50 protein-coding genes (1 of these 50 running past the window's edge) are annotated in these 57671 nt (G+C 36.4%); 38 read left to right on the top strand and 12 right to left on the bottom strand.

Annotated features, from left to right (window positions below):
* The 8 genes from ltaS to HMPREF2937_RS04270 all read left to right on the top strand — a co-directional run.
* Nucleotides 1-464, top strand: the 3' end of a protein-coding gene (gene ltaS / locus HMPREF2937_RS04305) for a polyglycerol-phosphate lipoteichoic acid synthase LtaS (protein WP_002481511.1). The gene continues 1483 nt to the left of window position 1, outside the view; only the last 464 of its 1947 coding nucleotides appear in the window; the start codon falls outside the window, past its left edge; its stop codon occupies nt 462-464.
* Between the two features lie 224 nt (nt 465-688).
* A complete protein-coding gene (locus tag HMPREF2937_RS04300; RefSeq protein WP_070864099.1) occupies nt 689-2560 on the top strand; it encodes an ABC-F family ATP-binding cassette domain-containing protein in 1872 nt (623 codons plus the stop codon).
* A gap of 12 nt (nt 2561-2572) precedes the next feature.
* Complete coding sequence (gene recQ, locus HMPREF2937_RS04295) at nt 2573-4351, top strand: DNA helicase RecQ (RefSeq protein WP_070864098.1); 1779 nt, start codon at nt 2573-2575, stop codon at nt 4349-4351.
* A 97-nt stretch (nt 4352-4448) separates the two neighbouring features.
* Entirely contained in the window at nt 4449-5405 is a 957-nt protein-coding gene (locus HMPREF2937_RS04290; protein WP_023015395.1) for an ABC transporter ATP-binding protein, read from the top strand.
* Entirely contained in the window at nt 5402-6916 is a 1515-nt protein-coding gene (locus tag HMPREF2937_RS04285) for an ABC transporter permease/substrate-binding protein (RefSeq protein WP_070864097.1), read from the top strand. Before HMPREF2937_RS04290 ends, HMPREF2937_RS04285 begins: the two co-directional genes overlap by 4 nt.
* A 163-nt stretch (nt 6917-7079) precedes the next feature.
* Nucleotides 7080-8144, top strand: a complete 1065-nt coding sequence (hisC, locus tag HMPREF2937_RS04280; protein ID WP_060804120.1) for a histidinol-phosphate transaminase — start codon at nt 7080-7082, stop codon at nt 8142-8144.
* A 141-nt stretch (nt 8145-8285) separates the two neighbouring features.
* Nucleotides 8286-8822 (top strand): 5' nucleotidase, NT5C type, encoded by a 537-nt coding sequence (locus HMPREF2937_RS04275; protein ID WP_002481517.1) that lies wholly within the window; start codon nt 8286-8288, stop codon nt 8820-8822.
* A gap of 138 nt (nt 8823-8960) precedes the next feature.
* Nucleotides 8961-9713, top strand: a complete 753-nt coding sequence (locus HMPREF2937_RS04270; RefSeq protein WP_070864096.1) for a class I SAM-dependent methyltransferase — start codon at nt 8961-8963, stop codon at nt 9711-9713.
* A 63-nt stretch (nt 9714-9776) separates the two neighbouring features.
* On the opposite strand, the gene HMPREF2937_RS04265 is transcribed toward HMPREF2937_RS04270, so the two are convergent.
* The 4 genes from HMPREF2937_RS04265 to HMPREF2937_RS04250 form a co-directional block, all read right to left on the bottom strand.
* Complete coding sequence (locus HMPREF2937_RS04265) at nt 9777-11279, bottom strand: peptide MFS transporter (RefSeq protein ID WP_002481518.1); 1503 nt, start codon at nt 11277-11279, stop codon at nt 9777-9779.
* Nucleotides 11280-11573: 294 nt separating this feature from the next.
* Entirely contained in the window at nt 11574-13097 is a 1524-nt protein-coding gene (locus HMPREF2937_RS04260) for a peptide MFS transporter (RefSeq protein WP_002481519.1), read from the bottom strand.
* A gap of 182 nt (nt 13098-13279) precedes the next feature.
* Nucleotides 13280-13783 (bottom strand): preQ(1) synthase, encoded by a 504-nt coding sequence (queF, locus tag HMPREF2937_RS04255; protein WP_002481520.1) that lies wholly within the window; start codon nt 13781-13783, stop codon nt 13280-13282.
* A 2-nt stretch (nt 13784-13785) separates the two neighbouring features.
* On the bottom strand, nt 13786-14673 hold the full coding sequence (locus HMPREF2937_RS04250) for a DMT family transporter (RefSeq protein ID WP_002481521.1): 888 nt from the start codon (nt 14671-14673) through the stop codon (nt 13786-13788).
* A gap of 885 nt (nt 14674-15558) precedes the next feature.
* Between HMPREF2937_RS04250 and nrdI the strand changes: the two genes are divergently transcribed.
* From nrdI to HMPREF2937_RS04215, 7 genes are all read left to right on the top strand, one after another.
* On the top strand, nt 15559-15960 hold the full coding sequence (gene nrdI, locus HMPREF2937_RS04245) for a class Ib ribonucleoside-diphosphate reductase assembly flavoprotein NrdI (RefSeq protein ID WP_023015387.1): 402 nt from the start codon (nt 15559-15561) through the stop codon (nt 15958-15960).
* On the top strand, nt 15923-18028 hold the full coding sequence (gene nrdE, locus HMPREF2937_RS04240; RefSeq protein WP_023015386.1) for a class 1b ribonucleoside-diphosphate reductase subunit alpha: 2106 nt from the start codon (nt 15923-15925) through the stop codon (nt 18026-18028). Before nrdI ends, nrdE begins: the two co-directional genes overlap by 38 nt.
* 112 nt (nt 18029-18140) lie before the next feature.
* The gene (nrdF, locus tag HMPREF2937_RS04235) at nt 18141-19115 is read left to right on the top strand and encodes a class 1b ribonucleoside-diphosphate reductase subunit beta (protein WP_002481524.1); all 975 of its coding nucleotides are present in this window, start codon (nt 18141-18143) and stop codon (nt 19113-19115) included.
* 317 nt (nt 19116-19432) lie between these two features.
* Nucleotides 19433-20389, top strand: a complete 957-nt coding sequence (locus HMPREF2937_RS04230; RefSeq protein WP_180364616.1) for an ABC transporter permease — start codon at nt 19433-19435, stop codon at nt 20387-20389.
* Entirely contained in the window at nt 20379-21338 is a 960-nt protein-coding gene (locus HMPREF2937_RS04225) for an iron chelate uptake ABC transporter family permease subunit (protein WP_002481526.1), read from the top strand. The genes HMPREF2937_RS04230 and HMPREF2937_RS04225 overlap by 11 nt, the downstream gene beginning before the upstream one ends.
* Nucleotides 21338-22096: an iron ABC transporter ATP-binding protein gene (locus HMPREF2937_RS04220; protein WP_002481527.1), complete on the top strand. Its 759-nt coding sequence runs from the start codon at nt 21338-21340 to the stop codon at nt 22094-22096. Before HMPREF2937_RS04225 ends, HMPREF2937_RS04220 begins: the two co-directional genes overlap by 1 nt.
* 85 nt (nt 22097-22181) lie before the next feature.
* On the top strand, nt 22182-23210 hold the full coding sequence (locus HMPREF2937_RS04215; RefSeq protein WP_002481528.1) for a ferrated catecholamine ABC transporter substrate-binding lipoprotein SstD: 1029 nt from the start codon (nt 22182-22184) through the stop codon (nt 23208-23210).
* Between the two features lie 116 nt (nt 23211-23326).
* Here the strand turns inward: HMPREF2937_RS04215 and HMPREF2937_RS04210 are convergent, their stop codons facing one another.
* The 3 genes from HMPREF2937_RS04210 to HMPREF2937_RS04200 all read right to left on the bottom strand — a co-directional run bounded on the left by HMPREF2937_RS04210 (nt 23327) and on the right by HMPREF2937_RS04200 (nt 25173).
* A complete protein-coding gene (locus HMPREF2937_RS04210) occupies nt 23327-23653 on the bottom strand; it encodes a CHY zinc finger protein (RefSeq protein ID WP_070864095.1) in 327 nt (108 codons plus the stop codon).
* On the bottom strand, nt 23646-24569 hold the full coding sequence (gene murB / locus HMPREF2937_RS04205) for a UDP-N-acetylmuramate dehydrogenase (RefSeq protein ID WP_023015383.1): 924 nt from the start codon (nt 24567-24569) through the stop codon (nt 23646-23648). The genes HMPREF2937_RS04210 and murB overlap by 8 nt, the downstream gene beginning before the upstream one ends.
* 76 nt (nt 24570-24645) lie before the next feature.
* The gene (locus HMPREF2937_RS04200) at nt 24646-25173 is read right to left on the bottom strand and encodes a GrpB family protein (RefSeq protein ID WP_070864094.1); all 528 of its coding nucleotides are present in this window, start codon (nt 25171-25173) and stop codon (nt 24646-24648) included.
* Between the two features lie 107 nt (nt 25174-25280).
* Here HMPREF2937_RS04200 and HMPREF2937_RS04195 point away from each other — a divergent pair, with 107 nt between their 5' ends.
* From HMPREF2937_RS04195 to HMPREF2937_RS04185, 3 genes are all read left to right on the top strand, one after another.
* The gene (locus HMPREF2937_RS04195) at nt 25281-26183 is read left to right on the top strand and encodes an EMYY motif lipoprotein (RefSeq protein ID WP_002481531.1); all 903 of its coding nucleotides are present in this window, start codon (nt 25281-25283) and stop codon (nt 26181-26183) included.
* A 133-nt stretch (nt 26184-26316) separates the two neighbouring features.
* Entirely contained in the window at nt 26317-26637 is a 321-nt protein-coding gene (gene ytxJ / locus HMPREF2937_RS04190; RefSeq protein ID WP_002481532.1) for a bacillithiol system redox-active protein YtxJ, read from the top strand.
* Between the two features lie 232 nt (nt 26638-26869).
* Nucleotides 26870-28009, top strand: coding sequence for a glycerate kinase (locus HMPREF2937_RS04185; RefSeq protein ID WP_070864093.1), 1140 nt, complete (start codon nt 26870-26872; stop codon nt 28007-28009).
* A gap of 117 nt (nt 28010-28126) precedes the next feature.
* On the opposite strand, the gene pepT is transcribed toward HMPREF2937_RS04185, so the two are convergent.
* The 4 genes from pepT to HMPREF2937_RS04165 all read right to left on the bottom strand — a co-directional run bounded on the left by pepT (nt 28127) and on the right by HMPREF2937_RS04165 (nt 31878).
* A complete protein-coding gene (pepT, locus tag HMPREF2937_RS04180; protein WP_070864092.1) occupies nt 28127-29356 on the bottom strand; it encodes a peptidase T in 1230 nt (409 codons plus the stop codon).
* A 14-nt stretch (nt 29357-29370) separates the two neighbouring features.
* On the bottom strand, nt 29371-29865 hold the full coding sequence (locus HMPREF2937_RS04175) for a threonine/serine exporter family protein (protein WP_031262607.1): 495 nt from the start codon (nt 29863-29865) through the stop codon (nt 29371-29373).
* Nucleotides 29866-29886: 21 nt separating this feature from the next.
* Nucleotides 29887-30651: a threonine/serine exporter family protein gene (locus tag HMPREF2937_RS04170; RefSeq protein WP_002481536.1), complete on the bottom strand. Its 765-nt coding sequence runs from the start codon at nt 30649-30651 to the stop codon at nt 29887-29889.
* A gap of 162 nt (nt 30652-30813) precedes the next feature.
* Nucleotides 30814-31878 (bottom strand): GGDEF domain-containing protein GdpS, encoded by a 1065-nt coding sequence (locus HMPREF2937_RS04165; protein ID WP_023015380.1) that lies wholly within the window; start codon nt 31876-31878, stop codon nt 30814-30816.
* Nucleotides 31879-32121: 243 nt separating this feature from the next.
* On the opposite strand from HMPREF2937_RS04165, the gene HMPREF2937_RS04160 reads away from it, so the two are divergent.
* Nucleotides 32122-33183, top strand: coding sequence for a glycosyltransferase family 4 protein (locus HMPREF2937_RS04160; protein WP_070864091.1), 1062 nt, complete (start codon nt 32122-32124; stop codon nt 33181-33183).
* A 65-nt stretch (nt 33184-33248) separates the two neighbouring features.
* On the opposite strand, the gene HMPREF2937_RS04155 is transcribed toward HMPREF2937_RS04160, so the two are convergent.
* Nucleotides 33249-33890 (bottom strand): YigZ family protein, encoded by a 642-nt coding sequence (locus tag HMPREF2937_RS04155; protein ID WP_002481539.1) that lies wholly within the window; start codon nt 33888-33890, stop codon nt 33249-33251.
* A 157-nt stretch (nt 33891-34047) separates the two neighbouring features.
* On the opposite strand from HMPREF2937_RS04155, the gene fakB1 reads away from it, so the two are divergent.
* The 19 genes from fakB1 to whiA all read left to right on the top strand — a co-directional run bounded on the left by fakB1 (nt 34048) and on the right by whiA (nt 57446).
* Entirely contained in the window at nt 34048-34944 is an 897-nt protein-coding gene (gene fakB1, locus HMPREF2937_RS04150; RefSeq protein ID WP_002481540.1) for a fatty acid kinase binding subunit FakB1, read from the top strand.
* Nucleotides 34945-35032: 88 nt separating this feature from the next.
* On the top strand, nt 35033-36340 hold the full coding sequence (locus tag HMPREF2937_RS04145; protein WP_083326913.1) for a DEAD/DEAH box helicase family protein: 1308 nt from the start codon (nt 35033-35035) through the stop codon (nt 36338-36340).
* Nucleotides 36327-37007: a ComF family protein gene (locus HMPREF2937_RS04140; RefSeq protein WP_070864089.1), complete on the top strand. Its 681-nt coding sequence runs from the start codon at nt 36327-36329 to the stop codon at nt 37005-37007. The genes HMPREF2937_RS04145 and HMPREF2937_RS04140 overlap by 14 nt, the downstream gene beginning before the upstream one ends.
* A 71-nt stretch (nt 37008-37078) precedes the next feature.
* On the top strand, nt 37079-37642 hold the full coding sequence (hpf, locus tag HMPREF2937_RS04135; RefSeq protein ID WP_002481543.1) for a ribosome hibernation-promoting factor, HPF/YfiA family: 564 nt from the start codon (nt 37079-37081) through the stop codon (nt 37640-37642).
* 337 nt (nt 37643-37979) lie between these two features.
* Nucleotides 37980-40508, top strand: coding sequence for a preprotein translocase subunit SecA (secA, locus tag HMPREF2937_RS04130; protein ID WP_023015375.1), 2529 nt, complete (start codon nt 37980-37982; stop codon nt 40506-40508).
* A gap of 157 nt (nt 40509-40665) precedes the next feature.
* Nucleotides 40666-41782 (top strand): peptide chain release factor 2 gene (gene prfB, locus HMPREF2937_RS04125; protein ID WP_142351402.1). Its coding sequence is split into 2 segments (ribosomal slippage): nt 40666-40737 and nt 40739-41782, totalling 1116 coding nucleotides; the frame shifts between segments, so codons are not numbered across the junction.
* A 328-nt stretch (nt 41783-42110) separates the two neighbouring features.
* Nucleotides 42111-43046 (top strand): COG3942 and LysM peptidoglycan-binding domain-containing protein, encoded by a 936-nt coding sequence (locus HMPREF2937_RS04120; protein WP_070864088.1) that lies wholly within the window; start codon nt 42111-42113, stop codon nt 43044-43046.
* Nucleotides 43047-43375: 329 nt separating this feature from the next.
* A complete protein-coding gene (locus tag HMPREF2937_RS04115) occupies nt 43376-44017 on the top strand; it encodes a YfbR-like 5'-deoxynucleotidase (RefSeq protein WP_002481547.1) in 642 nt (213 codons plus the stop codon).
* Nucleotides 44018-44023: 6 nt separating this feature from the next.
* The gene (locus tag HMPREF2937_RS04110; protein WP_023015372.1) at nt 44024-44266 is read left to right on the top strand and encodes a CsbA family protein; all 243 of its coding nucleotides are present in this window, start codon (nt 44024-44026) and stop codon (nt 44264-44266) included.
* Between the two features lie 329 nt (nt 44267-44595).
* Entirely contained in the window at nt 44596-46578 is a 1983-nt protein-coding gene (uvrB, locus tag HMPREF2937_RS04105) for an excinuclease ABC subunit UvrB (RefSeq protein WP_002481549.1), read from the top strand.
* Between the two features lie 10 nt (nt 46579-46588).
* Entirely contained in the window at nt 46589-49438 is a 2850-nt protein-coding gene (gene uvrA, locus HMPREF2937_RS04100) for an excinuclease ABC subunit UvrA (protein WP_070864109.1), read from the top strand.
* A 188-nt stretch (nt 49439-49626) separates the two neighbouring features.
* Nucleotides 49627-50559, top strand: coding sequence for an HPr(Ser) kinase/phosphatase (gene hprK / locus HMPREF2937_RS04095; protein ID WP_002481551.1), 933 nt, complete (start codon nt 49627-49629; stop codon nt 50557-50559).
* 5 nt (nt 50560-50564) lie between these two features.
* Nucleotides 50565-51392 carry a prolipoprotein diacylglyceryl transferase gene (gene lgt, locus HMPREF2937_RS04090; RefSeq protein WP_023015369.1) on the top strand — a complete coding sequence of 276 codons (828 nt, stop codon included), beginning with the start codon at nt 50565-50567 and terminating at the stop codon, nt 51390-51392.
* 11 nt (nt 51393-51403) lie between these two features.
* On the top strand, nt 51404-51886 hold the full coding sequence (locus HMPREF2937_RS04085; protein ID WP_057510215.1) for an acyltransferase: 483 nt from the start codon (nt 51404-51406) through the stop codon (nt 51884-51886).
* A 20-nt stretch (nt 51887-51906) separates the two neighbouring features.
* Nucleotides 51907-53346 (top strand): tetratricopeptide repeat protein, encoded by a 1440-nt coding sequence (locus HMPREF2937_RS04080; RefSeq protein WP_002481554.1) that lies wholly within the window; start codon nt 51907-51909, stop codon nt 53344-53346.
* 106 nt (nt 53347-53452) lie between these two features.
* Entirely contained in the window at nt 53453-54409 is a 957-nt protein-coding gene (gene trxB, locus HMPREF2937_RS04075; RefSeq protein WP_023015366.1) for a thioredoxin-disulfide reductase, read from the top strand.
* Nucleotides 54410-54574: 165 nt separating this feature from the next.
* Entirely contained in the window at nt 54575-55498 is a 924-nt protein-coding gene (rapZ, locus tag HMPREF2937_RS04070) for an RNase adapter RapZ (protein ID WP_002481556.1), read from the top strand.
* On the top strand, nt 55485-56483 hold the full coding sequence (gene yvcK, locus HMPREF2937_RS04065; RefSeq protein ID WP_002481557.1) for a gluconeogenesis factor YvcK family protein: 999 nt from the start codon (nt 55485-55487) through the stop codon (nt 56481-56483). The genes rapZ and yvcK overlap by 14 nt, the downstream gene beginning before the upstream one ends.
* Before the next feature lie 18 nt (nt 56484-56501).
* Nucleotides 56502-57446, top strand: a complete 945-nt coding sequence (gene whiA / locus HMPREF2937_RS04060; protein WP_002481558.1) for a DNA-binding protein WhiA — start codon at nt 56502-56504, stop codon at nt 57444-57446.
* Nucleotides 57447-57671: the final 225 nt, after the last annotated feature.

Below are 57671 nucleotides of genomic sequence, written 5' to 3'. Positions count from 1 at the left end.
AAGAAATTACACCAGCGAAATTTATGGACTTGAACCGTACTGGTTTATGGATGAAAGTTCCTGGTAAAGAAGGCGGCGTTGACAACACTTACGGTGGACAAATCGACGTAATGCCGACATTACTTCACTTAGAAGGTATCGATACTAAGAACTTCTTAATGTTAGGTACAGATTTATTATCTAAGGATCATAAACAAGTCGTACCATTCAGAAACGGTGACTTTATCACACCTGAATATAAATATGTGAATGGTAGAGCATTTGATAATAAAACAAATGAACCATTAGAAAAAGAACCTGCTGACTTAGAGAAAAATAAACAACAAGTTGAAAAAGACTTAGAAATGAGCGACAGTGTTCTTAATGGTGACTTATTCAGATTCTACAAAAATCCGGATTTCGATAAAGTAAATCCATCTAAATATCAATATAAAACAGGACCTAAAGGTTCTCAGAAAAAATAAACAATGACTTAGTCATTTCAACAGCGGGTGAATCCTCTTATGGATTTGCCCGCTGTATTTTTTTGGTGCGAACCTTTACAAAACTTACACAATTATCCGCTTAAGATGAACCTGTAACAGTATCTTTTGACGTGCAAAGGGTGTATAATATATAGAACTGAAAATTGAGATAAAGGTTGAAAACTCAATTAAATGAACGGACTGAACATAAGTGGAGGCATGACATGGAAGCGTATAAAATTGAACATTTACATAAATCCTATGCAGATAAAGTGATTTTTGATGACTTGCACTTATCTGTTTCAGCACATGAACGTATCGGACTTGTAGGGATTAACGGTACAGGTAAAAGTACATTACTAAAAGTCATCGCAGGGCTGGATGATGACTTTGAAGCAGAAGTGAATTGTCCGAATGATTATCGCATTCGTTATTCTTCTCAAAAGCAAGATTTAACGAAAGACAGAACAGTGCTGGAAGAAGTTTTGAGTGCAGATACAGATACGGTGAAGTTAATCAGAGACTATGAAAAAGCAGTACAAGAGTATAGCCAAACGCAAAATGACCAAAACTTAAACCACATGATGAAAATGCAAGAGGCGATGGACCAAGCAGAAGCATGGGACTATAGTGCAGAAGTTAAAACGATTTTATCTAAACTCGGTATTCATGATACATCTGTATCGGTTAAATCGTTATCAGGCGGCCAACAAAAACGTGTCATTTTAGCAAAAACATTAATTGAACAGCCAGACTTATTATTACTAGATGAACCGACCAACCATTTAGATTTCGATTCAATAAAATGGTTGATCAACTACGTAAAACAATATCCACATACTGTGTTGTTTGTAACGCATGATCGTTATTTCTTAAATGAAGTTTCAACACGCATTATTGAATTAGATAGAGGTAAATTAACGACTTATCCAGGTAACTATGAAGACTATATTGCGATGCGTGCGGAGAACGAACAAATAGAGCAGCAACAAAACCAAAAAGCACGTGCTTTATATAAACAAGAACTTGCTTGGATGCGTGCAGGTGCAAAAGCAAGAACAACAAAACAACAAGCACGTATTAATCGCTTTAGTGATTTAGAATCACAAGTAAAAAATCAAACGACACGTGAAAGCGGACAATTGAATCTAGCGCATTCTCGTTTAGGTAAACAGGTCTTTGAATTAGATGATGTATCTAAACGTATTGCGGATAAAACGTTATTTGAACATGTGACGCAAATCATACAAAACGGCCAACAAATCGGGATTGTCGGACCTAACGGTGCAGGCAAAACGACGTTGTTAAATATCCTTGCTGGTGAAGATACTGACTTCAGCGGAGAACTGAAAATCGGCCAAACAGTCAAAACAGCTTACTTTAAACAAACGGATGAACGTTTAGACAGAGATGTCCGTGTGATAGATTTCTTAAGAGAAGAAAGTGAAGTTGCGAAAGAAAAAGATGGTACGACGGTGTCAGTAACACAATTGTTAGAGCGTTTCTTATTCCCAAGTGCTACACACGGTAAAAAAGTGTATAAACTTTCTGGTGGCGAACAAAAACGCTTGTATTTACTAAGATTATTGGTCCATCAACCGAATGTATTGTTGCTTGATGAGCCGACAAATGACTTAGATACTGAAACGCTAACTATTCTTGAGGACTATATCGCAACTTTTGGCGGCACAGTTATTACTGTCAGCCATGATCGCTATTTCTTAAATAAAGTTGCACAAGAATATTGGTATGTGCATGACGGTCAAATTGAGCGTGTTATTGGAAGCTTTGAAGACTATGAAGCTTATAAGCAAGAACAAGAGAAACAACAAGCAGTTGCTAAAGCTCAACCAAAAGTTCAAAAAGAAAGACAACGTAAGGGATTGTCTTATAAAGAAAAACGTGAATACGATACGATTATGGAACGTATTGAAGAGACTGAAGCGCGTCTAGAAGTGATTGAACAAGAGATGGTAGACGCAAGTGATGATTATGCGAAAATTCAAGAACTGAATACTGAAAAAGAAGCATTAGAATCACAATATGAAGAAGATATGACACGATGGAGCGAATTAGAAGAATTAAAAGAACAATAAGGGGTCAATTTTATGGAAACGACATTATCGCATTATTTTGGATATAAAGATTTCCGTCCAGGACAAAGGGAGATTATTTCCAAAATACTAGACAAAAAGAATGTGCTAGGGGTATTACCTACTGGCGGCGGTAAATCATTATGTTATCAAGTGCCTGGATTGATAATGGGCGGCGTGACAATTGTGATCAGCCCATTAATTTCATTAATGAAAGACCAAGTCGATCAATTAAAAGCGATGGGCATTAACGCTGCATTTTTAAACAGCAGCTTATCGCAAAAAGAACAACGAGCGATTGAAGAAGATTTACGTCAAGGTAAGATTCATTTCTTATACGCGGCGCCTGAACGTTTTGAGAATCGTCAATTTATGCAGTTGCTATTCGGATTAGATATTCACTTAGTTGCTTTTGATGAAGCACACTGTATTTCTAAGTGGGGACATGATTTCAGACCAAGTTACCAACAAGTTATTGATAAAGTCCTTTGCTTGCCGCAAGACTTTGCGATTGCTGCTTTAACCGCAACAGCTACTGTTGAAGTACAAAAAGATATTATGGAACGCCTGCATATCTCAGGCGCGAACCGAGTAAAAACAAGTATCAAACGTCCTAATTTAGTCTTTAAAGTCAATCCGACATATCAGAGGCAAAAATTTGTGATGGATTATGTAAAGGCACACAAACAACAAGCAGGGATTATTTATTGTTCAACAAGAAAACAAGTTGAAGAACTTCAACAAGTATTTGAAGATCAAAATATCAGCAGTGCCATTTATCATGCAGGTTTAACGAATAAAGAGCGTGATGAAGCACAAAATGATTTTGTCTTTGATCGCATTAAAGTTGTAATTGCGACAAATGCGTTTGGTATGGGGATTGATAAATCTAACGTGAGATATGTCATTCATTACAATATGCCAGGAGATTTAGAATCTTATTATCAAGAAGCTGGACGTGCAGGACGTGATGGCTTAACAAGTGAATGTATCTTACTGTTTAGTGAACGTGATATTAATCTGCATCAATTCTTTATTTCATCTTCTAAGGGTGATGATGACTATAAAGAAAAAATGGGTGAGAAACTCAATAAAATGATTCAATATACCAAAACAAAGAAGTGTCTAGAAGCTACATTGGTTCATTATTTCGAGCCAAATGAAAAATTAGAAGAATGTGGCCGCTGCAGTAATTGTCGTAATGAAAATAAAACGTATGATATGACGAATGAAGCGAAGAAAATCATCAGTTGTGTGGTGCGTATGGGTCAACAAGAGACTTATGGTGTGATTATTCAAGTGCTGAGAGGCGAGTTGTCTGATTACATCAAGTATAACCAATATGACAAATTATCAACTTTCGGTATTATGAAAGAGTATACGACATCAGAATGTAGTCATTTAATTGATGAATTGCGCTTCAAAGGCTTCTTAAACGAAAATGATGAGGTTTTAACTTGTGATAAAAAGGTTAAGCAAATACTAAGTGAGGATTTAAAAATTTATACTGTACCATTCAAGAAAAAATCTCGTGAAAAAGTCAATATCAATACTATTGAAGGTGTCGATAGAGCATTGTTTGACGCATTAGTACAAGTCAGACAAGAACTCAGCGAGAAATTAAATGTAGCACCGATTAGCATTTTTACTGATTTTACACTTGAAGAATTCGCCAAACGTAAACCTGAATCTAAACAGGAAATGATTGCGATTGACGGTGTCGGTAGTTATAAATTGAAACATTACTGTCCTCAATTTATTGAAACGATTCATAATTATAAAGCGCAAGTTTAATAGATTTAAATACAGAACAGCAAGTTTCACTGTGCTAACGATAGTGTGAGCTTGCTGTTCTTTTTTAAAATAGAAATAGAATGTGGGTGACCTATGCATGATTGAGTTAAAAAACGTTTCGAAGCAATACGGTAATAAAATGGCTGTTGAAGATGTCAGTTTTAACATTGAAGAAGGTGAGTTCTTCGTTTTAATTGGTCCTTCCGGCAGTGGTAAAACAACAACATTAAAGATGATTAACAGATTGATCCCCTTAACGAAAGGCTATATTTATTTCAAAGGCAAACCAATCAGTGATTTTCCTGTTTATGAAATGCGTTGGGATATGGGTTATGTCCTTCAACAAATCGCGTTATTTCCGCATATGACGGTTAAGGAAAACATTGCGCAAGTACCGCAAATGAAAGGTTGGGACAAAGCTAAGATAGACAAGCGTATTGATGAGTTGCTTGAGATGGTGAATCTAGATCCTGATACATATCGAGATCGTAAACCAGATGAATTATCAGGCGGACAACGTCAACGTGTCGGTGTTGTACGTGCATTAGCTGCAGATCCGCCAGTAATTTTAATGGACGAACCATTTAGTGCCTTAGATCCAATCAGTCGTACGAATTTACAAGAAGATTTGATTGAGCTGCAAGCTAAAATCAGAAAAACTATTGTCTTTGTGACACACGATATTAATGAAGCGATGAAATTAGCTGATCGCATTTGTTTATTTAATGATGGACATGTAGAACAAATCGATACACCTGATGGCTTTATGCAACATCCTAAGAATGATTTTGTGAGACAGTTTATTAATCAATATGACCATGCGGATACGTCTCACTTAACGCTTGAAAAACTTCTGCAAGGCAAACAACTTAAAACAGTTGATACACCAAATGATTTACCGGTGTTGTTGCCAGATACACCTTTAAACAAGGTATATGAAGATTTAACACACTATCCTAGTGTCGTAATTAAACAACATGATCAACACCATCTCTTAACACGAGAAGATGTCTTTAAGTTTTTAGCTCAAAGTAAGAGAGGTGACGTATCATGAATGCATTCTTTCAAACATTCTCAGAGCGAAAAGGGGAATTGCTGAGCACGCTGTTAGAACATATGCAAATTTCCTTTATCGCATTGTTAATTGCTTGTTTAATCGGAGTACCGCTTGGTATCTTACTGACGAAAACAAAACATTTTTCTGAAGCGGTCATCAACGTTGCCGCTGTAATGCAGACGATTCCTTCACTAGCTTTATTAGGACTAATGATTCCATTGTTTGGTATTGGAACAGTGCCAGCGATTATTGCATTAGTTGTATATGCGTTACTGCCAATTCTACGCAATACATATACTGGTATTAAGGAAGTTGATCCGTCTCTTGTTGAAGCAGCGAAAGGTATCGGAATGAAACCTGGACGTCGTTTGACGAAAGTTGAGTTGCCGATTGCGATGCCGATTATTATGGCAGGTATTCGTACAGCAATGGTGTTAATCATTGGTACTGCAACACTTGCAGCATTAATCGGTGCAGGCGGCCTGGGTGATTTAATCCTATTAGGTATTGACCGTAACAACAGTTCGTTAATTTTATTAGGTGCGATTCCAGCTGCTATTTTGGCGATTGTCTTTGACTTAGCCTTACGTTTCATGCAGAAACTATCATATAAGAAATTGTTGATTACTTTAGGCACTATCGTGTTAGTTGTAGCACTTGTCATTGTTATCCTAATGTTAGGCGGCAAAGGCGATAAAATCACGATTGCCGGCAAGCTTGGTTCAGAACCATCAATCATTACGAATATGTATAAGATTTTAATCGAAGAAGAAACAGATAACACAGTGGATGTTAAAGATGGCATGGGTAAAACATCATTCTTATTCAATGCTTTAAAATCTGGCGATATTGATGGCTATTTAGAATTTACGGGAACAGTTTTAGGTGAATTAACTAAAGAACCACTGAAATCCAAAGAAGAAGCTAAAGTGTACGAACAGGCAAAACAAAGTCTAGAGAAAAAAGAAAACATGACGATGTTGAAACCGATGAAATACAACAACACTTACACATTAGCTGTGAAGCGTGACTTTGCGAAGAAACATGGATTGAAAACGATTGGTGATTTACAAAAAGTTGAAGATGATATCAAACCTGGTTTCACTTTAGAATTTAACGACCGTCCTGACGGTTATAAAGCCATTTCTAAAGCATATGATTTAAACTTTAATAAAGTTCGTACAATGGAACCGAAATTACGTTATCAAGCTGTTGAAAAAGGTGACATCAATTTAATTGATGCTTATTCAACAGATGCAGAGTTGAAACAATACGATATGGTCATTTTAGAAGATGACAAACACGTCTTCCCGCCATATCAAGGTGCACCGATGTTTAAAGAGAAATATCTCAAAGAACATCCTGAAATCATTAAACCGCTCAATAAATTAGCAGGTAAAATCACTGATGAAGAAATGCAAGAAATGAACTACAAAGTCACAGTGAAAGATGAAGATCCGTATCATGTGGCAAAAGAGTATTTAGAGAAACACAATTTAGTTAAGTAATATGAATAAGAAAGTCTGGGTATTGTAACTCAGGCTTTCTTTTTAGTTTTAACATAATCGAGGTACAATAAATTTGTCGTTGCCAAAGGGTTGCTTAAAGGTATATAATTGTCAGTAAATTTAAAATTATTAGAAACAACATTTTGAGGAGGCAGATGTATCTATGAAAGAACAAATTAAACAGCTCTCAGCGTATCAACCAGGCTTATCACCAAGAGCGTTAAAAGAAGAATTCGGTTTAGACATTGAATTACATAAACTAGCATCAAATGAAAACTTATATGGTCCTTCACCTAAAGCGAAAGAAGCGATTAAAGCGCATGTAGATGAAGTGTTGTATTATCCTGAAACAGGTGCACCGACATTACGCAAGGAAATTGCGGAAGGATTAGGCATTGATGAGAATCGTATTTTATTTGGAGCTGGCTTAGATGAGGTTATCTTAATGATTTCTCGTGCGGTATTAACGCCTGGAGACAAGATTGTGACAAGCCAAGCGACATTTGGTCAGTATTATCATAATGCGATTGTGGAAGCGGCAGAGGTCGTACAAGTACCTTTAAAATCTAATGGTCAATTCGATTTAGATGGTATTTTAGAAGCGATTGATGAAGACACTGCATTAGTATGGATTTGTAATCCAAACAACCCGACAGGCACATATGTCACACATGATGATTTAGAAGCGTTCTTAGAAAAAGTGCCAAGTCATATTCCAGTTTTAGTTGATGAAGCATACTTTGAATTTGTGACTGCGGAAGATTTTCCAGATACATTAAAGTTACAAGAACGTTTCCCAAATGCGTTCTTAATGCGTACGTTCTCTAAAGCATATGGTCTAGCAGGTCTAAGAGTCGGTTATATCATTGCGACTGAAGAAGCAATTCATAACTATAATATTATTCGTCCACCGTTTAACGTAGGGCGCTTATCAGAATATGCGGCAGTCGCAGCATATCAAGATCAAGATTACTTAAAAGACATTCAACAAAAAAATGCTGAGGAACGTGCAAAATTCTTTGAAATTCCAGAAAGCAAACATTTCTTTGACAGCCAAACGAACTTTGTCTTTGTGAATACGAAACGTCCGCATGACTTATATAAAGCGTTATTAAAAGTCGGATGTATTACGCGTGAGTTCCCAATTGGTGTACGTATTACCATTGGCTTCCCAGAACAAAATGATAAAATGATCGAAGTGCTTAAAGACTTTGATTTTGAAGCATAACCGATAACAAAACAAGTATCAACATAATTTCGTGTTGATACTTGTTTTTACTTTACATATTTTCAAATCAGACTTCACAACTCTATAAAATAAATATGCTATACTCGAAGAGAAGAAAAGGAAAGGAAGTTGCTATCAGTAATGAAGAGAGAATCAATAGCGATTGATATGGATGAAGTTTTAGCAGATACAATCAAAGCATTGATTGAAGAAGTGAATAAACGCACAGATTTAGGTATTAAAGAGGCGTTATTAGATGGAAATAAACTACGTCACTTTATGCCTGAACATGAAGGGGTACTTGATGAAGTATTAAAACAACCAGGATTCTTTAAGAATTTAGAAGTTATTAAAGATTCACAAGAAGTGGTGAAGAAGTTAGCTGAACACTATGATATTTATATTGCGACAGCCGCAATGGATGTGCCGACTTCATTCCATGAAAAATATGAATGGTTAAGAGTACACTTCCCATTCTTAGATCCGCAACAATTTGTCTTCTGCGGTAGAAAGAATATTGTCAAAGCAGATTATTTAATCGATGACAATCCAAGACAACTTGCACGCTTTACAGGGAAACCAGTGATGTATACAGCACAACATAACATCCACAATAAAGACTTCGATCGTGTCAATAACTGGAAAGAAGTTGAACAATATTTCTTAGGAAATAAATAAGTTAGAGTTAATAGAGACGGCTATAGCCGTCTTTTTCTATGCTTAAAATATGTATTTTGTGTGAACTGCGAGAAAAATTCATTATATATGTTACACTCTAAATGATAATGATTATCAATTGATAAGGGAGTGTTATAAATGGCAGAGGCAGGACATACATTTTTAGCGAAGTTAGGCAAGACAAGATTACGACCAGGGGGAAAGGTAGCTACTGACTGGTTAATTGATAAAGGTCACTTTACAAAAGATAAAAAGGTATTAGAAGTGGCATGTAATATGTGTACGACATCAGTGATGTTGGCTGAACGATATGGTTGTGAAATTGAAGGAGTAGATTTAAATAAAAAGGCATTAGAAAAAGGAAAAGAAAATGTTCAAAAACATCGTTTAGAACATTTAATCCACGTTCAACAAGCGAATGCGATGGATTTGCCTTTTGAAGATGAGACGTTTGATATTGTTTTAAATGAGGCCATGTTGACAATGTTACCGATTCAAGCAAAAGAAAAAGCTCTAAAAGAATATTATCGTGTACTTAAACCTGGCGGTATTTTATTAACACATGATATTGCGATTATGACACCAAGTGAAACAGATCGAATTCAAAGTCAATTAAGTGAAGCTATTAATGTCAAAGTAACGCCTTTACCAACAGCAGAGTGGAGAAAGCTTTATCAAGACGCAGGATTCGATTCAGTTGAATCTAAAGTGGGTGAAATGAGTTTAATGACACCTGCAGGTATGATACGTGATGAAGGTTTAAAAGGAACAGCTAGAATAATACGTAACGCTTTAAAAAATGAAAACCGATCAATGTTTATGACGATGTTTAAAACAATGAATGGCTTAAAAGAACATATGAATTATGTTGTACATGCAGCACGAAAATAAAGCTATTAAAAAAAGAAGCATCAAACCACTATTTTGAATAGCGTTTGATGCTTCTTTTATGTGTTAACGTATGCCGCGCATACCTTTAATAATCTTTGGTACAAACATAAATGCGATTAAGCCGATAACTACTGCTAGAACTCCTAGGAATAAGAAGTAGTTTTGATAGCCTAACGGTTCGATTAATTTAACAAGTGTTCCGTTAATGGCTTGTGCAGTAGCGTTTGTTAATAACCATAAGCTCATCATTTGAGAGTTGAAAGCTTTTGGTGCTAATTTTACTGCGGCACTGCTGCCTGTTGGTGATAAGCAAAGCTCACCGACTACGCAAATGATGTATGACAGAATGACCCAGTTTACGGATACTGTGCTGCCGCCAGAAGTCATCATGACTACCGCTACTAAGATGTATGAAATACCTGCTAACCAAGCACCCCAAATAAATTTAGTCGCAAGGCTTGGTTGGCGATCTCCCATTTTCTTCCAAACATAAGACAGTACTGGCGCAAATAATACAATGAATAATGGGTTGATTGATTGGAAGTATGTTTTACCAAAATCAGTTGTCCAACCGAATAAATTCAATTTCATATCTGTGCCTGTAAATGCGTAGATATTTAAAACGTTAGAACCTTGTTCCTGGATAGACCAGAAAATTACCCCGATAATGAATAACGGAATAAATGAAATAACACGTGAGCGTTCATCATCTGTAACTTCTTTACTTCTGATCATAGTTGTAAAGTAAGAGACTGGTAAGGCAATACCTAAGATTAAGACAGTTGTGCTGACTAAGTTGAATGATAATGTACCAGTTAAACCAGTGATGATTAATACAAGTGCGATGACTACGACTACAATACCTGTAATCATTGAATAACGTTTCTTTTCAACTGCGTTCAATGGGTTTGTCGGCGCTGAACCAACGTTACCTAAGTTACGTCTGTTGAATAAAAGATAAATAACCAATGCGAGTGTCATACCGATTGCTGCGATTAAGAAACCTTGGTGGAACATATGACCTTTAGAGAATTGGTCTAAAATTAATGGCGCAGCAAGGGCACCCATGTTTACGGACATGTAGAAAATAACAAACCCTGAATCGATACGTTTATCGTTTTCAGGATACAAGCGACCTACAATATTAGAGATATTCGGTTTCATAAGTCCTGAACCTACGATGATAAAGAACATTGAAATGAATAGTCCTGTTTGTGCTAACGGCAAGCTTAAGAAAACATGACCGATAATAATTAAAATAGCACCATACATTGTCGCTCTGCGTGTACCTGTGATTCTATCTGCGACCCAGCCACCAAGTACACTGGTCATAAAGATCAGTGACCCATATACTGACATGACTGACTGTGCAGTCGTTTTATCCATGCCTAATCCGCCATCTTTAATAGCGAAGAACATGTAAAAGATTAAGAGTGCACGCATTCCGTAATAGCTGAATCTCTCCCAAAATTCTACGAAGAAGAGGACTCCTAATCCTTTTGGATGTCCAAAGAACCCTTTCTGTGGTATTTCTTGGACATGCTTTTGATGTAAATTGTTCTGCAAACTAACCCCGACCTTTCTATCCTATAACGGAGTGGATTATATTCGATTCTACTATGTAAAAAAGAGAGTTTCAATAATTTTCTAAAAATAAAAATATTGACAATTTTCTGAAAGGAATAAGATATAAAACATGATTAATCAAGCTTAATTAGAAGAAAAGGCGTAATTTGAGAAGATTTTAACTAAAGAAGGTATGCAGATTGAAATATGGCAAAAAAGTGAAAGTGAAAAATTGACCATAGAAAAAGCCTGAAACCTCTGAGAGATTTCAGACTAAATTTGTTCGATTTTGTATTAGTGAATACCTTTCATTGCACGACGTACAAATGGTGAAATAATCACAAGCAATACCCCGATAGCTAGTGTCAGTAAACCAGAGTATAAGAAGTATTGACCTGAATCCATTTTAGCGTATACAACAACTAGCTGCGCATTCAGACCTTGTGCAGTCGCATTACTTAACATCCATAAGCTCATCATTTGTGCTGTAAAGGCATATGGTGCAAGTTTTGTCGTAGTAGCTAGACCGACAGGTGAGATACATAACTCACCGATTGTGATTAATAAGAAGCTTAAGACTAACCAGATAGGGTGAATCAGTTCTCCAGGTGCTAATCCACCAGCTAAAGGAACGACCATGATTAAATATGAAACCCCACCGATGATGGCACCTAATGCGAATTTAATGACAGTAGGTGGGTTGTGTTTGCCGAGTTTGACCCATAACATCGCAAAGAGTGGTGCTAACGCTACGATAAAGATAGGGTTCAATGATTGGAACCAAGCAGCTGGAATATCGAAATGAATCGCGCCGCCTGTTAATTTAGCTAAGCTTAATTCTGTTTTCTTATCTGCAAAGTTTGCCAAGATTGTAGAACCTTGCTCTTGGATCATCCAGAAAGCTACAGAAGTGATGTATAACGGTACATAACTGCCGACACGAGATTTTTCTTCTGGTGTCACTTTCTTGCTGACAAGCATGTAAACTACAATGTAAATTGGTAAAGCAATTCCGATAAATGTAACTAATAAACTGAAGTTTTCAATTGTTAATGCATTGAATGACTTTAAAACGATTAAATAAATGGCAAACGCTGCGACGATTGCTAAAGCAATTAAAGAGAATTTCTTAGTATCTTCTTTAGTTAATGGATTATGTACAGATAACCCTGCTAAATTTAAATACTTTTTACGTTTAGACCAGTAAACAACTAAACCGATAAACATCCCGACAGCTGCTGTTGCAAAACCAGCATGGAAACCAACACGTGTTTGTAAGTAACCAGTTAAAATAGGTGAAATTAAAGCACCTAAGTTAATTCCCATGTAGAAAATAGTGAAGGCTGCATCAACACGGTTGTCGTTTTTATCGTATAATTCGCCGACTGTTGTAGAAATGTTTGGTTTTAACAAACCTGTCCCGATAATCAAGAGTAATAAAGCAATCATAACGGCGGTTAGGCTGCCCGGTAAACTTAAAATAATATGACCGAACATAATGAGAATACCACCGAAGAACACAGCGTGTTGTGTTCCTGTGATACGGTCAGCAATCCAGCCCCCGATAACCCCAGACATATAGATTAATGTTCCGTATAAAGCAACAATCTGCATGGCAACAGACTCATCTAAGCCGAATCCGCCTTTAGCCACAGAATAATACAGGTAGTAAACTAAAATAGCTTTCATACCATAGTAACTGAATCTCTCCCAAAACTCAGTAAAGAATAATGTGCTTAATCCCTTCGGATGACCAAAGAAACCAGTTCGTGGTGTGCTTTGAATAACTTCTTCGCGTGTATATTGTTTCTTGTTCATAAATTTCCCCCTAAGAATGACTTAAAATAATTTTAAGCTATTAAAAGTGTATATACAAGAAAATTCTGAAAATTAATGAAGCTACCTTTTACATTTTTTGTAATAAAAAGTTATGTATCCGCTTCCCACAAAATAAAAAACAACCCGAATTTAATCAGGTTGTTCTTCAAATAAATCTGCAATTATCTATTATCTATCGTTTCTGGATATAAATCGTGATTCATCATGCGATATTCAGCCATTTTTTCATACTTAGAATCAGGACGGCCATAGTTTGTATAAGGGTCAATAGAAATACCGCCGCGTGGCGTGAATTTACCCCAAACTTCAATATAATGCGGATCCATTAATTCAATTAAGTCATTCATAATAATATTCATACAATCTTCGTGGAAATCACCATGATTTCTAAAACTGAATAAATAAAGTTTCAATGATTTAGATTCTACCATTTTGATATTCGGAATATATGAAATGTAGATAGTAGCGAAATCTGGTTGGCCTGTAATCGGACATAATGATGTAAATTCAGGACAATTGAATTTTACAAAGTAGTCGCGTCCTTGATGTTTATTATCGAAAGACTCTAACACATCTGGACGATAATTAAAGTCATATTGGTTATTTTGATTACCAAGCAATGTAAGATCTTCTAAATCTTCTTTGCTTCTGCCTTGTTGTGACATATTTATTTTCCTCCTCTATGAGACGATTGTACTGGTTTTCTGCTTTGTCTGCGTGCTTTTTCGAACATATAGTAGCTGGCACTGATAATAATGACATAACCTAGTGTAGCATATAAATCCGGTGATTCTCCGAAAATGATGATACCCATTAACGCTGTAAAGATAATGGAAGCATACGTAAAGATTGAAATATCTTTTGCAGGTGCAAAACTATATGCGAGTGTAATTCCGATTTGACCGACAGCAGCTGATAAGCCGGCACCTACTAAATAAATCATTTGCAGGCCTGACATCGGTACATACGTAAAGATAACGAATGGAATTAAAGCAATAATTGAGAAGAAAGAGAAGTAAAAGACAATCGTATAAGGTGCTTCTCTTGTACTTAATGCACGTACACAAGTATAAGCTGATGCGGCGAAGATACCTGAGAATAATCCGACGATAGCTGGAATCATTTCTGAAGAGAATTGCGGTTGTACAACAAATAACATACCGACAATTGCGACTAACATCGCTGTAATTTGATATTTACGGATTTTCTCATGCAAGAAAATCATACTGAGTAAAATCGTCCAGAAAGGATTAAGCTTCATCAATGTATCTGCGTCACTTAACAGCATATGGTCTATAGCGTAAATGTTAAATAAGACACCGATTAAACCAAGGGTTGAACGTGCAATTAATAAGGGCTGACTGCTTAATTTACCAAACATGGGTTGTTTGTATTTATATAAGAAATACAGTGGGATGAGCATTGCGACTAAGTTTCTAGCGAGTGACTTCTGGAAGACGGGTAAATCACCAGCAAGTCTGAAAAATAGGGACATAAAGCTGAATCCTATAGCTGAAACAAGTATCGCAATGATTCCTTTTATTTTTGGATCCATATACTTTCCTCAACTTTCCTCAAAACTTAACGTATATCATCTTAGCATATATAGAAATAAGTGCCTATATAGACTTGCTAAAGAAAATGAACATGGTATACTATAAACCGAACGTACGTTCTATACATTATATTAAATGACACGTCACTAACTGAAAGGAATGATTATTTTGTGTTGATGAATAAATTGTGTTAAGCCTTTCATGACGCAAATCAGCGGAATCTTGTGATGACAAGCGGTACACAAATTCTCAAAAAATCAAGAGCAAAATTACAATTATTTATTTTAAAATGATTTTTGGAAAAATTTAAGAACGTCAAGCATAGAGATGACGCTACTTTCATCAATTTTGACAAATTTAAAGAAAATTTTCAGGGGTGAATCTCTTTGAAATTATAATAGGTGTTCGGTATAATGAATCACATAATATAGTATTGAAGAACGGAACCTAACACTATATATTGTGGTCAAGTCCAAAAATAAGAAAATTATATTTCACTATTTTAAGGCAATTTCACACAGAATTTGCAAGATGAACAGATTGGTTAGGGGATTAACCAATCTGGTCTGTATAGTTGAGAAATCGTGTTCAAAGTTGTGATGACAAGTTATGTCTAAGCAAATAGAAATATGAGTAATTGTACTTATTTGGACAAGAGTATTGTGAAGGAATACTCGGTTAACTGATTACCAACACAATATGTAGTGGCAGGGAGCAATGCATTTAACATATCGAAATAAACTAAAACATGCAGCAGTCACAACTTCTTTTTAGAAACAGCAATACCAGTACGGCAGCCTGGCATGTTTTTTTAATTATGAATAATATGTGCATGACGCTATGTGACGATTAAGCGCGTTCTTTGTAAGAAAGCGGGTGATTCAATGAAGGTAGTATATTTTTCATTTACTGGTAACGTGAGACGATTTGTTGCAAGAACTGAATTTGAGGACACTTTAGAGATTACAAATGATAACTGCGCGGATGTGCGCTTGGATGAGCCTTATGTATTGGTCACTAGTACAATCGGCTTTGGAGAAGTGCCAGATGTTGTCAAAACATTTTTAAGTCATAACGGAAACATGATCAGAGCAGTGGTCGGCAGTGGTAACCGTAACTGGGGTCAAAACTTTGCGAAAGCCAGCGAGACCATTTCTCGAGAATATCTCGTTCCGCTATTAATGAAATTTGAAGTACAAGGTACAAAGAAAGACGTAGAAGAGTTTAAAGATAAGGTGGGGCATTTATATGAAGACTATGAACGAAAAGCAATACAATCATATTGAGTTAAATAATGAGGTTACAAAGCGTAAAGAAAATGGTTTCTTCAGCTTAGAAAAAGACCAAGAAGCGCTAGAAGTTTATTTAGAAGAAATCAAAGATCATACGATTTATTTCGATTCAGAAATCGAACGTTTGCACTATCTTGTAGATAATGATTTCTATGTAGATGTATTCCAAACATATAGTGAAGAAGACTTAAAAGAAATCACTGAATATGCACGCAGTATTCCATTTACATTTGCGAGCTATATGTCAGCAAGTAAATTCTTCAAAGATTATGCATTAAAAACAAACGATAAAAAACAATATTTAGAAGACTATACACAACACGTGACTATTGTCGCACTTTATTTAGCAGATGGTGACAAAGCGCAAGCAAAACAATTTATTTCATCTATGATTGAACAACGTTACCAACCTGCAACACCAACATTCTTAAACGCAGGCCGTGCCCGTAGAGGTGAGCTTGTATCATGTTTCTTATTAGAAGTAGATGACAGCTTAAACTCTATCAACTTTATTGATTCAACAGCGAAACAATTAAGTAAAATCGGCGGCGGTGTCGCAATCAACTTATCTAAACTTCGTGCACGTGGTGAAGCAATCAAAGGAATCAAAGGTGTCGCAAAAGGTGTCTTACCTGTAGCAAAATCACTTGAAGGCGGCTTCAGCTACGCAGACCAATTAGGTCAAAGACCAGGTGCTGGTGCTGTTTACCTAAACATCTTCCACTATGATGTTGAAGAATTCTTAGATACGAAAAAAGTAAACGCAGATGAAGACCTTCGTCTAGCAACAATTTCTACAGGTTTAATCGTACCTGCTAAATTCTTTGAACTTGCAAAAGAAGGTAAAGACTTCTACATGTTCGCACCACACACAGTTTACAATGAATACGGTGTAACATTAGATGATATCGATCTTGATAAATACTATGATGAAATGGTCGAAAATCCGAATGTCTTAAAACGTAAAAAAGATGCACGAGAAATGTTAAATACAATTGCTCAAACACAATTACAATCAGGTTATCCTTATTTAATGTTTAAAGATAACGCAAACAAAGTACATGCCAACTCAAACATTGGACAAATCAAAATGAGTAACTTATGTACTGAAATCTTCCAATTACAAGAAACATCTATTATCAATGACTATGGTGTGGAAGATGAAATCAAACGTGACATTTCATGTAACTTAGGTTCGTTGAACATTGTCAATGTGATGGAATCAGGTAAATTCAGAGATTCTGTACACACAGGTATGGATGCTTTAACAGTTGTAAGTGACGAAGCAAACATCCAAAACGCACCAGGTGTACGTAAAGCAAACAGTGAATTGCACTCTGTTGGTTTAGGTGTTATGAACTTGCATGGTTACCTTGCGAAGAACCAAATCGGTTATGAATCTGAAGAAGCAAAAGACTTCGCAAATGTGTTCTTCATGATGATGAACTATTACTCAATCGAGCGTTCAATGCAAATTGCGAAAGAACGCGGCGAAGCTTATAAAGAATTTGAGAAATCAGATTATGCGAGCGGTAAATACTTTGAAAAGTATACAGAAGCGGATATCGTGCCTGAATACGAAAAAGTTAAACCTTTATTTGAAGGTTTAGAAATCCCTACTGCAGAAGATTGGAAAGCTTTAGCAGAAGATGTTAAGCAATATGGTTTATATCATGCTTATCGTCTAGCGATTGCGCCAACACAAAGTATTTCTTACGTGCAAAACGCAACAAGTTCAGTAATGCCGATTGTTGACCAAATCGAACGTCGTACGTATGGCAACGCAGAAACATTCTATCCAATGCCATTCTTATCACCACAAACAATGTGGTACTACAAATCAGCATTCAATACAGATCAAATGCGTTTAATTGATTTAGTAGCAACAATCCAACAACACGTTGACCAAGGTATCTCAACAATCCTTTACGTTAACTCAGAAATCTCTACACGTGAATTAGCACGTTTATATGTCTATGCACATCATAAAGGTCTAAAATCACTTTATTATACACGTAACAAATTATTAAGCGTAGAAGAATGTACAAGCTGCGCAATCTAATGAAGCCTATCAAGGAACAATCCTAATGAGGTTGTTCCTCTAAACATATAAATTTTTTAAACGGAATTTGAACGAGTAAAATTAAAAATCAAGAATGGGGAAATGCACTTTGATGATTGCTGTCAATTGGAACACGCAAGAAGATATGACAAACATGTTTTGGCGACAAAACATCTCCCAAATGTGGGTAGAAACTGAATTTAAAGTTTCTAAAGATATTGCGAGTTGGAAAACATTAACACCAGAAGAACAAGATACATTTAAGAAGGCACTTGCAGGTTTAACAGGTTTAGATACACATCAAGCTGATGACGGCATGCCTTTAGTCATGATGCATACAAAAGATTTACGTAAAAAAGCTGTCTACTCATTTATGGGTATGATGGAACAAATCCATGCGAAAAGTTATTCTCACATTTTCACAACATTATTACCATCTAGTGAGACAAACTATCTTTTAGATACATGGGTACTTGAAGAACCACATTTAAAATTCAAATCAGATAAAATTGTGGGTAACTATCATAAATTATGGAGAAAAGATGCATCAGTATATGACCAATATATGGCACGTGTATCTAGTGTGTTCTTAGAAACATTCTTATTCTATTCTGGATTCTACTATCCACTTTATCTTGCTGGACAAGGTCGTATGACAACATCTGGTGAAATCATCCGTAAGATTTTATTAGATGAGTCTATCCACGGTGTGTTCACTGGTTTAGATGCGCAACACATGCGTAATGAACTTTCAGAAAATGAAAAACAACGTGCAGATCAAGAAATGTATAAACTATTAGATGAGTTATACAAAAACGAAGTTTCTTATACACATTCACTATATGACCAAATTGGTTTAACAGATGATGTATTGAACTATGTACGTTATAACGGAAACAAAGCATTATCGAACTTAGGTTTTGAACCTTATTTCGAAGAACGCGAATTCAACCCAATTATCGAAAACGCATTAGATACGTCAACGAAAAACCATGACTTCTTCTCAGTTAAAGGTGACGGTTATACGTTAGCGTTAAACGTAGAAGCATTACGTGATGAAGACTTTATTTTTGATGATGAAAAATAAATAATATCATTTTGAAGAGCATTGATTCTGACTGTGAAAACAGTTTGAAGTCATTGCTCTTTTTTTGTTTTAAAAAAATGTAATTGAAAATAAAATATGTTGAAGCAAAAGAGTTAATCGAAATAAAGAGAGAAAAAATACATTCTATCTCAGGGAATAGCCTATATTTGTAAAAGAATTTTCCTGAAAATGTTTGAAAAGCATTGATAAAACAGGAAAAACTGATATGATAGAAAGTAAGTGAAAATGATTATCAGTTACAGTTAATCATTAAATGTTTTTAGAGGGGATAGGAGTTTCAAATGATTAAACAACTCATGCGCTTTCCAGTTTTATTAATTCTTTTTATATTTTTGACTATCCTTTCATTGTTTGTGGGTGTTAGTCAGCTTTCTATTACACAAATTTTTCATTTAACCGCAGATCAGCAAAATATACTTGTTTCGAGCCGTATTCCAAGGACAGTCAGTATTATCATTTCAGGCAGTTCTTTAGCACTGGCTGGCCTGATTATGCAACAGATGATGCAAAACAAGTTCGTCAGTCCGACAACTGCAGGGACGATGGAGTGGGCGAAACTAGGGATCCTCATCTCATTAATCTTCTTTCCGCAAGCGCATATTTTAATTAAGCTGTTATTCGCTATGATACTTAGTATCGGCGGAACATTCTTCTTTATGAAATTGATTCAAATTATACGCTTTAAAGATGTTATATTCGTGCCGTTACTCGGTATTATGATTGGCGGTATTATATCTAGTTTAACAACGTTTGTGGCATTAAGGACGAATGCACTGCAAAGTATTGGGAACTGGTTGAACGGTAACTTTGCGATTATCACAAGCGGTCGATATGAAGTCTTATATTTAAGCATCCCATTGCTTATTGTTACGTATATTTTTGCCAACTATTTCACTATTGCTGGTATGGGTAAAGACTTCAGCCATAACTTAGGAGTCAACTACGATCGAATTATGATGTTCGGCTTAACGATTACCGCAACAATGACCGCATTAGTCGTTGTGACAGTTGGTACTTTACCGTTCTTAGGCTTAATTGTGCCGAATATTGTGTCTATCTATAGAGGAGACCATTTAAAAAATGCCTTGCCGCACACTGCAGTCTTAGGTGCGATTTTTGTATTGGTGTCCGACATCTTAGGACGTGTGATTGTTTATCCATATGAAATCAATATCGGATTGACTATCGGTGTCTTCGGGACATTAATTTTCTTAGTAATGTTATTTAAAGGGAGTCGCAACTATGAGTCATAAACAAAGTAATATCAGATTATTTATATTATTGGGTGTAGTTGTGGTAACAGGTATTTTATATCTCTTGTTAGGCATTGACTTTGATATCTTTGCGTATCAGATACAAAGTCGAATCAGGAAACTGATTTTAATGATTTTAGTCGGTGCAGCGATTGGTACCTCTGTCATTATATTCCAAGCGATTACAGTCAACCGATTATTAACACCGTCTATGATGGGATTAGATGCGGTCTATATGTTTGTCAAAGTTGTCTTAGTCTTTATCTTTGGTATTCAATCAATGGCAGTGACAAATATTTATCTCAACTTTGCGTTAACATTAGTCGCAATGATTATATTCGCACTCATTCTATTCCAGGGTGTTTTTAAATACGGTAACTTCTCAGTGTACTTTATCTTATTAATCGGTGTGATTTTAGGTACATTCTTTAGAAGTATCACTGGCTTTATCGAACTCGTAATCAACCCTGAAGATTTCTTAGCTGTACAAAGTTCAATGTTTGCGAACTTTAATGCATCGAACTCAAAGTTAGTTGCCATCAGCAGCATTGTCTTAGTTATTCTAATTTTAATTACAATTAAAATCTTGCCTTATTTAGACGTATTACTATTAGGGAAAGCACAGGCATTGAACTTAGGTGTCAACTATACACGAATGACACGTTTATTAATGATTATGGTCGCGTTATTAACTTCAATCGCTACAGCGCTTGTTGGTCCGATTACATTCTTAGGGTTATTAACTGTGAACATTGCGCATGAAGTCATGAAAACATATGAACATAAATACTTATTACCTGCGACAATATTTTTAAGCTGGATCAGCTTATTTACTGCAGAATGGATTGTAGAACATTTATTTGAAGCCACGACAGAAGTAAGTATCCTCATCAACTTAATCGGAGGAAGTTACTTCGTATACTTATTGATTAAAAGGAGAAATTCATGATGATACAAGTTCAAGATTTAAATAAAACGATTCATGATAAACCGATTCTTAAAGATATTAACGTAGAAATTCGTAAAGGACGTTTGACGTCATTAATAGGTCCAAACGGCGCAGGTAAAAGTACCTTATTATCTGCGGTCAGCCGTTTAATGGATATAGATACAGGTTCTATAGAACTTGAACACGAAGGTATTGGTGCATTTACAAGTAATGAAATTGCGAAGAAGCTTTCAGTTTTAAAACAAACGAATCATACGGAACTAAATATTACAGTCGAACAATTAGTCGCATTCGGTCGCTTCCCATACTCTAAAGGCCGATTAGACGATACAGATAAAGAAAAAATCAATGAAGCTTTAGATTTACTCCAACTACAAGAAATCAGAGATCGTAATCTTAAAACACTTTCAGGTGGTCAACGTCAACGTGCTTATATTGCGATGACAATCGCACAAGATACAGAATGCATCTTATTAGACGAACCGCTGAATAATCTAGACATGAAATATTCAGTAGAAATTATGAAAACATTGAGAAAGCTAACACGAGAACATGGCAAAACAATTGTAATTGTATTACACGATATCAACTTTGCGTCTAGTTATTCAGATGATGTAATTGCGATGAAAGATGGCGAAATCGTCAAAGCGAGTGAACGAGACGAAGTTATTCAACCAAGCATCTTAAGACATCTTTATGACATGGATGTCGATATCGAATGCATCAGAGGCCAAAGAATTTGCCTATATTATAGTTAAACACTGACCATTTGAAAGGGGTGATGCCGATTTTTTACGGCATATCAAGACGGGGGTCTAACACATTTCAGGAGGATAAAGAAAAATGAAGAAATTAGGCTTATTTATTTTAGTTAGTATTATGTTTTTACTTGCTGCGTGTGGTAATGGCAGTGATTCAAAAGAAAGTTCAGAAAAAGGTTCATCAGATAAAAAGACAGTTAAAATTGAAAATAATTACCAATTAAGAAGTGAAGATCCTAAAGGCGGCGATGAAAAAGGGGTTAAAAATGAAGTTGAAGTACCAGTGAACCCTAAAAATGCTGTCGTTTTAGACTATGGTGCATTAGATACACTTAAAGCTATGGGCGTCGCAGATAAAGTTAAAGCAGTACCTAAAGGTGAAGGCAACAGCACATTACCAGACTTCTTAAAAGAATTTAAAGATGACAAATACATCAACACAGGTTCTTTAAAAGAAGTGAACTTCGACAAAATTGCACAAGCTAAACCAGAAGTTATCTTCATTTCATCACGTACAGCTAACCAAAAGAATTTAGATGAATTCAAAAAAGCAGCACCAGATGCTAAAGTTGTTTATGTAGGTGCTGATGATAAAGACTATGTCAATTCAGTGAAGAAAAATGCTGAAAACTTAGGTAAAATTTACGACAAAGAAGATAAAGCGAAGTCATTAAATAAAGAATTAGACAAAAAAATCGCTGACATGAAAGATAAAACAAAAGATTTTGATAAAAAAGTAATGTACTTATTAGTAAACGAAGGTGAATTATCAACTTTCGGTCCTAAAGAACGTTTCGGCAGCTTAGTTTATAACACATTAGGCTTTAAACCAGCTGACAGCAAAATCAAAGGCAGCTCACATGGTCAAAATGTAACAAACGAATACATCAATGAGAAAAATCCAGATGTGATTTTAGCAATGGACCGTGGTCAAGCTATCGGTAGTAAATCAACTGCGAAACAAGTCTTAGGAAACGATGTAATTAAGAATGTTAAAGCAGTTAAAGACGATGAAATTTATGAACTTGATCCGAAATTATGGTACTTTGCTTCAGGTTCAACAACTACAACAATGAAACAAATTGACGAATTAAAAGAGGTTGTTAAATAATAATTACCGTTTTTAATAGGGGGAAGATGGTAATTAAAAAAACCGAGTCGGAATGCAATATATTTCCGGCTCGGTTTTATTTAGTTTAAATTGTCATTAATTTGTATACTGTTACTTTAAACGTCAAAGTATAAAGGATAATGTGCAGCGCATCTGGGATTGAATTGCGCACCACAGTGCGGACAATGGTCTGTTTCCATATATTCCTTGATTGACAATGTGGTGTCACATACACCACATAAAATCGCATGTTCATCGAATTCTGATTTTGACCATAGCACAGGTGCATGTTCTTCTGATTCATTATGGCAATGAATACATGCATAGAATTTATTACAGCATTTGAATTTAATGGCGATAACATCAACAGGTGTATGGTAATGCGTACAACGCGTCTCATTGTCTAGACCGATACCATGAACGGTATGATGTTTATTATTCATCTTCTGGATGATCACCAATAACACGTACTTCTGGATGCAATTCGACATCAAATTTTTCTTTAACGACTTGTTGTACATGGTGAATCAAGTCTTCATAATCTGTCGCAGTACCGTTATCAACATTGACCATAAATCCAGCATGTTTCGTTGAAACTTCAACACCGCCGATACGGTGGCCTTGTAAGTCAGAGTCTTGAATTAATTTACCCGCAAAGTGGCCTGGTGGTCTTTGGAAAACACTGCCGCATGAAGGATATTCAAGAGGTTGTTTAGACTCACGACGTTCTGTTAGATCGTCCATAACGGCTTGGATTTCATCTTGTTTGCCAGGTGTTAAGTTAAATGCAGCTTCTAGCACAACCAAGTGTTGTTTTTGAACAATACTGCTTCGGTAGCCAAGTTCTAATTCATCACGTGTAAGTTGTACAAGTTCACCGCGTTCATTAACACATACCGCATAATCAATACAATCACGGACTTCGCCGCCATAAGCACCGGCATTCATAAAGACAGCACCGCCAATTGATCCTGGGATACCGCAAGCAAACTCTAAGCCAGTTAAAGATTCATCACGTGCAGTACGGGAGACATCAATAATCGCTGCACCGCTTCCTGCAATTATGACATTATCTTCAACTTTAATATAATCCATAGACAATAGGCTCAATACAATCCCGCGAATACCGCCTTCACGAATAATAATATTAGAGCCGTTGCCTAAATAAGTGACAGGAATGTTGTTGATTCTAGCAATGTGATTGATGGCTTGAACTTCTTCAAAAGTTGTCGGACTGAGATAGAAGTCAGCATTTCCTCCTGTTTGCGTATAAGTATAGCGTTTTAATGGTTCATCAACTTTAATAATTTCTTCTGGCAGAACTTTTTTCAGTTCTGTAAGAATGTCATCTTTGTGCAACGATAGAACTCCCTTTCAATTATTTTCACTTTCTTATTATAGCAATGAAACAGGCTTTTTGTGAAATACAATCCGCTTAATTCAACCCGTATCTTCGTGACAACTTTTCAAACAAAGCTGATTTACCTGTTTCATAGTCACGAATAGTCTCTGATTTAGCATGTAAAGCTTGTTTTGCTTCTGCAAATTCTGCTTGTAACTCAGAATTATGGGTTAAAGCCTCTTGCATCGTTAAATAGTGGTCATATTGATCAGATTCAATTTGTAATATGTGCAGACGAACGATTTGTTTAAGTTCTTTCATATTATTGAATTGCGCCATTACTACTTTTTTCTTATAACGGTGGTGCAAGCGATAGAAACCAGCATAATTTAATCGTTTTTCATCTAAAGCTGTAATATCATGTAAATTAGTAACGCCGACTAATAAATCTAAAATCGGTTCTGTTGGATAATTAAAATGTGCAGTACCGCCGATATGGTGGACTGTCTTAACAGGTGTATTAAGTAGACTGAGTAATAAGTCGCTTAACTCTTGAAATTGATTTTGATAATTTTGAAGCGCTTGCCTATCTTTGATTAAGGGCTGCGTTTTAGAATACATATTCAACCGTCCTTTGTAAAAGTTCTAAAAGTATTATATTATGAATTCTGACATACTCAAACATTAATCATGCAAACTATACAGATAAAAAGACAGGAGTGGACAATGTGAAAAAATGGCTTCTCGCAATAACGATTGTTTGTCTAACGCTGTCTCTTGCGGCATGCAATAGTAAAACACAGTCAGATTTAAATCACTTTGAAAAAGCGAAGCATGAAGTGGATAAAGAAGAGAAACATGTTAAACAAGTCATGGATGATATTCATTTAAATCGTTTAAGTGAATTAAGCAAATCAGATTTAACAGATAGAAACAAAACAGACTTTCAACAAATGGAGAAAGATATCGATAAGAAATTAATGCCGGCCTTTAAATCTTATAAAAAAGCCGCAAAACAGCTTCCTGCAGAAACTAAAAAGGTGAAACAATTACGTCACACGTATTTGCATGAGGTAGACCAACAAGAAAAAGCATTAAAAGATATTCGCAGCTTCGTACATTTATGTAATCAATCCATCAAAGCGAATGAAGATATTTTAAATTACACGAGATTATTTGAGAAGAATCGTGCACTTTTAGAGAAGCAAGTAACAGAAGCACGTCAAAATGGTGAAACTGAGAGTATAGATAAATTTACAAGTAAATTAAAACATCATAATAAGGAGTTGCAGAAGATTGCGAAGAAATATTTAGATGCTGACAATCCTCAAAACACTAAAACAGTCATCAAAGAAAAAATTCAACCTTTAATCAGCAAACAAATTGAAGAGTTGAATCAAGCAAGTGTATCAGAAGAAAAGACTGCAAAAGCGCATCAGACCGCAATCGAAATGTATTATAGTCTGCAAAATTATTACGAGACACGACAAAGAACCATTGACATCAGCCGTAAATTGGAGCAATATGATATGAATAAAACTCCTTTAACAGGGAATGAATTAGATAAGTACCACCATCAATTCCGTAATGATTTCAAGGGCTTAAAGAACGATGTACATCAGAATGATTGAAAAAAGCAAGAAAAATATTAGTATTTTGGTTAACATTGAAATATAAAGTGTGTATAATTAGACACATTGAAATAGGAAATGGAATGAATGGGACTATCACTTTAGGTGATAAATATTTTTAGAGGTGAATAGAATGGCTACAAAGCTGACTTCAATTGACCAGTTTAAACAAGTAATTAACGACAACAAATATGTATTTATTATGAAACACAGTAACACTTGCCCAATTTCAGCAAATGCTTACGATCAGTTCAATAAATTCTTATATGAACGTGATATCGATGGGTATTATTTAATTGTGCAAGAACAAAGAGATGTATCTGATTACATTGCAGAACAAACTGGCGTGAAGCATGAATCGCCACAAGCTTTTTATTTTGTTGATGGTGAAGTTAAATGGCATGCAAGTCATGATGACATTAATGTGACTTCACTTGCACAAGCTGAAGAGTAAACTTGCTTGTCAGGGGACACAAGCACTAATAACATAAAGTAAAAAGCGGACTCCATGCTTTTAGACGTTGGACATGAAGGGTATATGTTTCCAACACAATCTGAAAGCTTGGAGTTTTTTTAATTTAAAGCAAAACAAGCATTAGGCGTTACAGTAGGTTTTTTGAAATAAGCCCTGTATAATATTTAAGTGAATTAAACAAACATTGGGAAACTTTATTTGAGGTGACAAAATGAGAGTATTAGTCGCAATGGATGAATTTAATGGAATCGTTTCAAGTTATGAGGCGAATCGATATGTAGAAGAAGCGGTCGCTAGTCAAATTGAAGAAGCGGATATTGTCCAAGTGCCGCTGTTCAATGGGCGTCATGAATTGATGGACTCTGTCTTCTTATGGCAGTCTGGCACGAAATATCGTGTGAATGTCCATGATGCAGATATGAAACAAGTTGAAGGTGTTTATGGTAAGACTGAGAGCGGCATGACGATTATTGAAGCGGATTTATTCTTACAAGGGAATCGACCGCTGACAGAGCGTACCAGCTATGGTTTAGGTGAATTGATTGCGGCAGCATTAGATAATGATGCCAAGCATTTAGTGATTTCACTCGGTAATATCGCAAGTTTTGACGGCGGTGCTGGTATGCTGCAAGCGTTAGGTGCCAAATATTACAACGATGAAGGTGAACCTGTCGATGCGAAAGAAGGCGTAGGCGTATTAAAATACATTCGGCGTGTAGACTTCTCAGGCCTTGACCAACGATTAAAAGAAACGCGTATCCAACTCGTCTCTGACTTTGCCAGCAAGATGTATGGTAAAGAAAGTGAAATCATGCAAGTTTATAAATTGTTAGAGATTTCTAGAGAAGAAGCTGCGACAATTGATAATTTAGTTTGGTATTTCAGCGAAATCTTAAAAAATGAAACACGTACGGTGACAAGTACAGTAGAACGCGGTGGTGCAGGTGGCGGTATTGCGGCTGTCTTAGCTGCACTTTATAACGCAGAAGTTCTAACAAGTCATAGCTTAGTGGATCAAATTACGCACTTAGAAAACTTGATTGAACAAGCAGATTTAATTATGTTCGGTGAAGGTATCAATGAACAAGATCATTTATTAGAAACAACATCATTAAGAATTGCAGAGCTTGCGACAAAATATCATAAGCCTTGCATTGCGATTAATGCGACAGCAGATAAATTCGATCGTTATGAAGCGTTAGGTGTTACTGGTATGTTCAACTTATTTATGACAATGCCGAAGCGCTATACAAGTTTTGAAGCCGGTTTACAAATCCGCTTCTACGCTGTCCAAGCTTTAAAGCTCCTAACAACAACATTCAATACGCAAAATTCACAAACAAAAGCATAATCAACTAATAATCTTAAATGAATAATCAAAAATGGCTGAACCCTTTGTAATTTAGGTTCAGCCATTTTAATATTTATACGTACATAGTGACGTCTCTTTAGTAACGTTAAAGTTGTATTATGCTTCGGTATTGCCTACTTCTTCTGCGATACCTACAATCACTTGTACTGCTTTTTCCATGACATCGATAGAAGCGTATTCGAATGGACCATGGAAGTTATCGCAACCTGTGAAGATGTTTGGTGTCGGTAGGCCCATAAATGATAGTTGTGAGCCGTCTGTACCACCGCGAATCGGTTCGGTATTAGGTTCAATATCTAATTGTTTGAAGACACGTTTTGGAATCTCGATGACTTCAGGTACTTCATTGATTTTTTCAGCCATATTGAAGTATTGGTCATGGACTTCTACTTCAACTGGATCATTTGAATAATCTGCGTTAATTTCATTTTTAATATCTTCAAGTAATGCTTTACGTGCTTCAAAGCGATTGCGGTCGTGATCACGTACGATATATTTCAGTTGAGCTTTTTCAGTTGTACCATTGAAGTTCATCAAGTGGAAGAAACCTTCATAGCCTTCTGTTTCTTCTGGCACTTCATCTTGTGGTAATTGACTATCGAAGCGTTCGCCTAATTTAATCGCATTAACCATGACATCTTTCGCAGAACCTGGATGTACATTGACACCATGACAAGTAATCGTTGCTTCAGCTGCGTTAAAGCTCTCAAATTGTAATTCGCCATATTGACTGCCGTCCATTGTATAGGCAAAGTCAGCCCCGAAACGAGCTACATCGAATTTATGAGGCCCGCGTCCGATTTCTTCATCTGGCGTAAATGCGACACGGATACGTCCGTGTTTCACTTCTGGATGTTCAACTAAATAGTTTAAAGCAGTCATAATTTCAGCAACACCCGCTTTATCGTCTGCGCCAAGTAATGATGTACCGTCTGTAATCATTAAAGTGTGGCCTTCTACTGATTTTAAAGCAGGGAAGACAGTTTGGTTTAATTCGCGGTCCGTATCGCCGAGTTGAATTGGCTTGCCGTCGTAGTTTTCAATGATTTGCGGCTTAACATTTGTCGCATTAAAGTCTGGTGAAGTATCCACATGAGCTAAAAAGCCTACAGTCGGTACTTCTTTTGCGATATTGCTTTCTAATGTCGCAAATAAATAGCCATTATCATCTAAGTCTGTTTCTAAACCAAGATTTTCTAATTCTTGCTTTAAAACATTTAACAAATCCCATTGTTTCTCAGTTGATGGTGTTGCTTCTGAGTCTGGATTAGATTGTGTATCAATCTCCGCATAACGTTTCAGTCTGTCGATTAATTGTTCTTTCACTTGATATGCACCCCTTAACCTCTATTATTCATGTTAAATTGTTTCCTATAGGATTTACCTTTCATTTTACCATAGTTGATTCTAATACGATTATAAATATGGTAACTGATTTCTGCACATAATATACCAAAAGCAATGGCACCTGAAATCAAGGTAACCTCTAAAAAGGTGTTGACTGCATGGGTATATTGATTTGTGACTAGGAAACGTGTGGCTTCATACGCAGCGCCCCCAGGTACAAGGGGAATGATACCTGGCACAATAAAGATAATGACAGGTTGGAAATAACGTTTTGCCATCGCATGACTCATAATTGCTAAGATAAAGCTGCCTAGGAAAGAAGCAGCCACTTTACCTGAGTTCAAATCCATCGAAATGATGTAGATGGTCCATCCCATTGCGCCTACATAACCGCATGCCGGCAATTGTTTACGCGGCGCGTTAAATAGGATTGAAAATAGCAATGTAGAACAAAAGCTGATAACAAAGTGAAATAAATAATGTAAGATCAATTCTGTAACACGCCTTTCTTAAAAGAAGAGTAAAATAATCGCAACACCGGCACCAATCGCAAAGGCAGTCAATGCAGCTTCCATACCGCGTGACATCCCAGCAAGCAATTCACCGGCCATTAAATCTCTGATTGCATTAGTGATTAAAATACCTGGTACTAAGACCATGACCCCTGAAATGGTAATAATATCTTGGTTGATGGACAGTCCGAGTTTATGACTGATGGCGGCGACACTAATGACAACAATGGCACTGATAAACTCAGAAAAGAATTTGATTTGAATAAAACGTTGAACGAAATCGAATGTTAAGAAAGCACCTGCACCCGCCAAAATGGCAAAAATGGAATCTTGTGCAACGCCTCCAAACATAAATAAGAAAAATCCACAGGCAATAGAAGCGGCTAAAAATTTAGTTAAATATGAATATTGCAGTGAAGCATGTTCTAAATGAATCAATTCTGATTTTGCTTCATCAATCGTTAGTTCATTTTTAGCGATTTTACGTGAAATATTATTGGCTAGGGCAATTTTTTCTAAGTCCGTTGTTCTATCACGCACACGAATCAATCGTGTGTTCGTTCGGTCGTTTAATGAGAATATAATCGCAGTATTCGACACGAAACTGTTGGTATTATCTAAACCAAAACTATAAGCGATGCGAGACATCGTATCTTCAACACGATATGTTTCTGCGCCGCTTTCAAGTAATATCTTTCCTGCAGTGAGTACAACGTCTATCACTTTGTTCTCATCTATTATGGTAATTGCTTCTTCAGGCACCTTTTTGCGCTCCTTCTCGTTTGATTTTGTTGACACTTGAAAGTTTACAGGGAACAGTAAAAAGTTGCAATAGAACATCGATGATTGCAATAGAAATGAAAAAAAGAGACAAGAACCGTAATAGATTCTTGTCTCAATATGTCATTTTTTGAAACAAATGGTTTATTTAACAATTGGGTTAAACATCACTTGGTTACGCCCTTCATTTTTAGCCATATGCAACATATCATCTGCATCTTTAAAGACTTTACGTTGTGATTTGTAATCGTCTGCGGTTAAATAACCGATACCGATAGATACAGAGAGTTTGATGACTTCTTTATTCGGTAAGTGGAATGTTGATTGTTCCACGCCTGCACGAATACTTTCAGCCAGTTTCACACTTTGGTCAAGTGAATAACCAAGCAGTACTACTGAGAATTCTTCGCCGCCGTTTCTGAATATTTTCATGTTCGGTGGCACATAGTTGATTAATAGTTGTGAGATTTGTTTTAAGACTGCGTCTCCTGAACGGTGCGTAAAGGCATCGTTTACATCTTTGAAGCCGTCGATATCAATTAAAAGTAAACCTAAACTTGTATTTTTATCATCTGCTTTGTCTGTCATTTTATTTAAATGACGATCAAATTCTTTTACATTGCCAAGTCCAGTTAAATAATCATAACGTTCTTCGTTTTCATATCGTTGGACAAGTGTGAAGAAACGCCAAATATCTACAAAGATAATGGAAGATGCGATAGTAACGATAAATGATATCGGAATTAAGTATATAATTTCTTGTAATGTATAGAAGTGCGTAATCATTGAAACGACACTTAAGATAACTAAACTTACGACGTTCAAGATTTGAAGAGACACAATATCATTTTGTTTGATAAAGGGTCCGATGATGCTTACAGCTAAGGCGATAATTAATAAAGCAATATTATATGCCAAAGGATCGCCGTAAACGAAAACATCTACGACAAAAATAATAGCTGCAGCCACCATAGTAAAGAAGACGTTTGTATAACGTCCTAAGAATAAGAGCGGCACAAATGTTAAATAAAGTAAATAATTATGAACTGGTATCGGATAGGCCGCAAGTAAAAGTGCGACGACAGTCATAAGAATCGTGACATAAGTTTGTGAAAACTTCATTTGTTTCGTTTCTGAATATTGCAGTCTATGAAAGAGATAGATACCTGCAACAGTCACCGAAGTATTGTAAATGATAGCTTCAATCATAATTGATCTGCTCCTTTGTATAACCACTTAGTTATTGTAAGTGAAAATATACATTTTGTCATCTGAAACATTGATAACTGTTATTATAATCTACTACAATAATCAATAATTCGTGTTAAAATAGATTATTGATATTGTATACATATGAGTATTGAAGGGAGGTTCCCTTGTCAAAAGGCAGATAACAGCGTGTTCTCTTTAAGTATGACATAGATTGAACAGTATTTTGGCAATGGATATAAAATGATAACACTTTTACTGATATTAGTTACCATGGCGGTAAGTGTGATTTTGACGCCGATTGTGATTAAAATATCCAAAAAGCTGGATATTATGGATAAGCCGAATTATCGAAAAGTGCACACGAAACCTGTTTCTGTACTAGGGGGAACGGTGATACTCTTTGCGTTTATTTTAGGAATTTGGATTGGTCATCCTATTGAACGTGAGATTATTCCTTTAATTCTTGGAACGATGATTATGTATTTTGTCGGTTTAATTGATGATGTGCATGATTTAAAGCCGTTGTACAAACTTGCAGGTCAGATTTTAGCTGCGTTAGTCGTAGTGTATCACGGTGTCACAATTGACTTTATTCAATTGCCGTTCGTTCCAGGCACGATTCAGTTCGGTATTTTAAGTATTCCGATTACTGTTTTTTGGATTATTGCGATTACCAATGCGATTAACTTAATCGATGGGCTAGATGGTTTAGCCGCAGGGGTTTCAACTATCGCATTTATGACGATTGGCTTTATTGCGATATTACAAGCGGATATTTTTATCATGATGATTTGTTCAGTCATGATTGGTTCGTTGCTCGGCTGTTTATTTTATAATTCACATCCCGCAAAGATTTTCTTAGGAGACAGCGGCTCACTACAACTCGGCTTTATTATCAGCTTTGTTTCTTTACTCGGGTTCAAGAATATTACTTTCTTCTCGTTACTGTTCCCGATGGTGATTTTAGCCGTACCGTTTATCGATACATTATTTGCGATGATCAGAAGAGCGAAAAAGGGACAACGTATTATGCAGCCGGATAAATCGCATTTACATCACAAGTTATTAAAACTTGGTTATACACACCGTCAAACCGTGTTTTTAATTTATTCGATTGCGATTATGTTCAGTATCTCAAGTGTTATTTTATACTTATCACAACCATGGGGCGTTGTGATGATGTTGATCCTAATTCTAGTCACGATTGAATTGATTGTAGAATTTACAGGATTAATTGATGACAATTATCGTCCGTTATTGAGTATGCTTGAGAAACGTGGCAGCAGACACGACAAAGAATAATATGTAAAATCACATAAAAAAACCGCTTGAGTTTCGTCTTGTGAAATTCAAGCGGTTTTTTTTATCTAATTTGTTTCAATATCGAAAGGCAGGCGCGTTACTTGTTCTTCATCTAATTCGAATGTACCTGCAGTAATTCGATTTAAAAAGTTGATAAAGTCTTCGTAATCATCTTCTAATACATCGATACGGTAACTCACTTTATCTGTATACATCGTATCTCTTAAAATGAAGTTTGTTGATTGCAGTTCGTATTCGAATTTACCTGTCTGTTCATAACTGATTGTAACTGTAGTGGGTATCGCATTACGTAATTCAACACGTCCGCCTTCTTTGATCGCATCACGAACGGCGCCACTGTACGCTCTGATTAAGCCGCCTGTACCAAGTTTGATGCCGCCGAAGTAACGTGTCACTACAGCTGCAGTATTATGTGTCTCAAGTTTTTTTAGAATTTCTAACATTGGTACGCCAGCTGTACCACTTGGTTCTCCATCGTCATTTGCTTTTTGAATCAACATACTATCGCCGATGGTATACGCTGAACAGTTATGTGTGGCATCGCGATGTTCTTTTTTAACTTCATCAATAAAAGCTTTTGCCTCATCTTCACTTTCTACTGGCTTAATATGAGCGATAAAACGTGACTTGTTAATCACATTTTCAATCACGTATTCTTGTTTAATCGTAATAATATGATTCTCCATTTTATGACATCCTTTAACTAGTTCCTATGACAATAGAAATGCTTGTCTTTGCTTCTATTATACATGCTCCGGATATTTTTTCTAAATGGAAGAATCAATTTTCTTTTTTAATAAAATAGGGTATGATTGACAATGAGTATATTTGAGGAGGAAAATCATGAAGATTGCTGTAATGACGGATTCTACAACATCATTAACACAAGCTTTATTAGATGAATATGATATTTCGGTTGTACCATTAAGTGTGATATTTGAAAATGGAGATTCCTTTATTGAAAGAGAGGATATTCAACCAAGTGAATTATATCAGCGTATGCGTTCAGAAACGCAAATTCCGACAACGAGTCAGCCTGCTATTGGTAAAGTCGTAGAAGAATATGAGAAACTCAAAGATGAAGGATATACAGATGTTATCGGTTTGTTCTTATCAGCAGGTATCAGTGGTACATACCAATCAGCAACACAAGCTGGCGAAATGGTCGAAGGCATTAACGTGCACACATTCGATTCAAAATTATCAGGTATGATTTTAGGCGGATATGTGGTTTATGCTGCTGAACGCGTAAGAGAAGGTGCATCTCCCGAAACAATCATCGATGAATTATTAGAGATGCGTGAACATACAGGGGCAGAAGTTGTTGTAGATGACTTAAAAAACTTACAAAAGAGCGGCCGTATTACAGGTGCACAAGCGTTTATCGGTACATTGTTAAAAATGAAACCTGTCTTAAAATTCGAGGATGGCGTGATTGTACCATTAGATAAAGTGCGTACGAAAAAACGTGCTGTCAAACGCATTGAAGACGGTGTGTTAGAAAAAGTTAAAGATTATGATGAGGTTACACTCTATGTCGTTAATGGTGATTCAAGAGAAGATGGCTTGAAACTTTATGAGAATTTGAAAAAACGTTGCCCTGATCATTATGTGATCAACTATTCGGATTTCAGTCCGGTTATCGCATCCCATTTAGGTGTCGGCAGTGTCGCATTAGGTTTCACTAATAAACGTATTCCATCTTTAGAAAATCGTCCAGAGGACTATGTAGAACAATAATAAATTTAAATACAATTTTTCGGGCAAATGAAGTCCACTGTATCAAACAGTGACTTGATTTGTCTTTTTTTATTTAGGAGGGATTATACTGACAACAATTAAGCATTATGGAAAGTTAGTCAGAAGTACGAAACATCTGACTGATGAAACGATTATCTATCAAGGACCAGGTGTGATACAAAATGACAAAGGAAAATGGTATTGTCAGCAATGTGGAACACCTCATCAAGACGAGTATTATACGTATCATTCAAAAATTCACGATCAACCGATAACTTATTGTCGAAGTTGTTTATCACTCGGTCGTATGGATAGCTTTAAGCCAATATATATTACCAAAACTGCATATCAAATTAGTTCAGGAGAATATCATTTGGACTTTGAACTGTCTGAACAACAAGCCTATGCTTCCTCACATATTATTCGAGCGATTCAACAGCAGGAAAATTTATTACTATATGCGGTAACAGGTGCAGGAAAAACAGAAATGATGTTTGCGGGAATTCAACATGCCAGACAACAAGGTATGAATGTGGCGATTGTATCACCGCGTGTCGATGTGGTCATTGAAATCAGCAAGCGTATTATCGAATCGTTTAAAGGTGAACTTATAGACGTCTTGTACCAAGGACAAAGCCAGACGTATCAAGGTCATTTTGTCATTGCGACGGTGCATCAATTATATCGCTTTAAACAACACTTTGATGTGATATATATTGATGAGGTTGATGCATTTCCGCTTGCGATGGATCCTTTATTGATGCAGACACTCATTCAAGCCTCAGCTTCTGCTTATAGTCATATTTATATGACAGCTACGCCTTCCTCACGTTTATTAAAACAATTCAAAAAAGAGAATATCATTACTTTACCAGCGCGTTATCATCGTAAACCGCTTCCCGTCCCCAAATTCCACTACTTCAAATTCAAACCGAAACGCATGCAACGCTATTTACTCGAACTTCTTCGAAAACAACTTGAAAACCAACGCGTCACTTTAGTCTTCTTTAATCAAATTGAAGCGATGGAACAAGCCTTGGCACACTATCAAAAATATTTCAAAGACATGGTGGCAGTTCATAGTGAAGATGCCTTACGTTTTGAGAAAGTAGAAGCTTTAAGAGCAGGTAAACATCCGATTATCTTCACGACCACGATTTTAGAACGGGGTTTCACGATGGCACATTTAGATGTCATTGTCATCGACAGCCAAAGTTTCCAAACTGCAGCTTTAGTTCAAATTGCAGGACGTACAGGACGTAAATTACAAGATACCAGCGGCTTAGTTTTGTTTTTGCATAATGGGGTCACCTTATCTATGGTGCAAGCCAAACGCCAAATTAAACAAATGAATCAATTAGGGTTGCAAAAGGGGTGGTTGGATGCCGAAATGTAAACTATGCTTAACTCCATTTTCGGAACCTTTAACTGCCGCAAATTTTTATAAATCACCTGAAATTCTGTGTGAACATTGTCGACAGGCATTTGAAGCATGTCGTCTAGAAAAAGTAAAACGCTGTCCGCGTTGTTTAAAACCGTTAGACGAAAGTGAAGAAGCTTGTTTAGATTGTCAGTTTTTAGCTCGCAAATTCAACTTAATGCATCAACTTTATTGTGATTACCGTTATACAGGGAAAGTACGCGAGACGATTCATCAATATAAAATTGCTGGAGATACGGCATTATGTGAAGTCATCGCAAACCTTATTCGATTGCCGAAGCAACAGTATGACTATATCATTCCAATTCCTTCACCAATCGCAAGGGATCAACAAAGAACATTTAATCCAGTAGAAATGGTTTTAGCTGCAAAAGGGATTAAGTATCATTTGATACTGCAAACAGACGTTAGACCGAAACAATCCACTTTGAATAAAGCGATGCGTGCCAAAGCTCTCAATCCATTTTATATTAATCCTGCATTTCAAGATGTAGATTTACAAAATAAGCGCATTTTACTCGTAGATGATATTTATACAACAGGGCTAACGGCCCATCATGCGATTGAAGCTTTATTTATCAGAAAAGTTGGAAAAATAGATGTATTTGCTTTTGCTAGATAGTTGAAACATGTTATTATAAAGGTGAGCATTACCAATCAAAACATATATAGAGGTTAAAGGAGTCGATCACTATGATTAGATTTGAAATTCATGGAGACAACCTCACTATTACAGACGCAATTCGTAATTACATTGAGGACAAAGTTGGTAAACTAGAACGTTACTTTACAAATGTGCCGAACGTTGATGCACATGTTAAAGTAAAAACTTACGCCAATTCAAGCACTAAAATTGAAGTGACAATTCCGCTTAAAGACGTGACACTTCGTGCAGAAGAAAGAAACGACGATTTATATGCGGGCATTGATTTAATCACTAACAAATTAGAACGTCAAGTGCGTAAGTACAAAACACGCGTTAATCGTAAAAAACGTAAAGAGAATGAGAAAGAACCATTCCCATCAATCCCAGCAGCTACACCAGAAACTGCTGATCAAGATAACAATGATGAAATCGAAATCATTCGTTCTAAACAATTCAGCTTAAAACCGATGGATTCTGAAGAAGCCGTATTACAAATGGACTTATTAGGTCATGACTTCTTCATCTTTACAGACCGTGATACAGATGGTACAAGCATCGTTTATCGCAGAAAAGATGGAAAATACGGTTTAATTGAAACAGTTGAAAATTAATAATTAATGTCTCATGAGAGGCTCGCAGCTGTGAGGTTGCGAGTCTCTTTTTTAATGACTACTAATTTCAAAGATTAAGTTTGTATTAATAAGATTGTATTTGATTGATTTCAGTAAGTTGAACGTGTCAAAATATAGAGGATATGTTTGAAACGTGTAATGCACCAACAACACAAATAGAAACTTTGGATTAAGTGAAGAAAATCATAAACACTGATACTTATAAATAAAGAGTTATCAACTATTAGATTGAGTATATAAGTGTAACTTTTACGATATAAATGGTAAGATGAATTGTTGTAAGCCAAACAGTTTTTATACCAAAGGAGCGAACAGAATGGGTTTTTTATCAAAAATTGTTGACGGCAATAAGAGAGAAATTAAACGCCTAGGTAAGCAAGCGGACAAAGTACTCGCATTAGAAGAGGAAATGTCGATTCTTACTGATGAAGAAATTAGAAATAAAACACAAGAACTTAAAGAACGAGTTCAAGCTGAAGAAGATGTAGTTAAACAAGATAAAATATTAGACGAAATCCTTCCTGAAGCCTTTGCTTTAGTAAGAGAAGGGGCTAAACGTGTGTTCAATATGTCACCTTACCGTGTCCAAGTCATGGGTGGTATCGCGATTCATAACGGTGACATTTCAGAAATGAGAACCGGTGAAGGTAAAACGTTGACAGCGACAATGCCGACGTATTTGAACGCTTTAGCAGGTCGCGGTGTACACGTTATTACAGTCAACGAATATTTAGCAAGTGTACAAAGTGAAGAAATGGCTGAGTTATATAACTTCTTAGGTTTATCTGTAGGATTAAACTTAAACAGTTTATCAACAGAGGAGAAACGCCAAGCCTATAATGAAGATATCACGTACAGTACTAACAACGAACTTGGTTTCGATTACTTACGTGACAACATGGTGAATTATGCAGAAGAACGTGTTATGCGTCCGCTTCACTTCGCCATCATTGATGAGGTCGACTCTATCTTAATCGACGAAGCACGTACACCTTTAATTATTTCTGGTGAAGCAGAAAAATCAACTTCACTTTACACACAAGCGAACGTATTCGCGAAAATGTTGAAAGCTGAAGATGATTATAACTATGATGAGAAAACAAAATCTGTTCAATTAACAGATCAAGGTGCAGATAAAGCTGAACGTATGTTTAAACTGGATAACTTATATGATTTAAACAACGTAGATATTATTACACATATCAATACAGCATTACGTGCCAACTATACACTACAACGTGATGTCGACTACATGGTGACAGATGGTGAAGTATTAATCGTTGACCAATTTACAGGTCGTACAATGCCAGGTCGTCGTTTCTCAGAAGGGTTGCATCAAGCGATTGAAGCAAAAGAAGGCGTGCAAATCCAAAATGAATCTAAGACAATGGCATCGATTACGTTCCAAAACTTCTTCCGTATGTACAACAAATTATCTGGTATGACAGGTACAGCGAAAACTGAGGAAGAGGAGTTCCGTAATATCTATAACATGACAGTTACGCAAATTCCGACGAACCGTCCTGTACAACGTATCGACAAACCTGATTTAATTTATATTAGTCAAAAAGGTAAATTCGACGCGGTGGTTGAAGATGTTGTAGAAAAACATAAAAAAGGTCAACCGATTCTTTTAGGTACAGTAGCGGTTGAAACTAGTGAATATATTTCTAAGTTATTGAAAAAACGCGGCGTACGTCATGACGTCTTAAACGCGAAAAACCATGAGCGTGAAGCAGAAATCGTTTCTACTGCAGGTCAAAAAGGTGCTGTAACGATTGCGACAAACATGGCCGGTCGTGGTACAGATATCAAACTTGGCGAAGGTGTCGAAGAACTGGGCGGTTTAGCAGTTATCGGTACAGAACGTCATGAATCACGTCGTATCGATGACCAATTACGTGGTCGTTCTGGTCGTCAAGGTGACAGAGGTGAAAGTCGTTTCTACTTATCACTTCAAGACGAATTAATGGTACGTTTCGGTTCAGAACGTCTTCAAAATATGATGGGCCGTTTAGGTATGGATGATTCTACACCGATTGAATCTAAAATGGTTTCTCGTGCTGTAGAGTCTGCACAAAAACGTGTGGAAGGTAATAACTTCGATGCGCGTAAACGTATCCTTGAATATGACGAAGTATTACGTAAGCAACGTGAAATTATTTACGGTGAACGTAACAGCATTATCGATAATGAAGAAAGTTCTGATCTTGTAAAAACAATGATGCGTTCAACACTAGATCGCGCCATCGGTTATTATGTAAATGATGACTTAGATGAAGTAGATTACGATCCATTCATTAATTATGTAGAAGATGTCTTCTTACATGAAGGTGAATTAGATATCTCTGAAATCAAAGGTAAAGATAGAGAAGATATCTTTGATACAGTATGGGAAAAAGTTGAAGCTGCTTATGAAAAACAAAAAGCTAATATTCCTGAGCAATTTAATGAATTCGAACGTATGATTTTATTACGTTCTATCGATAGTCGTTGGACAGACCATATCGATACGATGGACCAATTACGTCAAGGTATTCATTTACGCTCATACGGACAACAAAACCCACTTCGTGATTATCAAAATGAAGGACATCAACTTTTCGATAATATGATGATGAATATCGAAGAAGATGTCAGCAAATATATCCTTAAGTCTGTCATCACAGTAGAAGATGATGTGGAACGTGATAAAGCAAAGGAGTATAAAGGGCAGCATGTCTCAGCTGAAGACGGTAAAGAGAAAGTCAAAGCGAAACCGATTGTGAAAGGCGACCAAGTCGGCCGTAACGATCCTTGCCCATGCGGAAGCGGCAAGAAATACAAAAACTGCTGCGGCAAATAGTATGCATTTCTAAGAACCATTGCGTATTGTAAGGAAGAAAATTTGGTCTTCCTTACAGGCAGTCGGTTCTTTTTTCATACAAGCATATCTCTAAGTTATGCTAAAATAGGAAAAGTATAGAACAAACTAATCAATCAATGTACAGGAGAGAAAAAAGATGGAACTATCTGAAATTAAGCGTAATATCGCGAACTATAGTGAAAAATTAGAACAACTTAGGGGGTCTCTTTGACTTAGAAGAAAAAGAGACAAACATCCAAGAATATGAAGAAATGATGACAGAACCGACATTCTGGGATGATCAAAATAAAGCGCAAGAAATTATTGATAAAAATAATGCGTTAAAGTCAGTAGTGCAAGGCTATCGTGATTTAGAAGCAGAAATCGAAGATATGAACGCGACGCACGAATTACTGCAAGAAGAATATGATGAAGAATTAAAAGCAGACTTAGAAGAAGAAACTGTAAACTTTAAAAGTAAATTAGATGAATTTGAATTACAGTTATTATTAAATGGACCTTATGATGATAACAATGCAATCTTAGAATTGCATCCAGGTGCTGGCGGTACAGAATCACAAGACTGGGCGAGCATGTTGCTTCGTATGTATCAACGCTATGCTGAAGATAAAAACTTTAAAGTAGAAGTAGCAGATTATTTACCTGGTGATGAAGCGGGCGTTAAAAGTGTGACATTGTTAATCAAAGGTCATAATGCGTATGGCTATTTAAAAGCTGAAAAAGGTGTGCATCGTTTAGTACGTATTTCACCGTTCGACTCATCAGGCAGACGTCATACGTCATTCGTCTCTTGTGATGTCATCCCTGAATTCAATAATAATGAAATCGAAATCGATATTAACCCGGATGATATTACAGTCGATACGTTCAGAGCATCAGGTGCCGGTGGTCAGCACATCAACAAAACAGAGTCTGCCATCCGTATTACCCACCATCCAACAGGTATTGTGGTAAATAACCAAAATGAACGTTCACAAATTAAGAACCGTGAAGCGGCTATGAAAATGTTGAAATCTAAATTGTATCAATTGAAATTAGAAGAACAAGAAAAAGAAATGGCTGAAATCCGAGGCGAACAAAAAGACATCGGCTGGGGCAGTCAGATTCGTTCTTATGTTTTCCATCCATATTCAATGGTGAAAGATCACCGTACGAATGAAGAAACAGGTAACGTTAACGCAGTAATGGATGGAGAAATAGGGCCATTCATTGAAGCGTACTTACGTACACAAATGGATAACCGTGACGCGTAATGTCACAAATCAAGACCAGAGTATAATATACTTTGGTCTTTTATTTTTTATCAAACAAAAAACATTATTGATAAAAGTAAATTTAGATGTTAAATGCATGAGTTAATATTACTGTTATGTTACAAAGAATCCTATTAAAAAGGTTAATAAGCGTACTAGTGCCAATGATTTAGTTTAATTGACAGAAAGTTTCTTTGATTTAGAGATTAAACGATAGTATAACGTTTATATTACAACTCTATAACATTCCACCTAGAGCGGAAGGGTTGTGCTATATTGGATTTATCAATTAATGATTAAAAAATGACAGCAAAGGATGAAATAATAAATGAAGAAAGCTTTATTACTATCAGCATCATCATTAACTCTATTAACAGCATTGAATGGTGTTGCATCTGCAGAACAAACGCATGTAGTTAAAGAAGATGCTAAGTTAAGCGAAGTTGCAGCTTTGTTTGCCACTACTACTGATGAAATTAAATCACTTAATAAATTAAGCCAAGACGAAGTTAAAAAAGACACTGCTTTAGTATTACCTGACACAGACGTTGTAGAAGTTAAAGCAGGAGACACTTTAAAATCAATCGCAGCAGCACATAAAATCTCTTTAGATCAATTATACAAATTAAACCCAGGCGTGACACACATCATTTTACCTGGCGATATTTTAGCAGTTTCTGACAAAGGTGCAGCGCATTTAGAAGCGTTACATACTGGTAAAACTGTACCACAAACAGAACAAAAATCTGGTCAAGCAACAGCAAACTATGATGCACCAGCACACACAACATCAGCTCCTGTAAACTACACTGCTGATGCAGCTTATAACACAAGCTACACTAGTTATGAAGCACCATCTTATAACTATTCACAATCATATAGTGCACCAACAACGTCTTATAGTGCACCTTCATACCAAACAAGTGCACCATCTTACTATTCAGGTGCAAACCTTTACACAGCAGGACAATGTACTTCATACGCATTCGATCGTGCAGGCGGTAAAGTAGGTTCAACTTGGGGTAACGCAAATAACTGGGCAAACGCAGCGGCAGCAGCGGGACACACAGTAAACAATATTCCAGCAGCAGGTTCAATCATGCAATCTTCTGCAGGTGCTTACGGTCACGTAGCATATGTTGAAGGTGTTAACAGCGACGGTTCAGTTCGTGTATCTGAAATGAACTACGGCTATGGCCCAGGTGTCGTAACTTCACGTACGATTTCAGCTGGTCAAGCAAGCGGTTATAACTTCATTCACTAATTTAAAAACGATTCGCACTGTTCTCTATTGAGAGGATGGTGCTTTTTTTTATTGGTTCAAGTGAAATGTAAAGGTTAAGTAAATCGGAAATAAATGCTTTAAATTACAGAAAGAAAAATGGTAAAGTTAAAGCAACTTCAGACATTGTGTGAAGGAAAACCACATACATTATTATAAAGTTCATAAATATAAACTCTTTATTCGTTATATTTCCGCTAGTAAAAGAAAAATGTTTTAATAAAATTGAAAGTAATCGTGATAAAGTGCTTGATATATATTCGTGTATGCGGGTATAATATTTGATTAAATAGATAAGGGGTGAGCTCAACGTGGGTGTACATCAATATTTTAAAAGATTATCTGATTTAGAAAAGCTGATACGCTTGCCTGGTAAATTCAAGTATTTTGAGCATAATGTAGCAGCACATTCATTTAAAGTAACGAAAATAGCGCAATACTTAGCCACAGTAGAAGAACATCATGGCAATGAAATTGATTGGAAAAGTTTATATGAAAAAGCTTTGAATCATGACTTTGCGGAAGTATTTACAGGGGATATTAAAACGCCTGTGAAATATGCCAGCCGTGATTTGAAGAAATTGTTCTCGCAAGTGGAAGAAGAGATGGTAGATAATTTTATTAGAGAAGAATTTCCGGAAGAATATCAAGATGTTTACAGAGAACGTCTGCAAGAAGGCAAAGATGATTCTTTAGAAGGTCAAATTTTGGCAGTAGCTGATAAAATCGACTTGTTATATGAAACATTTGGTGAAATTCAAAAGCGTAATCCAGACTCACTTTTCTTTGAAATTTATGAAATGTCTTTAGAAACTATTATGCAGTTTGATCACTTAGTGTCCGTTCAAGATTTTATCGAGAACGTCATCCCTGAAATGTTAACGGAAAACTTCATTCCACGTTCAGAGTTACGAGAATTAACAATGTCGATTTTAAATAAAAGAGACGGGTGACCGCTTATGCTTCTCATTTGGTATCTTTGTGCCTCATTTTTCCCATGTATACTTGTTGTACTATTTAGTGTAGTAACGAAAAATAAATGGGTCGGCGCAATTGTGACATTAATGCTGATCGGCGGTTCTATATATAAAGGATTCTTTCATAGTGAATGGATTATTTTTATAGATGTTGTATCTCTGCTGGCTGGTTTTGTGATTGTAGATCAATTGCGTCTTCATAAACAGCATGAAGATGATCGTTGAATAGAAATGAAACAGGTGCTTGTCTAAAAAAGACAAGTGCTTTTTGTTTGGGGAAAAAGAGTAGTTTTACGAACAGATGTTTGTATCTTTTTGACAGAATCTGTTACAATATATAGTGATGTAAAAAGTTTGAAATAGAGTAATTGAGAGTATAGAAAGACTAAATAGAACGATGAAATGAGATTTTGAGAAGTTGCGAATTAACCAGCTTAATTGCAATCTCAACATGAAGTATATGGTTGGGACAGACGACAAGTGTCTCAACCTATTTATATTTTAAAACTCATATTTTTCTATAGAAGTGTCAATAAAGGAGGATACCGAATTTTATGGAACATCATCCATTTAAAATTGTTTCTGAGTTTACCCCGCAAGGTGACCAACCAGCCGCTATCGAAAAAATTTCAAAGGGTATTAAAGAAGGTAAACGTCACCAAACGTTACTCGGAGCAACAGGTACAGGTAAGACCTTTACGATGAGTAATGTCATTCAACAAGCGGGCAAACCGACATTAGTATTAGCCCATAACAAGACCTTAGCTGGTCAATTATATAATGAGTTCAAAGAATTTTTCCCAGAAAATAGAGTAGAGTACTTTGTCAGCTTCTATGATTATTATCAACCAGAAGCTTATGTGCCATCTACTGACACATTTATCGAAAAAGATGCGACAATCAATGATGAAATTGACCAATTACGTCACTCAGCAACAAGTTCACTCTTTGAGCGTGACGATGTCATTGTTGTTGCCAGTGTCAGCAGTATCTTCGGTTTAGGGGATCCTTCTGAATATAGCAGTTTAGTAGTTAACGTCCGTCAAGGAATGGAAATGGATCGCAGTCAATTTCTACGTGCATTAGTAGATATTCAATATTCAAGAAACGACATCGACTTTAAACGCGGGACATTCAGAGTTCGCGGTGATGTAGTAGAAGTCTTCCCGGCGTCTCGAGATGAAATGTGTATCCGTGTAGAATTCTTCGGTGATGAAATTGATCGTATCAGCGAAGTAAACTATTTAACAGGTGAAGTATTACGTGAAAGAGAACACTTCTCTATCTTCCCGGCATCCCACTTCGTAACTAGAGATGAAAAATTGGAATTAGCGATTCAACGTATCGAAAAAGAATTAGCAGATCGCTTAAAGTATTTAAGAGAGAATAATAAATTATTAGAAGCGCAACGCTTAGAACAACGTACGAACTATGACCTTGAAATGATGAGAGAGATGGGCTTTTGTTCAGGAATTGAGAACTATTCAGTCCACTTGAGTTTAAGAGATTATGGTTCAACACCGTATACGTTATTAGATTATTTCGGTGATGACTGGTTAATTATGATTGATGAATCTCACGTTACATTACCACAAGTCAGAGGGATGTATAACGGAGATAAAGCACGTAAACAAGTTTTAGTTGACCATGGTTTCAGACTTCCGAGTGCTTTGGATAACCGTCCATTAACATTCGAAGAGTTTGAGAAAAAAGCACATCAATTAGTTTATGTGACTGCGACACCTGGGCCTTATGAACTAGAACATTCAGATGAAGTTGTTGAGCAAATTATTCGACCAACGGGCTTATTAGACCCTAAAATAGATGTCCGTCCGACGAAGAATCAAATTGATGATTTATTAAGTGAAATTCAAGATAGAATTGATAAAAATGAACGTGTACTCATTACAACGTTAACGAAAAAGATGAGTGAAGATTTAACGACTTATATGAAAGAAGCGGGAATTAAAGTCAATTACCTGCATTCAGAAATAAAAACATTAGAACGAATTGAAATCATTCGTGACTTACGTATGGGTACGTATGATGCGGTTGTCGGTATTAACTTACTAAGAGAAGGTATTGATATCCCAGAAGTTTCTTTAGTTGTAATTTTAGATGCGGATAAAGAAGGTTTCTTACGTTCTAACCGTTCATTAATTCAAACCATCGGCCGTGCTGCGCGTAATGAGCATGGTGAAGTAATCATGTATGCGGATAAGATTACAGATTCTATGCAGTATGCGATTGATGAAACAGAACGCCGTCGTAAAATTCAACAAGCATACAACGAAGAACATGGTATTACACCGAAAACAATTCGTAAGAAAATCCATGACGTTATTAGTGCGACAGTGGAAACAGATGAAGAAAATGAAAAAGAACAAAAAGTCGTACCTAAGAAATTAACGAAAAAAGAACGTGAAAAAACAATTGAAAATATAGAAAAAGAAATGAAACAAGCAGCGAAAGACTTAGACTTTGAGCGAGCAACAGAGCTAAGAGACATGTTGTTTGAACTGAAAGCAGAAGGGTGAGGTGACATGTGTGAGTAAGAAAGATCCATCTATTGTGGTCAAAGGTGCACGTGAAAATAATTTAAAAAGTGTCAATGTGGAATTGCCTAAAAATAAATTGATTGTGATGACTGGACTATCAGGTTCAGGTAAGTCATCTTTGGCTTTCGACACGATTTATGCAGAAGGACAACGCCGTTATGTAGAATCATTAAGTGCTTACGCACGTCAATTCTTAGGACAAATGGATAAGCCGGATGTTGATACGATTGAAGGGTTATCTCCGGCAATTTCGATTGACCAAAAAACGACAAGTAAAAACCCGAGATCTACGGTTGCGACGGTAACAGAAATTTATGATTATATTCGTTTATTATATGCACGTGTCGGAAAAGCATTTTGTCCACATCATGGTATTGAAATTGAATCACAAACAGTACAACAAATGGCTGACCGTATTTTAGAGTTAGAAGAACGTACTAAAATTCAGTTGATGGCACCAATTGTGAATCACCGTAAAGGTTCACATGAAAAACTGCTTCAAGATATCAGTAAAAAAGGGTATGTACGTGTCAGAGTAGATGGTGACATTCATGATATCAATGATGTGCCAGAACTAGATAAGAATAAAAATCATACGATTGAAGTTGTTGTTGACCGTCTTGTGGTGAAAGAAGGTATTGAATCACGTCTGGCTGACTCTATTGAAACAGCGTTAGAACTGGCAGAAGGGAACTTAACAGTCGATGTGATTGGCGGAGAACCTTTAAAATTCTCTGAAAATCATGCTTGTCCGATTTGCGGATTCAGCATTGGTGAATTAGAACCGCGTATGTTCAGTTTCAACAGCCCATTCGGTGCATGTCCAACTTGTGATGGTTTAGGACAAAAATTAAAAGTAGACGTAGATTTGGTTATTCCAGATCCGAATGTATCGTTGCGTGAAGGTGCGATTGTACCTTGGGAACCAAAAAGTTCTGACTTCTATCCAACATTATTAAAACGTGTCGCAGAAGTGTATAAAATTGATATGGACAGACCGTTTAAAAAATTAACCGACCGTCAAAAAGACATCATTTTATACGGTTCAAAAGGTAAAGAGATTACTTTTACTTTCGAACAACGTAATGGTGCATCACGCACAAGAACGATGGAGTTTGAAGGCGTTGTGCCAAACATTGAACGTCGTTATCATGAATCTCCATCAGAATATGTTCGTGAAATGATGCAGAAATATATGACGGAATTACCTTGTGAAACATGTCATGGTAAACGTTTAAGCCAAGAAGCATTATCTGTGTATGTTTCAGGTTTGAATATCGGAGAAGTTGTAGAGTATTCCATTAAAGAAGCATTGCATTTCTTCGAAAACATCGATTTATCTGAACAAGACCGTAAGATTGCAGATTTAATATTGAAAGAAATTATCTCAAGATTGTATTTCTTAAATAACGTTGGTTTAGATTATTTAACGTTAAATCGTTCATCAGGTACATTATCTGGTGGTGAAGCGCAACGTATTCGTTTAGCCACACAAATCGGTTCACGTTTAACGGGTGTATTATATGTGTTAGATGAGCCTTCTATTGGTTTGCATCAAAGAGATAATGACCGTTTAATCAACACATTGAAAGAAATGCGTGATCTAGGTAATACGCTGATTGTGGTTGAACATGATGATGATACGATGAGAGAAGCGGATTATCTTGTAGACGTAGGTCCTGGTGCAGGCGATTACGGTGGTGAAATTGTCGCAGCAGGTACACCTAAACAAGTCATGCGTAATTCTAAATCATTAACAGGTCAGTATCTGAGCGGTAAGAAACGTATTGAAGTCCCAGAACACCGCAGACCTGTGACAGACCGTAAACTAAAAGTACGCGGTGCCAGCAGTAACAACTTAAAAGACGTAGATGTAGACTTCCCGCTTTCTACAATGACTGTTGTTACAGGTGTTTCTGGGTCAGGTAAAAGTTCATTAGTGAACGAAGTACTGTATAAAACATTGGCACAAAAATTAAACCGTTCGAAAGTCAGACCAGGTAAAGTGGATAAAATTGAAGGTATTGATCAACTTGATAAAGTGATTGATATTGACCAATCTCCGATTGGACGTACACCACGTTCAAACCCAGCAACTTACACAGGCGTTTTTGATGATATCCGTGATGTTTTCGCATCAACAAACGAAGCGAAAATCAGAGGGTATCAAAAAGGACGTTTCAGCTTTAACGTTAAAGGTGGACGTTGTGAAGCATGTAAAGGTGACGGGATTATCAAAATTGAAATGCATTTCTTACCAGATGTGTATGTACCTTGTGAAGTATGTGGCGGTAAACGCTATAACCGTGAAACGTTAGAAGTGACTTATAAAGGTAAAAATATCTCTGAAGTATTAGAAATGACCGCTGAAGATGCGACACATTTCTTTGAAAATATCCCTAAAATCAAACGTAAGCTACAAACATTAGTCGATGTTGGTTTAGGTTACGTGAAGCTCGGCCAACCTGCGACGACATTGTCAGGTGGGGAAGCTCAGCGTGTGAAACTCGCATCAGAACTGCATAAACGTTCAACAGGCCGTTCTATCTATATCTTAGATGAACCGACAACAGGTCTGCATGTGGATGACATTCGTCGTTTATTAAAAGTATTGAACCGTATTGTAGATAACGGAGATACTGTTGTGATTATTGAACATAACTTGGATGTCATAAAAACAGCAGATTACTTGATTGATTTAGGTCCTGAAGGCGGCGATGGCGGAGGAACAATCGTTGCGACAGGTACACCTGAAGAAATCGCCGCATCTCCAGATTCTTATACAGGCAAATATTTGAAAACAGTATTAGAACGTGATGCAGCACAAACAAGTCAATAACCAGATTAAGACATTTCACTTAAAGCAGTGGAATGTCTTTTTTTATGACTTCAAAGAAAAAAGTTTGATTTTTGAACACATATAAGAAATGATAAGATGAATAGAGATAAAACCAATAACGTTTCTGCATTCTTTTTTGATATGATAGAGATGAGCATATAACGAAGAATGTTGATTGAGGTGAAAATATGTTAAGTGCTAGAGCTATAGTAAACAGATTCAAGTTAAATTTAGTAGCCGGAGAAGAAGGATTGGATCGTCCGATTCATAATACAGATATTTCACGTCCAGGTTTGGAAATGGCGGGGTACTTTTCGCATTATGCGTCTGACCGTATTCAATTATTAGGGACAACTGAATTATCATTTTATAATTTATTACCAGATAAAGAACGACAAGGCAGATTACGTAAGTTATGCCGTCCTGATACACCGGCAATTATCGTTACACGTGATATTGAGCCGCCAGAAGAATTAGTCAATGCGGCACAAGAGCTTAGTGTACCATTACTCACATCTAAAGATGCGACAACAAGTTTAATGAGCCGATTAACTACATATCTTGAACATGAACTTGCGAAAACAACATCTTTACATGGTGTATTAGTAGACGTATATGGTGTAGGTGTTTTAATTACTGGTGATTCTGGTATCGGTAAAAGTGAAACAGCGTTAGAGTTAGTAAAACGTGGACACCGTCTTGTTGCGGATGATAATGTGGAGATTCGTGAAATCACGAAAGATGAATTGATTGGTAAACCACCGAAATTAATCGAACATTTATTAGAAATCAGAGGACTTGGGATTATTAACGTAATGACGTTATTTGGTGCAGGTTCGATTTTGACAGAGAAGAAAATCGGTTTGAATATCAATTTGGAAAACTGGGATAAAGATAAGCTATACGACCGTGTAGGTTTGAATGAAGAAACCTTACGTATTTTAGATACTGAAATCACAAAGAAAACAATTCCGGTAAGACCGGGTAGAAATGTGGCAGTTATTATTGAAGTTGCGGCGATGAATTATCGCTTGAACATTATGGGCATCAATACAGCTGAAGAATTTAACGAACGTTTAAATGCCGAAATACTTAGAAAAAATGAACATAAAGAGGAGTAAGCTAGATGTTGTTTAACTTAGGTTATATTGATCCGGTGGCCTTCAGCTTAGGCCCGATTGATGTGCGATGGTATGGGATTATTATTGCCTTCGGCATCTTATTAGGTTATTTTATTGCGCAGGCGACCGCAAAGAAAGTAGGCTATCATCAAGATGCATTGATTGATATTATCTTTTGGAGTGCTATTTTCGGCTTTGTGGCAGCACGGATTTATTTCGTGATTTTCCAATGGCCATACTACGCCGCAAATCCTTCAGAGATACCGATGATATGGCATGGCGGTATCGCCATTCATGGTGGTTTGATTGGTGGATTTATCACAGGCATTATTGTGTGTAAAATGAACAATCATAACCCTTGGCAAATTGGAGATATTGTTGCACCAAGTATTATCTTAGCGCAAGGTATTGGACGCTGGGGGAACTTTATGAACCATGAAGCACATGGGGGACCTGTGTCTCAAAGTTTCCTAGAGAACCTTCATATTCCAAGATTTATTATTGATAATATGTATATTGATGGGCAGTACTATCAACCGACTTTCTTATATGAATCAGTTTGGGATGTGCTTGGCTTTGCGTTATTACTATTTTTACGTAAGCACTTAAGAATTGGTGAAACATTCTTCTTATACTTGATTTGGTATTCAATCGGCAGATTCTTTGTCGAAGGTATGCGTACAGATAGTTTAATGTTGACAAGCAATATCAGAGTGGCACAGGTGATGTCTGTTATCTTGATTATTATCAGTGTCGTTATGATTATCTATCGTCGAATGAAGAAACAACCACCTAAATTTAAAGATGCCAGAAACTTGGCATGGCCGAAATAAGAGGAGATTAAATGAGACGTTATAAAAAAGTAGCGGGCAGTCAATCGCAGATTAATCCGCTTTGGAGAATGTATCATTTTATCACAGTGAAAAAAGCATTTAGACAAACGATTATGATTGAGATTGCACGGTATATTCCATCGTTGAAATTAAAACGATGGATTTACCGTGCTTGTTTAGGTATGCAGGTTGGAAAGCACACAGCTTTTGCCTATAAAGTGATGCCGGATATCTTATATCCGCATCTAATTCAAGTTGGAGATAATTGTGTGATAGGGTATAATACAACAATATTGACCCATGAATTTTTAGTTTCAGAGTTGAGAGTGGGAAAAGTTGAAATCGGTCATCATACATTAATCGGTGCCAATGTGACAATTTTACCTGGGGTTAAAATTGGTAGTCATGTCAAAATCGGTGCAGGTACGGTAGTTAATAAAGATGTACCAGATGGCGCTTTAGCTTTCGGCAATCCCATGCAGATCAGATTATAAGTGAGAGGAGGGGCAATACAATGACATCAGAACCATCTAAAAAAGTGATTCCAATGACGCAAGATGCATCACTTTTTAAACGACTGGCAGCGTCAAAACTAAAACATAGAGATTATCAAAAAGCCGCAGAGTACTATCATAAAGTCCTTGAATTGTCGCCTTCTGACTTTGAAGCGCTTCAAGATTATACAACCGCACTGACTGAAGTGGGCCAAGCTAAGCAAGTTGTTGGACGTTATTATGATTTCATTGCGAAAGGTGAACATGTAGAATCATCCTATTATCAACTCAGTCAAATATATACGAATTTACAAGATCCGAATAAAGCATTTTGTTTCGGGATGAATTATGTGTTGCTGTCAGAGGATGAAGACTATAGAAAAGAACTAGAAGAAACCTTTGAAGTTGTCTATAAGGATGTAGATGTACTTGAAAAAGAGAGCCAAGTATTCGCAGTTCAGATTATTTTTCAATATCTTTTCTCTCAAGGAAAGTTAGAAGAAGCGAAAAAGTTTATTCAACGCCAAGAAATGACAGTACGTACGCATGAAAGTGTACGCAATTTATTAGCAATGATACATCTGTATTTAGGAAACTATGATATCGCACGTAATATGTTGAAACAGCTTTTAAAAGAAAATCAGACGGATGTTTATGCATTATGTCATTATACGTTATTACTTTATAACACAAATGACAAAGCTTATCCGAACTATCTGCAATCATTGTCTAAAGTTGTACCAATGAATGATGAAGAAAGTTTCAAACTTGGTATTGTCCTCAGCTATCTACAAAAGTTCAGTGCTTCGCAAAAATTATTGTATCCTTTGTTTAAAAAAGGTAAATTCATTTCCATGCAAATGTTTCATGCGTTAAGCGTCAACTTTTATCACCTGGGAAATAAAGAACAAAGTAAGGTGTTTTGGGAAAAGCTTGAAGCAATGACAGATACACCTCCAGGACCGCCACCTTGGTTGATTTCTGAAAAAAATCTCTATTTCCATTCGCATATTGCGCCGCTATTGATTAGTGAAGACAGCCATGAACGTATTTATGGGATTTTCTTATTAGAACAGATGAATGGCAGAGAACTATTAATTACAGAAGAAATTTGGAATGTATTAGAAACGATGAATGAATACGAAAAACTATATCTGACATATTTGATAAAAGGATTGAAATTAGTCAAATTAGATTTCATTCATCGAGGCATGTTAACCTTGTATGAGAAAGAGGCTTTAAGAGAATATCAATCTTTATTTGTACATTGGATTGATCGAGCTGAAGGAATCATTGCACAAGAATATGATTTGGAAAAAGTAGAAGGGTATGTGGCAGCGTGTGTGTATCTCTTCTTTAAAACACGACCCGATGCTTATACGAAAAAAGCTATTACAGAATGGTTCGGTATATCTATGTACCGTTTGAATAAATCAATTGAAATTCTACTAGAAGTTTAAAAGTTGTGTATGTAAAATAGTACAATTCACAATTTGAGCATAAAAGTATATTTCAAGAAAGCTCTATCTTATAATGAGTGTGATTAAATACTAGGAGGCAAGAAGAATGACTAAACAACAACCTGATTATGATGTTGTAATTATCGGCGCAGGCCCAGCAGGTATGACTGCAGCCGTATATGCTTCTCGCGCGGACTTAAAAACTGTAATGATCGAACGTGGTGTGCCAGGCGGACAAATGGCAAACACTGAAGATGTTGAAAACTTCCCAGGATTCGAATCAATTTCTGGTCCTGATTTATCAACAAAAATGTTTGATCATGCGCAAAAATTCGGCGCTGTTTATCAGTACGGCGATATTAAAGCGATTGAAGATAAAGGCGATATTAAAGAAGTCTTTTATGGAGATAAATCTGTTACTGCATATGCGGTGATTATCGCAACAGGTGCAGAATACAAAAAAATCGGTGTGCCAGGTGAAGAAGAACTTGGCGGCCGCGGTGTAAGTTACTGTGCAGTATGTGACGGTGCATTCTTCAAAGGCAAAAACTTATACGTTATCGGCGGTGGAGACTCTGCAGTAGAAGAAGGTAACTTCTTAACTAAATTTGCGGACAGTGTTACTGTCGTTCACCGTAGAGATAAATTACGTGCACAAAAAATCTTACAAGATCGTGCATTCAAAAACGAAAAAATGCACTTTATCTGGAATCACACATTAGCATCTATTAATGAAAAAGACGGTAAAGTCGGCTCAGTTACTTTACAATCTACAGTAGATGGTAAAGAAGAAACATTAGACGCTGATGGTGTATTCGTTTATATCGGTATGAAACCTTTAACTGCACCGATTGTTGATTTAGGTATCACAAACGAAGCAGGTTACATCGTAACAAACGAAGAAATGGAAACAAAAGTTCCTGGTATCTTCGCAGCAGGCGATGTGCGTGAAAAAGGTTTACGACAAATCGTTACAGCTACTGGAGACGGTAGTATCGCAGCTCAAAATGCGCAAGGCTATATCGAAGAATTGAAAGATAAACTAGAAGCAGAAGAAGCATAATAAAAAACGAAGAAGGTTTGAGTAGTGCATGAAGCGGTTTAAACCATGCATCTATTCAAACCTTTTTACATATTCCATAGTAATCATGTTCAAGTTAGAATGTAATATGATACTATGATAAAGATAAGGATATTATGAGCGAATTAATTACAGGATGGTGTCGTTATGCAACATGAAGAAAATGAAGTCGTAAATAAGAGTGAATTATTAGTGGTTACTGGTATGTCGGGGGCTGGGAAGTCTGTAGTTTTACAGAGTTTAGAAGATTTAGGGTACTTTTGTGTAGACAATTTACCACCGATTTTACTGCCGAAATTTGTGGAGTTGATGGAGCAAGGCACACCATCTTTACAAAAAGTAGCAATTGCGATTGATTTACGCGGTCGCGAATTTTTCAAATCCTTAGTAAAAGAAGTAGATTTTTTACGCAGCAAGAATCGCATTATAGTAGACGTGATGTTTGTCGAGGCAAGTGAAGCAAAATTAATTTCAAGATATAAAGAAACACGCCGTGCACACCCATTAAGTGATAACGGTCAAAATTCATTGATTAATTCTATTAGAGAAGAACGTCAATCATTATCTGAAATCCGTAGTTTTGCGAACTTTGTCATAGATACAACAGACTTAAATCCAAAAGAATTACGTGCAAAAATAAACAAATTGTTTAATAGAGATGATATCGAAACATTTAGTATTAGTGTAACGAGCTTTGGCTTCAAACATGGCATCCAACAAGATGCAGATTTAGTCTTTGATGTGAGATTCTTACCGAATCCATTTTATGTAAAAGAGTTACGTCCTTTAACCGGTAATGATGACGCTGTATATCAATATGTCATGAAATGGCAAGAAACAGCCATCTTTTATGATAAGTTATTAGACTTATTGAAATTTATGATTCCGGGCTATAAAAAAGAAGGCAAGACACAATTAGTGATTGCGATCGGATGTACAGGCGGACAGCATCGTTCTGTTGCCTTAGCGAAACGATTAGCCGAAGACTTGAATGATAGTTACGACTATAATGTTTACGTTCATCATAGAGATGCACATATCGAAAGTGGCGAGAGAAATGAAAAAGCTTAAAATCGTATTAATCGGGGGCGGTACAGGTTTATCTGTATTGGCTCGTGGTTTAAAAGATTATCCTATCGATATTACCGCAATTGTGACGGTAGCAGACGATGGGGGAAGTACAGGTAAAATCAGAAGTGAAATGGACATTCCCGCTCCTGGGGACATCCGTAACGTTATTGCGGCCTTAAGTGATACAGAACCGACTTTAAAGGAGCTGTTTCAGTACCGCTTCAAAGAGAATCAAGTGGAAGGTCATTCAGTAGGAAACCTATTGATTGCGGCACTGACAAATATTATGGATGACTTTGGTCATGCGGTTAAAGAATTAAGTAAAATTTTAAATATCAAAGGACGCGTGATTCCTTCAACGAATTCTAGTATTCGTTTAAATGCGGAGATGGAAGATGGAGAAATCGTGTATGGTGAGTCTAATATACCGAAGCGTCAAAAAACAATTAAGCGTGTCTTTATAGAGCCTGCAGATGTGCAGCCGATGGAAGAAGCGGTAGAGGCATTAGAAGATGCGGACTTAATCGTATTAGGCCCTGGTTCATTGTATACGAGCGTAATTTCTAATTTATGTGTGCCAGGTATCGGTGAAGCGATTGTGGATAGTGCGGCACCTAAAGTTTATGTTTCAAACGTGATGACGCAACATGGCGAAACAGATCATTTTGATGTGATGGATCATATTCAAGCAATGCATAATCACATGAAAACAAATTTTATTGATTATGTGATTTGTTGTGAGAATCATCAGTACAGTAAAGACATTTTAGAAAATTACCATAAAGAACAGGCAGAACCTGTGACTTATCATAAAGAATCGATTGAAGCGGCAGGTATTGAACCGATTACTGCACAAGATTTAGTCCATGTTTCTTCGAAAAATCGTGTGCGCCATAATACAACACGCTTAGCACGCATGATTTATGAATTGGCACTTGATTTAACAAGCACAATCCAATTTAATCCGAAAAATAGAAAATTTTAAAGAAGGGAATGGCGCGGCATGAGCTTTGCATCAGACATGAAAAATGAATTGACAAGAATCGATGTCGATGATAAAAATGCGCGAGCGGAACTTAGCGCATTGATACGGATGAATGGTGCACTCAGTTTGTCGAATCAGCAATTTGTCATCAATGTACAAACTGAAAATGCGACAACAGCCAGACGTATATACTCTCTGATTAAGAAAGTATTCAATATTGAAGTTGAAATTCTTGTTCGAAAGAAAATGAAGCTGAAGAAGAACAACATTTATATCTGCAGAACGAAAATGAAGTCTCGTGAAATCTTACATGAACTTGGTATTTTAAAAGATGGTGTGTTTACACACGCTATTGATTTAGATTTGATTCGTGACGATGAGATGAGACGAAGTTATCTACGCGGTGCATTCTTAGCTGGCGGTTCTGTGAATAATCCAGAAACATCTTCTTATCATTTAGAGATATTTTCTTTATACGAAAGTCATTCAGAAGGCTTAACTGCTTTAATGAATGAATATGAATTGAATGCGAAACATTTAGAACGTAAAAAAGGAAATATCGTTTATTTGAAAGAAGCGGAGAAAATCTCTGATTTCTTGAGTTTAATCGGAGGTTATCAAGCGATGTTGAAATTTGAAGATGTGCGTATTGTCAGAGATATGCGTAATTCAGTAAATCGCTTAGTAAACTGTGAAACAGCTAATTTAAACAAAACAGTTAGTGCAGCGATGAAACAAGTTGAAAGTATTCAGTTGATTGATCAAGAAATCGGCATTGAAAACTTACCAGACCGTTTAAGAGAAATTGCGAAATTGCGTGTGGAAAATCAAGATGTCTCTCTAAAAGAATTAGGAGAAATGGTTTCTACAGGCACAATTTCGAAATCAGGTGTTAATCATCGTTTACGTAAGTTGAATGAGTTAGCAGATAAGATTAGAAGCGGTGAACATATTGAAATGTGATAAAGAAAAGCAGTCACTCATTTGAAAATTTGAACTGCTTCCCGTCAAGTAGACAGGTAAAAACAAAAAAATTTGTTGGTAACTCAAAAAATATATTTTAAAATTCACTGTACAAATGAGTTGAAATGCTCGTTTGTACAGTTTTTTTAACTATATAGCACACTTCCGTTTGTTAAAACTGATAAATATATTAGCACACTATGCTAATCACTTTTTCAAATCAGA

The organism is Staphylococcus sp. HMSC061G12 (genome assembly GCF_001838465.1).
Lineage (GTDB): Bacteria > Bacillota > Bacilli > Staphylococcales > Staphylococcaceae > Staphylococcus > Staphylococcus simulans.
This window is presented reverse-complemented; position numbering and strand designations above follow the sequence as displayed.

Bases quoted from the DNA above. Each gene is read 5' to 3' on its own strand.
- HMPREF2937_RS04185 (WP_070864093.1), top strand. From the start codon at position 26,870: ATGAGAGTATTAGTCGCAATGGATGAATTTAATGGAATCGTTTCAAGT.
- nrdF (WP_002481524.1), top strand. From the start codon at position 18,141: ATGATTGCTGTCAATTGGAACACGCAAGAAGATATGACAAACATGTTT.
- HMPREF2937_RS04260 (WP_002481519.1), bottom strand. From the start codon at position 13,097: ATGAACAAGAAACAATATACACGCGAAGAAGTTATTCAAAGCACACCA.
- hisC (WP_060804120.1), top strand. From the start codon at position 7,080: ATGAAAGAACAAATTAAACAGCTCTCAGCGTATCAACCAGGCTTATCA.
- uvrB (WP_002481549.1), top strand. From the start codon at position 44,596: ATGGAACATCATCCATTTAAAATTGTTTCTGAGTTTACCCCGCAAGGT.
- HMPREF2937_RS04160 (WP_070864091.1), top strand. From the start codon at position 32,122: ATGATAACACTTTTACTGATATTAGTTACCATGGCGGTAAGTGTGATT.
- whiA (WP_002481558.1), top strand. From the start codon at position 56,502: ATGAGCTTTGCATCAGACATGAAAAATGAATTGACAAGAATCGATGTC.
- HMPREF2937_RS04085 (WP_057510215.1), top strand. From the start codon at position 51,404: ATGAGACGTTATAAAAAAGTAGCGGGCAGTCAATCGCAGATTAATCCG.
- HMPREF2937_RS04080 (WP_002481554.1), top strand. From the start codon at position 51,907: ATGACATCAGAACCATCTAAAAAAGTGATTCCAATGACGCAAGATGCA.
- HMPREF2937_RS04200 (WP_070864094.1), bottom strand. From the start codon at position 25,173: ATGTATTCTAAAACGCAGCCCTTAATCAAAGATAGGCAAGCGCTTCAA.
- HMPREF2937_RS04270 (WP_070864096.1), top strand. From the start codon at position 8,961: ATGGCAGAGGCAGGACATACATTTTTAGCGAAGTTAGGCAAGACAAGA.
- HMPREF2937_RS04110 (WP_023015372.1), top strand. From the start codon at position 44,024: ATGCTTCTCATTTGGTATCTTTGTGCCTCATTTTTCCCATGTATACTT.
- hpf (WP_002481543.1), top strand. From the start codon at position 37,079: ATGATTAGATTTGAAATTCATGGAGACAACCTCACTATTACAGACGCA.
- HMPREF2937_RS04250 (WP_002481521.1), bottom strand. From the start codon at position 14,673: ATGGATCCAAAAATAAAAGGAATCATTGCGATACTTGTTTCAGCTATA.
- HMPREF2937_RS04225 (WP_002481526.1), top strand. From the start codon at position 20,379: ATGAGTCATAAACAAAGTAATATCAGATTATTTATATTATTGGGTGTA.
- trxB (WP_023015366.1), top strand. From the start codon at position 53,453: ATGACTAAACAACAACCTGATTATGATGTTGTAATTATCGGCGCAGGC.
- secA (WP_023015375.1), top strand. From the start codon at position 37,980: ATGGGTTTTTTATCAAAAATTGTTGACGGCAATAAGAGAGAAATTAAA.
- lgt (WP_023015369.1), top strand. From the start codon at position 50,565: ATGTTGTTTAACTTAGGTTATATTGATCCGGTGGCCTTCAGCTTAGGC.
- HMPREF2937_RS04155 (WP_002481539.1), bottom strand. From the start codon at position 33,890: ATGGAGAATCATATTATTACGATTAAACAAGAATACGTGATTGAAAAT.
- HMPREF2937_RS04300 (WP_070864099.1), top strand. From the start codon at position 689: ATGGAAGCGTATAAAATTGAACATTTACATAAATCCTATGCAGATAAA.
- HMPREF2937_RS04140 (WP_070864089.1), top strand. From the start codon at position 36,327: ATGCCGAAATGTAAACTATGCTTAACTCCATTTTCGGAACCTTTAACT.
- fakB1 (WP_002481540.1), top strand. From the start codon at position 34,048: ATGAAGATTGCTGTAATGACGGATTCTACAACATCATTAACACAAGCT.
- HMPREF2937_RS04215 (WP_002481528.1), top strand. From the start codon at position 22,182: ATGAAGAAATTAGGCTTATTTATTTTAGTTAGTATTATGTTTTTACTT.
- queF (WP_002481520.1), bottom strand. From the start codon at position 13,783: ATGTCACAACAAGGCAGAAGCAAAGAAGATTTAGAAGATCTTACATTG.
- HMPREF2937_RS04220 (WP_002481527.1), top strand. From the start codon at position 21,338: ATGATACAAGTTCAAGATTTAAATAAAACGATTCATGATAAACCGATT.
- HMPREF2937_RS04165 (WP_023015380.1), bottom strand. From the start codon at position 31,878: ATGATTGAAGCTATCATTTACAATACTTCGGTGACTGTTGCAGGTATC.
- HMPREF2937_RS04285 (WP_070864097.1), top strand. From the start codon at position 5,402: ATGAATGCATTCTTTCAAACATTCTCAGAGCGAAAAGGGGAATTGCTG.
- hprK (WP_002481551.1), top strand. From the start codon at position 49,627: ATGTTAAGTGCTAGAGCTATAGTAAACAGATTCAAGTTAAATTTAGTA.
- rapZ (WP_002481556.1), top strand. From the start codon at position 54,575: ATGCAACATGAAGAAAATGAAGTCGTAAATAAGAGTGAATTATTAGTG.
- yvcK (WP_002481557.1), top strand. From the start codon at position 55,485: ATGAAAAAGCTTAAAATCGTATTAATCGGGGGCGGTACAGGTTTATCT.
- HMPREF2937_RS04275 (WP_002481517.1), top strand. From the start codon at position 8,286: ATGAAGAGAGAATCAATAGCGATTGATATGGATGAAGTTTTAGCAGAT.
- ytxJ (WP_002481532.1), top strand. From the start codon at position 26,317: ATGGCTACAAAGCTGACTTCAATTGACCAGTTTAAACAAGTAATTAAC.
- HMPREF2937_RS04120 (WP_070864088.1), top strand. From the start codon at position 42,111: ATGAAGAAAGCTTTATTACTATCAGCATCATCATTAACTCTATTAACA.
- HMPREF2937_RS04210 (WP_070864095.1), bottom strand. From the start codon at position 23,653: ATGAATAATAAACATCATACCGTTCATGGTATCGGTCTAGACAATGAG.
- HMPREF2937_RS04230 (WP_180364616.1), top strand. From the start codon at position 19,433: ATGCGCTTTCCAGTTTTATTAATTCTTTTTATATTTTTGACTATCCTT.
- nrdI (WP_023015387.1), top strand. From the start codon at position 15,559: ATGAAGGTAGTATATTTTTCATTTACTGGTAACGTGAGACGATTTGTT.
- nrdE (WP_023015386.1), top strand. From the start codon at position 15,923: ATGAAGACTATGAACGAAAAGCAATACAATCATATTGAGTTAAATAAT.
- recQ (WP_070864098.1), top strand. From the start codon at position 2,573: ATGGAAACGACATTATCGCATTATTTTGGATATAAAGATTTCCGTCCA.
- HMPREF2937_RS04290 (WP_023015395.1), top strand. From the start codon at position 4,449: ATGATTGAGTTAAAAAACGTTTCGAAGCAATACGGTAATAAAATGGCT.